Below are 48789 nucleotides of genomic sequence, written 5' to 3' on the forward strand. Positions count from 1 at the left end.
AAAATTTGACAGTTTCATCGGATCGGTCAAAGGATTAAACAGCCAATTATTATTATGAAAAATCATATGATGGAAAGTGACAAAAAAAGTATCAAAATTTGCCACCGCAAATGGGACAACTACTACGGGAATGAGCATAAAGATTAAAGCCCAAGTCTTAGATAAATAATCAAAGTTAGACTTAAACCGCAAGACTATTAATCCCAAAATAAATACAATCACAGCTAATTCAAATAGGTGCTTACATTCAGTAAAATGTTCAATTGCATTAGCAGAACTTGCAAAATTATCCATTTTTAATTCCTGCTTAAATGGCCAAAGCAAGAACCACAATAACTGACTATAATTATGCATTACTTGTCCTACTGTTAAATTCACTGTTTCATAAGTTTTCTGTACTTTTACAAATAAAGCAAGTAATGGCCAACTTAACAAAATCGTACCAGTTACTGCACTTGCTACTCCCATAAAGAAATGAAATATAGGATTGTAGGCATTATTTCCAATTAATTTTTTTCTTTTCATAATTCAAATTCATCTAAATTATTCACAATATAACTTGGTTGACGCTTATCAATAATATCTTCACGCTTATTGACCCCTGTTAAAGTTAATAAGCTATCTACTCCACTATTAAAACCAGCATGAATATCCGTCAAATAATTATCACCAACAATTAAACAATCTTGTTTGTGATATGAAGTCTTTTCTAATAACTTTTCCACAATGATATTAGAAGGTTTACCAATAAATAATGGCTTTTGCCCGCTGGCTACTTCAATCATTTTACAAATTGAACCATTACCTGGTAACAATTCATCCCCACTAGGCAAATTCAAATCACTATTGGTTCCAATAAATTTTGCTCCATTTCTAATATGGCGAACCGCAGTCCGAATTTTATGATATGTTAAGTCAGTATCCATGCCAACTACAACATAATCCGGATTTTGATCATCAAAACTAATTTCGGGATGAGATAACAATTCATTCCATAGGCCAATTTGTCCAATTATATAAACTTTGGCAGACTTTCTTTCAGACAAAATATATGAACTAGTAGCCATACAAGGTGTATAGATATGTTGAATATCTGTATTAATTCCATGCCCTGCCAATTTTTCAACAACCATTTGTGGGGTACGAGTAGTATTGTTAGTTAAAAAGATATAATCTAATCGTTTCTCTTGCAGCCTTTTAACAAAATTAACCCCTGATTCAATCGTGTCTTTTCCTCGATAAATAGTGCCATCTAAATCAATTAGAAAGAGTTGGTATTGTTTCATTAGTAATTATCTATCCTTACGTTTTTTGATTACAAAGACATGGTGTTTGCCTTTTTTAGTTTGTGCATAATCTTTCTTAGAATTAAACTTAGTCTTTTTGACCTTTCTTTCTCGGAAATAATGCGAATTGTTTTTCTTTTTGTGGTAATTATTTTTACTTCTAAAACGCACATTATAAGTCTTCTTCTGCTTAAAGCTTTGACTTACTTCATTATGCGTATTATCTTCATCTAACTGTAGAATAAAATAACCACTTCCAGGATTACAATATTCCGTTAAATAATCTACAATTGTTGAAACTTTTTTATCAATTGACGTTCTCACCCAATCTTGAAAGAATCCTTTTAATCGTAAATGTTCACTTGAAATATCACCAACTAAAAAATCATACTGATCAAGATAAGGATCGTATTTTTGCCTTAAAAGCTCTAAATCAACTGCATCTTTCTCATTAGCAATAATTGTATATTGCCGTCCATTAATTATTAATTTATCACCTAACCGAGCTACTGATGCTAATGGATGATGCAAGATAGGAGTATTTTCATGTTTATTTTCTTCCACTAACCTCACCTTTCTTAATTGGATATTTTTTAGCCAAGTATTCACCAATAACTTGACTCAATACTTTAGGAAATAAAAATTCATTTTCACCGACTACAGCCAATGTTGGAAAGAATGGAATTAAAATGTAATGATCTAGTGTTGCAATTTGATAATATCTGTCAGGATCAATTTCTTCCCCATTAACATAAACAATTCTAGTTTTCATATCAACCTGAATATTTCGGTAATAAACTTCACCAAATACTTTTCCTCGAAAACTCATGCCTATCAAATGAAATTTCCTAAGGAAATGGCGATTTTTTTCAATTTCCATGACTAGTCGCCATAAGTCACTACCTTTAAGAGTTGTACGTACGACATGCATTGGATGAGGCAAGCAAGTTTGTAAATCAAAGCGAGTCATAATTCCCTGTTTAAACGGTGTCAAAAACAATCCAGTTGAAAGCATTGCCAAATCAGTCCCAGCAAAGTCTGCTATAGCATCAAGCGAAACAGCTACCGCTTCTTCTTTATCATCTGCAAACAAAGCTGGCAAATCAGCTATTTTTTCTCTTTCTAATAATTGCTTGCCCTTTTCAAACAAAGCTTTACTCTCGGCCAAATCTTGTGCTTGTTCAGCCATTTGAGCAGTTTCATGTACACAAGCCTTCATTGAAGTAATTTTATGGTGATCATCAACAATCAAGTTAACATCCCCAACATAACGTCCCCATTTTCCAGTTTGAACAATCAAGGTATTATTAACCCATTTTCCAGTTTCTAATAAAGTATGAGTATGCCCTCCAACAATTAAATCAAACTCAGGGAATTTGTCAGCAATCCAACTATCTAAATTGACCCCAATGTGGGTTAAACCGACTAATATATCATATTTTCCCTTCAAAGTAGTCAACAAGTCTGGTATCACTTCTCCTAACATTTTTACATGCCAATGATTAGGACCATAAGTCATTGGATAAGGGGCCGTTAAACCAATGACTGCAATTCTTGTTTTCTTTTTGGTAGTAAAGATTTTATAACTAGTACACCATTTAGGCATACTTTCATCTTCTTCGCGCAGATTAGCCAAAACAGTTGGAAATTGTGCATAATCAAATAAATGTTCAACTACTTCATGTGGATTAGAAATTCCCTCATTATTTCCAATAGTTACAGCATCGTAATTAAACTGATTCATCAACTCAATATTGGCATGGCCATTAGTTGCATCACTTAATGGATTGGAACGATCCATAAAATCTCCTGCATCAAATGTATAAACTTGATCAACAGTATTATCTTGTTGTGCAGCATTTAAGAAGCGCTTAATTTTAGGGAACTTTTCAAAGTGTGAATGTAAATCATTTGTATGCAAAATTCTGATTTTTTCCATGGTTGCCTCTTATCCAATATGATTTGATTTTAAAATTAAATTATAAGCGTCCAGTACTTTTCCTTTTGGTTTATCCCACTCTTCCCACTTAGTTAAGGTGGTCAAAGTTGGAAATTTGTAAGTTTTATTAATATATGCTTCATAAGTTTTCAAAGCATTAGTTCTGGCAATATTAAGTTGTAATAACCGAACCTCTTTAATCATTCCCCGGTCACAAGCTAACTCAGCGATTCCATTTTGTTCAACATTAGTAATCTCGTAGTAAGTTGAACCGTCATTACGGGTTATTTCTTCAATCATATCAAATGTTTGGTAATTTTGATTCATTACGCACTCCTTAAAAATCGCTAATTTAATAGAAAAAAAACTCTTTCCATGCTATCGTAAAAACAACAGAGGTGGACAGATGAAATTAAAAAAATGCCTAAGTTGGGGCCTTTTCTTATGTTTAATATTTATAATTAATTGTGGCTTTTTAGTTGTTGGGCATCGTGGAGATCCAACTAAATACCCAGAAGAAACCATTCAAAGCGATAATTCTGCTTTTGACTCCGGAGCCGATTATGTGGAATTAGACTTGCATATATCTAAAGATAATATAGCAGTAGTTTCTCACGATGACGACTTAGAAAGAATGGTTGGTACAAATGCCATTGTATCACAAAATACCTTTGAAACTTTAAGTAAGCTTCAATACTCTAATGGTGAACACGTAATCAGCTTAGAGCAATTATTCGAATACTATAAAAATAAACCAAATGCCAAATTTATTCTTGAAACTAAAGTTGATCACGGAGTTGATAAAAGTAACAACCTAGAAAAAGTCATTGCGACTAGTATCAAAAAATATCATATGGAAAATCGAGTAATGATTCACTCTTTTTCTGCTAAAAGTTTATACTATTTCAGCCAATTACTTCCAAATGTAGAACGTATTTTTATTGTGGGATCTTTAAAGAGAATTAATTATGATACTCTTCAATATGTAAATGCTGTTAACGTTTCAAGTGATTTAATTAAAAAATATCCCAATCTAGTAAAATGGCTGCATGGCAGTGGAAAAAAGATTTTTGTTTGGGCAGAAATGGATGAATCACCTAAACTTTGGAATTGGTTAATCAATAACAATATTGATGGTGTGGTAACTAACTTCCCAGCAACCGGCTTTAAATATAAAGTTGCTAAAGAGGGTTCAAAACAAATAGAAATTAATAAAGATGCCACTTATTTAGGATTTACCAATGCAAAAACTATTATGAATCCATATCAACCTGTTGCCAACAAAACCAAGCTTTCTTTTTTAGAAAGCATTCATGTCGTAAATAGTGTACAAGTAGGGAACCAATTATACTATCAACTAGGTGGTAATTCGTTTGTTAAAGCTGACTATATAAGTTTTGATTTGAATTATGACAATTTAAATCCTTATTTCAATGCTCAAGTAAAAAGCCCATCTCATACTAAAGTAAAAGTATATCTAACACCTGATCATTTATCATATTTGCATAAACATCTAAGCTTTAACAAAAGCTATAAAATTTATGGATTCTCAGGAACTAGTAAAAATCTTTGGATTAAGACTAACTTAGGTTGGGTTCAAGCGCGAGAAATTTTATTCACTAATCTTCCGATTAATAGTTTTGCTTTTAGTCGCTACCAACTACTTGATGCAAACACAAGATATAATAATATTGAATTACTTTCATTTACTGTTTTACATGATTCATATACTCATCAATTTAATCCAAATTTAAAATCTTTTCTTAATCATAAGGCGCTTTCATAAAAGGAGCGCTTTTTTTATGATAAAATTAATTTAATATGATTAAGGAGGCTTTTTCGATGGAATTAGATTATAAAAAATTAGCCCTTGCTAAAAAAGATGATATTTTAAAAGACTTAGGTGAATTAATTGCAATTGATTCTTCAGAAGATTTAGCTAATGCTAGTGAAGAATATCCTGTTGGACCTGGACCAGTTAAAGCAATGAAGAAGTTTTTATCTTTTGCTGAAAGAGATGGCTTTGATGTTCAAAACTTTGCTAACTACGCTGGACGAGTAAACTTTGGTGAAGGTAAAAAACGCTTAGGTGTAATTGGACACATGGACGTAGTTCCTGCTGGAGATGGCTGGGTAACTGACCCATTTAAGATGATTATCAAAGATGGAAAAATTATTGGCCGTGGTAGTGCTGACGACAAAGGTCCTGCTTTAGCAGCTTACTATGGAATGTTAATTCTAAAAGAAGCTGGCTTTAAACCAAAGAAAAAGATTGATTTTGTTTTAGGTACTAACGAAGAAACTAACTGGGTTGGTATTGATTACTACTTAAAACATGAACCAACCCCTGATCAAGTTTTTTCACCAGATGCTGAATTTCCAATTATTAATGGTGAACAAGGTATCTATACCTTAGTTATGAACTTTAAAGAAGTTCCCGGTACTGGTAGCGTTGAGCTTCTTACCTTTAAAGCAGGAATTGCAGCCAACGTTACTCCACAAAAAGCTTTTGCAAGTATTAAGGCTGCTAACCTTTCAGAAATTAAGTCTGAATATGAAAAGTTTTTATCAGATAACAAATTGGAAGGTAAATTCGAAATTGCTGGCGATACTGCTAACTTAGAATTAGTTGGACAAGGCGCTCACGCTTCTGCCCCACAAGTTGGTAGAAATGCTGCCACTTTCTTAGCTGTATTCTTAGATACTCTTGATTTAGCTGGTACTGCTAAGAATTACATTCACTTCTTAAGCAGTGTTGAGCATGAAGATTTCAAGGGTGAAAAGTTAGGTGTTGCCCACCATGACGACCTAATGGGTGACTTATCAAGTGCACCAAGTATGTTTGACTTCAAGAAAGGCGAAAAAGCTGAACTTCTTGATAACATTCGTTACCCACAAGGAACTGATCCCGACAAGATGATTAAACAAGTAACTGAAAAATATGGTGATATCTTAGAAGCTTCATTCGATGGCTTTGAAGAACCTCACTATGTACCTGGCGATGACCCACTTGTTAAGACTTTGCTTAGCGTTTTTGAAAAGCAAACTGGTCTTAAAGGACATGAAGTTGTTATTGGTGGTGGTACTTACGGTCGTCTATTTGAACATGGGGTTGCTTTCGGTGCTCAACCTGAAGATGCTCCAATGGTTATGCATCAAGCCAATGAATATATGAAAGTTGATGACTTGATTGCCTCAATTGCAATTTATGCCGAAGCAATTTATGAATTAACTAAAGATGCTGAATAATAAAAAAGTCTGGAAGGTTAATCTTCCAGACTTTTTTATACTATTTATTTAGTAGTGCTGCCCTTTTCTACTAATTCGTAAGGCAATACCATATGTTTTTCTTCTAATTCTTCATTAGCCATTAACTTGGTTAACATTCTCATTGCCACAGCACCAATATCATAAAGTGGTTGCTTGATATTAGTCAAACTAGGACGAACAACTTCAGAAATTACAGTCGCATTTGAAGTAATTAATTCTAAATCATCAGGAATTTTTTTGCCATCATCTAATGCAGCATTCATAATTCCAACTGCAGATAAGTTTCTGGTTACCACAGCACCTTCAATTCCATCTTCTTCTAACTTGCCATATAAATCATAACCATCTTGGTAAGAGTAAATATCTTGATAAATATGCTTGGTCAAGTTATGTTCTTCCACAAATTCTTGGTAAGCTCTGATTCTGTTTTCTTTATTAATACTTGCTTCAGCATCTGCTAAAATTAAGGCAATTTCACCACAACCATTTTCAAGTAATAAATTAAAAGATTCCTTATCAGATTTTTGGTAATCAATATTAACAGAAGCAAATTGCTCTCTTGAATCAATTGTTCCTGCTAAAACAACTGGAGTATTAGTTCTTTCAAAAGCAGCAGCTGCTTCATCTGATAAACGATCCCCCATATAAATTACCCCATCGACTTGCTTATTAAGCAAACCTTGAATAACTTGCTCTTCTCTCAATAGCTTATTTTCAGTACTTGAAAGGATAATATTATACTTATATAAAGTTGCAATATCATCAATACCCTTTGACAATTCTGCAAAGTATAAATTAGTCAAGTCCGGTACAATAAGACCAACAGTAGTAGTTCTTTTAGATGCCAAACCTTGAGCTACTGCATTGGGTTGATAATGGAGGCGATTGATTACTTCCATTACCCGATCACGGGTTTCTTTGCGAACGTTATTATTACCGTTCACTACTCGCGAAACTGTAGCCATCGAAACTTTAGCTTCGCGAGCAACATCATAAATAGTCACTTCTTGTTTATGCATAATTTCGCTCCTCATCTTTCACTAACTCATCATATAACAATACCATGAAATCCCATAGTGGTGCAAACGCTTGCCCAATTCATGGCAAATTCTTTACATTGTTATATAATAGTTTTAAAAGATTTTTAATTATAAAGGAGAAAAAGTCATGAATTTAGATAAATTACAAAATTGGCTAGCTGAACATAATGTAGATGCTGCTTATATTTCAAACCCAATTACTATCGCTTATTTTACTGGTTACGAAATGGAACCAGAAGAAAGAATCTTTGCTTTATTAGCTTTTAAAGATGCTGAACCTTTCATTTTTTGTCCAGCTTTAAATGTAGAAGAAGCAAAACATTCTGAATGGAACGGGGATGTATATGGTTATTTAGACCATGAAAATCCATGGCAAATTATCAAAAGCCTTGTTAAAAAGAGAACCAATTCTTTTAAGCACTGGGCAATTGAAGAAAATAATTTACCTGTTGAGCGTTATAATTTTTTGCGACAAGCCTTTAATAACAGTGATTTTGATACTAATTTATCTGAATTTATTGATCATTTAAGACTTTACAAAACTCCTGAAGAAATTGAAAAATTGAAAGCTGCAGGTGCTGAAGCTGATTTTGCATTTCAAATTGGATTCGACAATATTGCCACTGGCGTAACTGAAAGATACATTGCTGGTCAAATTGATTATCAATTAAAGTTACAAAAAGGTGTTATGCACCAAAGTTTCGAAACTATTGTTCAAGCTGGTGAAAATGCATCAAATCCACATTTAGGACCAACTATGAATCAAATAAAACCAAATGAGTTAGTTTTATTTGACTTAGGGACAATGCATAAAGGTTACGCTTCTGATTCTTCAAGAACTGTTGCTTATGGTGAACCAAGTGATAAGCAAAAAGAGATTTATGAAGTCGACCGCGAAGCTCAACAAGCAGCCATTGAAGCAGCTAAACCTGGAATTACAGCCGCAGAATTGGATGCAGTTGCTAGAGATATTATTACTAAAGCAGGATATGGTGAGTATTTCATCCACAGATTGGGACACGGAATTGGTAAAAATGTTCATGAATTCCCTTCAATTATGCAAGGAAATGATTTAGTAATCGAAGAAGGTATGTGCTTCTCAATTGAGCCTGGGATTTACATTCCTGGTGTTGGTGGCGTTCGAATCGAAGATTGTGGCGTTGTAACTAAAAATGGCTTTGAACCATTTACAAAAACTGACAAAGCTCTTAAATATATCCCTTTACGTGATAAAAAATAGCAATAAAAAAAACTTTACCAGATAGGTAAAGCTTTTTTATTACTTTTCAGCGTTTTCTAAATCACTTAAAGTTTCATTATCGTCATTTTCATTGCTGCCAAGATTATGCTTGGTTGAATCAATTACGATATCATCAAAATCTTTAAGTTCAGAATCATCTTCAACATTTTTAGGAAAAGCAGCGAGTTGATTTTTCACAATTTCAGTTGAATTATCATACTTCTTTTTTAAATCATTTAAAGTATCATTATCATTAATCTTTTGCTTTAAGTCTTCAAGTGTTTCATCTGGAAGAAGATATGCAGCTGCTGCTAATCCTGCTGCTGCACCAACAACTGTCCCAAACACAAATGCTCCTAATTTCTTCATCGAGAAAATCCCCAATCTTTTCTAATCTAAACCGCGACGTCTTCTACGTCTAGCCAAAATACTAGTCAAAATAGTAGTCATTAAGCCTGTTTTCTTGATATTTACCTCAGAAAAACGTGTCGCTAACTTACGAGATGATGAATTAAGGTCAGATACACTTTCACCCAAATCTGCTGCTGCTTGTACAACAGGTTCAACAGTTTTCATCTTGGAGTTTACGTCTTCTAATAAATCATTAGTTTTATCAAGCAAGTCATTGGTCTGCTTCATAATATCGTCAATATCATTACTCATCTTCCCCAACGCATCATTGGTGATGTCCATTGTTTGTTCAACTTTCTTCAAAGTCTTAGTAGTTCTTAAAAGAACAGGAATAGTAAATAATACAAACAATAAAAAAGCAACCGCTGCAATTAAGCCAGCTAATGCACCATAAGAAATTAACATTATTTTTCCTCCAATTAATTCATCTAAAAAAAGTCTAGCATGATTTAGTCTATCTGACAATTTTACATCATTATCTGGTATGCTAATAACATAATAGCACGAAATGAGGACATACATGTACACGCTAACTTCAAAAATATTTTCAAATTGGTCAATTGATTGGTCTAGCTACTTAAATAATTTTATAAATGTAATTTGGCAATTAGCTATTACTACTGCCATCTTTCTTTTAATTAACAACTTCGGTAAACGTGTAATTACTAAATATTTTTTGAAAGGTAAAGTCAAGTTAAATAAGCGCAGCCAAACAATTGCTAATTTATCAACCAACATTTTTCAATATACTACTTTATTTTTCTATTTATTTGGCGTTTTAAGCATTCTAGGAGTCCCTGTCGGTACTTTAATTGCCAGTGCTGGTATTTTCTCCCTTGCCTTAGGTATGGGGGCTCAGGGCTTTGTTAGTGACCTTGTAAATGGCTTCTTTATTTTAAGTGAAGATCAATATAATGTGGGCGATTTAGTAAAAATCGGAACCGAAAAAGGTACGGTTGTCCGTTTAGGAATTAGAACAACATGTATTAAGCAAGTAGATGGCTCACTTACCTATATTCCCAATCGTAATATTTTATTAGTTACTAATTTGTCTCACGGAGGAACCGGCGGAGATATTGAATTAAACTTATTAGCAAAAAATGATTTAAACAAAGTAAATGAGCTAATTAATCAAGTTAATAAACAACTGAAGCGCAATGAAAAATTTTTATCTACACCACCAAAAAATTATGGTGTAACTAAACAAGAAGGCCCAAATGTTACAATCCAAGTTCACTTACAAGTAATCGGGGGGGATTCAACAGAAATAAAAAACAATTATTTAAGTAGTTATATTCAAGCTTTTCAAGATGCTGGTATAGAATTTGCTCACTTAACATAAAAGGTCCTGGAAAAATCCAGGACCTTTTTTATGCACGCCATTGTCCACCTTGACCATAAGTATGTGGACCTAATTCATTGATAATTACATGGATGTGTTCTTTAGGAGCGCCTGTATTTTTGTGAACAGCATCAGTAACATCTTTCATTAAATTTTCTAATTGTTCAGGACTTCTGCCCTTAATTAATTCAATATGTACAAATGGCATAATCTACCTCTTAAAATTGTTCAAGCCAAGCTGGCAACTTCTCTACTAATTGTTTAAGTGCTTTACCACGATGAGATACTTCGTTCTTTTCATCCGTAGTCATTTCAGCAAAAGTTTTGCCTTTTTCTGGAACATAGAATAATGGATCATAGCCAAAACCATCATGCCCACGAGGAATTGCTAAAACCACACCTTCACATTCACCAGTTACAACTAAATCCTTATCAAAATGTCCAGGCATTGATAAAACAAAAGTTGAGCAAAACTTTGCAGATCTTTCTTCTTCAGGAATACCACCTAAAGATGCAAGCAACTTAGCATTATTTCTTGCATCATTATGTGCTTCTCCACCATATCTTGCTGAATGAACACCAGGAGCACCATTTAATTTATCAACAACTAAACCTGAATCATCACTTAAAGTAGGCAATTTAGAAAATTCTGCTAAAGTGTGAGCCTTTAAAGTGGCATTTTCTTCAAATGTGCTGCCATTTTCACTAACATGTGGAGCTGCTTCTAAGTCCGCATTAGTTTTAATTTCAATATCTAATCCTGCCTTTTGAAAAGCAGCTTTTAATTCTTTAACCTTGTTTTGGTTATTAGTTGCAAATAATAAAACTTTATTCATTACCTTTCTCCCGTTTCTACATGATTAGCTACTAACTGCGGATCATCTAACCATTTACGAGCAATTTCCGTAAACTTTTTACAGTCACCGGTCGTATAGTATTCATGCTTTCCTTTTTCTCCAGCTAGCATTCCATCCCGCTTTAAAATATTTTCAGTGTATTGAGCAACCTGATCAGCAGGATCTACTAGCTTAATTGTACTACCAACAATTTCAGAAATTTCTTTCTCAATAATTGGATAATGAGTACAACCTAAAACCATTGTATCAAAATCTTTTCCTTTTAGGGAGTCCAAACTATCCCTTACCACATCAACATTGTAAGCGAAATCACGTTGTGCCTCAACAAGTGGTGCTAATTTAGGTGTTGCAAGTTCTGTAACTTTAATATCAGGGTTGCGGAACTTAATTTCTTTGCTATAAGCATGCGATTCAATCGTAACATGTGTACCAATTACTGCCACTTTATTGTTTTTAGTAATCTTAGCAGCAGCCAAACTACCTGATTGAATAACTCCAATAATTTGGGGGGCAATTTCTTTTTGAATCACTTCCATTGCAGCAGCAGTTGCTGTATTACATGCAAAAATAATTACTTTTACATTTTTGGATAGTAAAAAATCAACACTTTTTCTTGTTAATTCTATTACTTCCTCAGTTGTTTTATCACCATATGGCATATGTGCTTGATCACCAATAAAAACCGTTGCTTCATTTGGTAGTTTCTTCATAACCTTTTTGAGGACGGTTAAGCCACCTAATCCGGAATCTAATAATCCAATTGGTCGATTATCCATTAATTTTTCTCCTCAGACTTGTAAAAAATATTTTTCGCTTCCACTAGTTTAATGTAAAATAGAAAAGAATACAAAGGGATGGAAAGCTATGCAAGAAAATAACGAACACTCATATTTTATTAATCAACTCTATCGTGATTTTTTATTACCAACTATTTTAGGGGAAGATACCAAAGAAATTCTTTATTGGGCTGGTAAAAAAATCGCTAATAAATATGCATTAAGCGATACTGACTCTCTAATCGATTTCTTCCAAATGGCACAATTTGGTGATTTAAAATTAATCAGTGAAAAAAGAGTCGGGGCCACTTTTGAATTAAGTGGTCAAATTGTGGAAGATCGTTTAAATAGTGATACTAAAGATTTCGAACTTGAAGCTGGCATTATTAGTGCTTGCTTAGCTAGTGAAAATCAACGTGATTGTGAAAGTAACGTTGTCATTAACGACAAAGAAAAAAAAGTTCAAATCATTGCTCAATATTAATTACATAAAAAAGCTACTTCGTTTTGAAGTAGCTTTTTATGTAATTATTAGTCAGTATATTGATCTAAAATTTCATCTAATTTTTCTTTAGGTGTATAACCAGTAATCCGATCTACAACTTCACCATCTTTTTTAATAATTAACGTAGGAATTGCCATAATTCCCAAATTCTTAGCTGTTGATTGATTTTCATCAACGTCCATTTTGGTAAATTTTACATCTTGGCGTTCTTCTGCCAATTGGTCAATAATTGGTGATTGCATTCGACAAGGTCCACACCAGGTTGCCCAAAAGTCAGTTAAAACTACGCCTTCCTTAGTTTCCTCAGCAAAGTTTTGATCAGTTAAAGCTTCAACCATTTTAACTACCTCTAATCTAAAAATAATTTTGTTTTTGAATTTGTACTTTAAGTTTATGGTTTATACTTACTTTTTGCAAGTAACTTGCTCATTATTTTAACTCAACTATAGTTGCACCATTTCCACCTTCATTAGCTGGTGCATAATTGAAACTTTTGACATGGCGGCTAGACTTCAAATATTGCCAAACTCCTTGTCTAATTGCTCCCGTACCAATTCCGTGAACAATTACGACACTACCTAAGCCTGCTAATAAAGACGTATCCATATACCGATCTAAATTAACCATTGCTTCTTCATAGCGCTGTCCTCGTAAATCTAGCTGACTGCTTGCGTTTGCTCGATTAAGCTTTCGAGTTGTCCGGACAATTGTTTGCTTTTTCTTAGGAGCTTTACTGGCTTCTTTTTCAATATCACGATCTGTCACTTTAAGCTTAACAATCCCCATTTGAACTTCATAGTCATGTTCAGATAGTTTTTTAGTAATCGTCCCTACTTGACCATATGATAAGACCTTAACCTGATCACCAACCGCAACATTATGACGCTTTTTTTCTCTTTTTAAAACTTTATTATTGGCTAAATTATCAGCTTCTTTGGCTAACTTATTGAAATTACCCTTAGCATCGATCAACTTGTTTTCTTTAATTGCTGCACCACTTGCTTTTTGCTTTTCTAATTCCGCAATAATCGCCTCGGCCTTTTTGCGTTTTTTAGCGACCACTTCATTAGCACGTTCATTTGCAAATTCTAATTGTTTTTGTAAGCGTTGGTTATAAATGTCTAAGCCATCTTGTAACTTCTTGAGAAGCTCCTCAGATTTCTCCAAATTTTTAGCTAAAAACTTACGCTTAGCTGTCACTTCTTTTGTTTGTTCATTTAAACGAGCAATCATTTTATTTAGTTCAGAATCAGAATCTTTAGTCAAGCTTTCAGCTTTTTTGACGACTTTCTCATTCATTCCTAAACGTCTGGTAATGGCAAATGCATTTGAATAACCTGGAATACCAACTTGTAAAAGATAAGTTGGTGTCAAATTCTTCACATCAAATTCCATTGAAGCATTAGTAGTTCGATCACGGTTATAACCATAAAGTTTAAGTTCAGGATAGTGAGTTGTTACCATGATTTTAGCACCATGTTCTCGCAACTCATCCAAAATCGCAATTGCCAAACTAGCTCCTTCTTCTGGATCCGTACCTGCCCCAATTTCATCAATTAAGACCAAAGTGTTTTTATTTACATGCTTCATGATATAAATAATGTCATTCATGTGTGATGAAAAAGTACTCAAAGATTGCTCAATAGATTGTTCATCACCAATATCAGCATAAATCTCACCAAACACGCCCACTTGACTATTTTCATTTGTGGGAATAAACAAACCAGATTGGGCCATCAATTGAATTAAGCCCAGAGTTTTTAATGTTATTGTTTTACCACCAGTATTAGGACCAGTGATTAACATCGTGTCAAAATCAATCCCTAAACTAATATCATTTGGCACTACTTTTTCTGGATCAATCAAAGGATGTCGCGCTTGTCTTAAAAGTACTTCATGATTATCTGAAATCATTGGCTCAGAAGCTTTCATTTTTTTAGCTAATTTAGCTTTAGCTTGTAAGAAATCAAGTTCTGTCAGTGCAATGCCAATATTTCGCAATTGTTCTCTATCTTCGCCAGCTAAAGCTGATAAATGTTTTAAAATTTTGCGAATTTCTTTCCGCTCTTGAGCTAACAAACTTTGTTGTCGGTTATTTAAATTCAAAACTGCTTCTGGTTCTACGAATAAAGTTTGCCCACTGGCACTTTGATCATGGACAACCCCACCGAGTTTTCCTTTAAATTCTTGCTTAACCGGCAATACATACCGATCATCACGAATGGTAACCAAGCCCTCTGATAAGTATTTACTTGCTGATTTAGTTAAAGAAGCCATTTTATTTTTGATTTCTTCTTCGTTAGCAGCAATATCATGTCTTAACTTGGCTAATTCGTTAGATGCTGAATCTAGCACACTACCATCAAAATCAATTGAATGTTTTAGTTCAGATAACAATTCAGTAGGGACATCCAAATCTTCTAAAATCTTATCAATTGCCCTTAAATCAAGTTCAGCATCTACATTTTTTTCAATAAAGTCATTAATTTCTTTGGCTAATGTCAAAATAAGTAAAATATTTGCTAATTCTTCTGCATTCAAACTAGCCTTTACCTTTAAGCGCTTTAAGCTACCGTCTAAGGGCTTAAAATTAACAATAGGTAATTGTCCCCTAATCCGTAGTAAATTTGCTACAGCACGTGTTTGAGCAAGCATTATCCTAACTTGAACAGAATTGTCACTCGGTTGTAAATCACGCGCTTGTTTTTTAGCTGTATCTGTAATTGCTTCTTGAGCTAGTTTTTCAGTAATTCGTGGATATTCTAATATTTTTAAAATCTTATGATTCATATTTCCTTTAACCTATAAAAAAGGACCGGCCTAAACCAGTCCCTTTAATTATTCACCGCTTAAACGATCATCATCTAAGAATGTGTTCAAGACTCCTTGAACCATGGCCCATTCTTCATCTGATTCAATTTCATGCAAATCGCTACTTGTTACATCACCATCTGCATTTGCATCATAACTAAAAGCTTGAACTTCAATATCTTCATCTTCAGCAATTGCAGCTGGGTATAATAACACATAACTTTTATCATAATCATCTGAATGAAAGGTGAATAAAACTTCAAATAATTCTTCATTACCTTGATCATCAATTAAGGTAATTTGGCGATCTTTATCATCACCTGGATTAATTGTTGCTGCCATCAGTGTTCCTTCTCTTTAAATCTAAATAATTCTGTAAAATTAAAACCGCAGCCATTTGATCAATGACTTCTTTTCTTTTTTTACGGTCATGGATTTCAGCTTCTTCAATCAAAACACGATCTGCTTCAATTGTCGTCAAACGCTCATCAGAATAAGCAACTGGCAAAGAAAATTTTTCTTCTAATCTCTTACCGTAATTCTTACTTCGATTCACACTTGCACCATCAGAACCATCCATATTTTTAGGTAGACCTAGTACAAAACCAGTTACATCATATTCTCGCACTATTTTCTTTATTGCTTTCATACCAAAATTGTGCCGAGTTTCATCAATTGAGATTGTTTCTAGTTTTTGTGCAGTAAGCCCTAGTTCATCACTAATTGCTACACCAACGGTCTTTGAACCAACATCAAGGCCTAATAAGCGCATTACTTGTCCTTACCTAAGTAACTCTTGACTAATTCCTCGATAATTTCATCACGTTCATGTTTCAAAATCAAGTTACGTGCATCATTATGCCGAGGAATATATGCTGGGTCGCCAGAAAGTAAATATCCTACGATCTGGTTAGTTGGATTATAACCTTTTTCTTCAAGAGCATTATAAACATCTTGTAAAGTATCATAAACATTTTTGCCTTTATTTTGATTGAAATCAAAATGCATAGTTTTATCTAGCGAACTCATTTTTCATTCCTCCTATGGCAATTCTACTTGAAAAACGCGGTTAAAACAATTAATTTTACTTGTTAATCTCGTTAATTACAGCTGTAATAGCTTCTTTAAGTCCAGCAGGATTCTTACCACCAGCCTGTGCCATGTTGGGACGGCCACCACCGCCACCACCAAAGACAGGTGCTGCAACTTTAATTAAGTTACCAGCTTTAAGTCCTTTATCTAAGGCTGCGTCAGCTAAACTAATAACCATATTAGCTTTGCCATCATTGGCACAAGCAAGTACCAAAACATCACTCTTGTTAGAAGCTTTCCAGTTATCAGCAAGTTCACGTAAATCATTCATTCCATTTACATCAGCCATAGCTGCAATAACTTTCAAGCCATTGACTTCTTGAACATTTTCAAAAATATCGCTTGCTTTAGCTGCATTAATTTCAGATTCAAGTTCTGCGGCTTTCTTTTGACTAGCATGTAATTCTTCTTCTAGTGAAGTAATCTTAGTCTTAATATCTTCAACCTTAGTAGCCTTAACTTCTTGCTTAATTTCTTCAAGTAAAGCATCACGGTTAGTTAAGTATTCATAAGCTTTTTCACTTGTTACAGCTTCAATTCTGCGCATACCTGCACCAATAGCTTGTTCAGAAATAATCTTGAAAATGCCAATTTGAGCTGTGTTAGAACAGTGTGTCCCCCCACAGAATTCAATTGAAAAGTCATTGATTTGAACAACTCGAACCTTGTCGCCATATTTACCATTGAATAAGGCTAAAGCCCCCATCTTCTTACCAGTTTCAGGATCAGTAATAGTTGTCTTAACATCAATATTTTCCCAAATTTTTTGATTAACTAAGCGCTCAACCGTTTCAATTTCGCGTGGAGTCATTGGGTCAATTGCTGTAAAGTCGAAACGCAAGAAGTCAGGATCAACTAAAGAACCAGCTTGGTGAGTATGTTCTCCTAATACTTCACGAAGTGCAGCATGAATTAAGTGAGTTGCAGTATGTGAGTGACGCAAACCTTCACGGCGGTGAGCGTCAATCTTTAAGACATACTCTTTACCTTTTTCCATTGGTAAAACAAGATCAACAAAGTGTAAGTTTTGATCATTTGGTGCATGTTGAACATCAGTAACTTTAGCAACCAAATCACCATTTTGGTCGTAAATATCACCATGGTCCGCCACTTGTCCACCACGTTCTGCATAAAATGGAGTCTTATCAAAGATTAAAGTAGCAGTTTCACCATCAGCTTTATCAACAAGCTTATCATCAACAACGATATCAATTAATTTAGCATGTTTTTCTTCATAAACGCCATATTCAAATTCTGACTTATCTTTGATATTCATCAAAGTTTCGTCCTGACGTCCCATTGATTGAAGGTCACCACGAGCTTTTCTAGCACGTTCTTTTTGAGCGTCCATTTCTTTATCAAAGCCGGCCTTATCAACCTTTAAGCCTTTATCTTGAGCTGCTTCAAAAGTTAATTCATATGGGAAGCCATAAGTGTCAAATAATTTGAAGGCATCTTTACCAGAAATGGTCTTATCATCACTTGCACTAGCCTTTTCGATTAAGTCGTCAAGCAAAGAAAGGCCTGATTCAAGAGTTGCACCAAAACGATCTTCTTCATTCTTAATTACTTTTTGAATGAATGAAGCTTGCTTTAAGACTTCTGGATAGTGGCTTTCCATAATCTTACCCACAACTGGAACTAACTTGTAAAGGAAAGCCCCATTAATGCCCAAACGCTTACCATTCAAGTCAGCACGTCTAATCAAACGACGTAATACATAGCCACGGCCTGAATTTGATGGGAGAGCTCCATCACCGATTGCAAAGGAAACTGCCCGAACGTGGTCCGCAATAATCTTAAAGGCAATATCATCTTCTTTATTTGCACCATATTTCTTACCAGCACTCATCTTTTCAGTTTCATGAATCATTGGTAAGAATAAGTCAGTTTCAAAGTTAGTTGGAGCATCTTGTAAGATTGAAAGTACCCGTTCAAGTCCCATCCCTGTATCGATGTTCTTATGTGGTTGATCAACATATTCACCATTTGGTAAGTGATTGTATTGTGAGAACACAATGTTCCAAATTTCAAGGTAACGGGCATTTTCACCACCTGGGAAGTTTTCAGGGTCATCTTCAGCCACGTCATTGTTTTCTTGACCACGGTCATAAAAGATTTCAGTATCAGGACCACATGGGCCTTCACCAATATCCCAGAAGTTATCTTCTAATTTAATGATATGGTCCTTTGGCATCCCTGCTTTTTCCCAAACCTTTTGTGAGTCAACATCTTTAGGGTAGACAGTACAGAAAAGTTTGTCTTTATCTAAACCAAGCCACTTAGGACTAGTCAAAAATTCCCAAGCCCAAGGAATAGCTTCATCTCTAAAGTAATCACCAACACTGAAGTTACCAAGCATTTCAAAGAAAGTTTGGTGACGAGCTGTTTTACCAACATTTTCAATATCGTTAGTTCTGATTGACTTTTGTGAACTAGTAATTCGACGATTCTTAGGGACCACAGAACCATCGAAATACTTCTTCATAGTTGCAACCCCTGAGTTAATCCAAAGCAAAGTTGGATCATCTTGAGGGATTAGTGATTGTGATGGCAAAACCATGTGACCATGTTCTTTAAAGAAATCTAGGTACATTTGCCGAAACTCTGAACTTGTAAGCTTCTTCATCGTTATCTCCTTGTATAAAAAAACACTATTGCACATATTCAAGGACGCCAACGCGCGGTACCACCTTGATTGCAACAGTGTTTGTTACCACTTTAATATCGAAATTTAAGAACTTAAAGGAGCATTTTTTACTTCTTATTAGGATTTCCCACCAAAACTTCCCTCTCTGTAAATAAGATTGGTAAAAAACATATCTTAAGCTGAAAATAATTTTACTACTTAGTCATTATTTGTCAACGCGTTTGCGTTTGCGACGACGTTTTTGAACTCTTGCTTCATGCCTTTTTTCAAGCTTCCGCTTTTGTTTAGCATCTTCAGCAATAGCCTTTTTAATTTTCTTTTTATAGCCAGGCTTTTTCTTAACTTTTGCTTTCTTAACATAGCCAATCAAACGATTGTCTAATTTATGATTAGTTGCACTTCTTTGATTACGGCGATGATAGTGCGTTCTTTCTACTAATTCACCATTTTTCAATTCAACAAAATCGAATTGAACACCAACATGTTCTAATTGCCCTACCAAGTTCATTTCTTCTTCACGGATTAAGGTAATCGCATGCCCCTTTAATCCATTACGGCCTGTTCGACCAATTCTATGAATTACAAACTCTAAATCTTTAGGCAATTCGTAGTTAATTACCAGACTAACACCATCAATATCAATTCCTCTAGCTGCTAAATCAGTAGCAACAACATATTGAAAATCACCTTGGCGAACTAAACGTAAAGTTCTCTTTCTTTCTCTTTCAGTAATACCACCATGAATTTTAGCAACTCTCAATCCTTGATCCTGTAAATATTTAGCAACTTCATCTACTTTTTGCTTAGTATTTGCAAAAACTAAGGCTAAATATGGTTGCCCCATTGTTAGCAACTTAAATAAAATATTCTTTCGATCTTTTGAACCAATATCAAGTAAATCATTTTTTATTGTTGGAGCAATAACAGCTGGATTTTCAATAATGATTCGTTCAGGCTTTTGCATATACTTCCGCAAAAAGTTATCTAACTTAACAGGAATTGTCGCAGAAAAGGCCGCAATTTGAACTGTCTTAGGCATTCGTGCTGCAACTTGGTCAATATCACCTAAAAATCCTAAATCAAGTGACATATCTGCTTCATCAATAATAAAACACTTAGTGTTTTCTAAATTGATAATTCTTTTCTTGGCGAAATCAAGTAATCTACCAGGAGTTGCAACTATAACTTGTGGTGCCTTACTTTCCGCTTTAGAAATTTGCCGATCACGATCACTACCACCTGCCAAAAGAGAAATTGAAATATCTAAACTACTTGCATCTCTCAATTGACGAGCAACTGTATAAAGTTGCTGCGCTAATTCACGGCTTGGTGCGGTAACAACTACTTGAGTAGTTTGACTACTTGTAATTACTTCGTTAAGGGCTGGAATTAAGTAAGCATGAGTTTTTCCAGAACCAGTTGCCGCTTGAACTAGCATATTCTTACCTGTCAAAAAGACTGGAATAACTTCCGATTGCACCTTAGTTGGTTTTTGGAAGTTAATTTTTGCAAGACCTGCTTGAAGATTTTCGTTAATTCGTGAATCTAAAAAAATATTATTCATGTTCTTCCTTATATTTATTTGTAACATCAATTAATTCTGCAAAAATTTGTTTAATTTCTGCTTCATCTTTAGCCTTAGCACCACTTGCTAGGGCATGACCTCCACCATTATGTTTAGCAGCTAACCCATTAATTACTGGGCCCTTTGAACGATAATGTACTCGGTATGTACCATCTTCTAATTCAACAATCACACTCCAAGTCAAAATATCTTTAATTCTACCAGGAGTTGAAACAGTAACAGAAGCTTCTTCAGTTGTAACTCCCATCTTCTTCAAATCAGCTTGAGTCAACACTGCATAAGCTGCACCTGATTTATCAACCGTCATGTAATCTAATACACTACTTTGAAGCTTAGCTTGCTTGAAAGTTACGTCACTAATGTTTCTAGCAATTTGTGTCAAATCAATACCAGTTTTTGCAAGCATTGCTGCAATTTCAAATGTATGAGCAGTTGTTTCTGGATACATGAAACGTCCAGTATCTCCTACAATTCCCGCATAAATTGGCAAAGCAACTTCAGCTGTAATTGGCATTTTTTGACTAATTAAGAAATCGGCAATAATTTCACTAGCTGCAGGAGCTTGATCATTTACATAATATAAATCACCATAAGGATCTACATTAGGGTGATGGTCCATCTTAATTAAGAAATCTCCCATGTCATACCGTTGATCTGAAACACGTGGTCGATCAGCAGTATCAGTTGTAATAACTAAGGCACCCTTATAGTCTTCATCCTTAATGTCGTCACCTTTATTAATCCAAGTTAAGTCGCCCCAATCAACACCAGCATATAAAACTCTCTTTTCTGGAAAGGCTAATTTAATTGAGCGGCCAAGACCTGCTTGAGAACCAATTGCATCAGGATCAGGACTAATATGACGATGCAAGATAATAGTGTCGTATTCTTTAATTTTGGCATAGATTTCATCAAAAGTAGTATTAGACATAATAATGTGCTCCTTTATGTTTAAATAAACTCAATATAAATTCTATCAGATAAAGAATATATTTTACCAATCAGTTGAAAATAAACCAAGATTTATTTCCGTATAGCGGTTATTTTCAAGCTGGCTAACACTAATTCCAAGCAGACGAATGCCAGCGGTCCGATAATCAATTTGATTAAGTAACTCATAACTAGCTTGATAAATTATCTGCTCATCATTGGTAAATTGAGATAAAGTTTTACGCTTAGTTTTAGTAACAAAATCAGGCGTTCGCACCTTAATTGTTACTACCTTACCTTGCAACTTTTTTTCTTTTAATTGCTTACTAATACTCTCAGCAAAATTCCTTAAATTCCGCAAAATTTCATTTTGATCAAATAATACTGGCAAAAAAGTATTTTCTTTTCCAATTGATTTTCGTTTACGTTGCGCCTTAACAGGCGAGAAATCAATTCCATGTGCATGAAGCGCTAGTTGATAACCGAATTTTCCAAATAATGTAGTTAACTCTTTTACTGTTAGTTTCTGTAAATCCTTACCAGTTTTTAATCCCAATGCTTGAAAAGTACCTTGGGTCTTTTTTCCAACGCCAGGAAATTTTTTTATTGGCTGGTCTGCAAGAAAAGTCAGGGCTTCTTGAGGCAGAATCACACTTCTTCCAAAAGGCTTAGCATATTCAGACCCCATTTTGGCTAAGAACTTATTGTAACTCACACCAAAGCTAGCTCCTAGCTGTAACTCCTTGTAAATTCTCTCTTGCATATAACTGCCCAGTTCAATAGCACTATAATTTCCTAGTTTATTACTGGTTACATCCATATATGCTTCATCTAAAGCGACACTTTCCACTTGATCAGTTACAGCATGCATAATTTCATGAACTTGAGCTGAAACTTGGCGATACTTATCAAAATTAGGTGTAACAAAAACCAGCTTATCCTTGGGAATTCTTTTAACAGCTTCAATTGCTGGCATTGCTGAATTTATCCCATATTGCCGAGCTAAATAATTAGCAGTAGCAACTACACCATGTCCATTATATTCACGAGGATCATGAGCAATTACTAAAGCCTTATTTTTTAAAGCTGGATTATCTCTCATTTCAACTGATGCATAAAATGCATCCATATCTAAATGAATAATTTTACGATGAAAATCATTTTTGGGAAGTAAATCCATTATTCATAAATCCAACGTTCAGTTGGACTTTCAAAAATTTCACCAGCTTGTTTTGGTCCTAACTTTCCTTGTGGATATTGAATTAATTTTTCAACAGATTCATTTTCACTTTGCCAAGCAGCTTCAACTGCATCAATAAATTCCCAAAACTTAGCAAGTTCACTCCAATGTGTGAAATTAGTTTGATCTCCAACAAAAACATCATGTAATAAGCGTTCATAACCATCAGGAACTAATGAGTTTTCATAATCTGAAAATTCATAAGCTAAGTTTTCACGACGAATACCTGGCTCAGAAATTCTCTTACCATTGATTGTGAAATAAATCTCACTCTTAGGGTCAATAATAATTGTAATATTATTGGAATGAGCTTGTCCGTATAAGTTATTCATATGCTTTAAGACGATATCAATTCGGTTCTTCTTTTCCCGCATTTTTTTACCTGTTCTAAAGTAAATTGGGACATTAGCTAAAGGGCCTTTGGTAAATTTAACTTTCCCTGCCGCAAAAGTTTCAGTCTTGGAATCAGGATCAACATTAGGTTCTTGTAAGTAGCCGAAAGTGTCGTCTGTTCCTGCATATTGTGCTCTAACAAAAGTTTTTTTGACTTCATCAACTGAAGGAATAACCATACTATCAAGTAATTCTTGCTTCTTAGCATGAATTGCTTCTGAGCTAAGTGCAGTCGGTTCCCCCATTGCCAGTAAAGTAATTATTTGGAAGATATGATTTTGAACCATATCACGCAAAGCACCTGAAGTTTCATAATATCCACCACGAGCTTCAACACCTAAGTTTTCAGCTAGTGTAACTTGGACATTCTTAATAAATTCACCTGACCAAATATTTTTAATTAATGGATTAGACAAGCGCATTGGTAAAATATTTTGAATCATCTCTTTACCAAGGTAATGATCAATTCTATATACTGAATCTTCACTAAATGAAGCCTTAATTTCTTCATTTAGTTCGCTAGCTGAAGCAAGATCTCTGCCGAAAGGTTTTTCAACAACAATTCGATTAAATCCACTACCCATCAGCTTTTGATCGTTAATATGAGTCGCAATCGTTCCAAAAAAGCGTGGAGCCATTGCCATGTAAAAAATTCGATTTCCTTGAGCGCTGTATCGACTGTCTAAGTCATTAGCCAAGTCTTTAATCGCTTGGTAGTGTTCAGTATTAGTTACATCATGTGATTGATAGTAAAAGTGGCTTGCAAATTGCTTTAAGTGATTTTCATCCACATTTTTGTCATTTTCATGGACAGCATCAATAACCTGCTCACGTAAATATTCATGGCTCCAAGGTCGACGTGCAGTACCAATTACTGCAAAATTATCTTTAATCAACCCCTGCTCAAATAAATTAAATAAAGCTGGGTACAATTTCCGATGGGCTAAATCACCACTGCCACCCAAAATAGTCATAATTACCGGTATATTTTTCATAGTCATCCCTTCTAAATCAGTTACTCACATTCATAAATCATTTTACAACATTCTAGTTTTAGACATAGAAAAAACGCCTCACGGCGCCTAATCTTACTTGTCTTCGTTAGCTTTTTCTTCTTCTGAAGCAGCTTTTTCTTCAGTTTCTGCTGGCTTAACTTCTTGTTCAGGAGCAGCTTCAACTACTTGGCGAACTGCCATTTTACTAAAAGTTAAGAAAATTCCATCAGCATCAACAACAACTGTCTTGTTCTTGTCATTAACTGAATCAATCTTAGCATGTAAGCCACTTACTAAAATTACTTTATCGCCCTTTTTAAGCTTAGAAAGCATATCCATTGCTTGTTGTTGACGCTTCTTTTGTGGCTTAATCATGAAAAAGTATGTAAAACCAACTAAAACAACCATCATAAGGATTGTTGAATAACTACCAAAACCGGCTGCTGCAGCCATAAATGAAATATTCATTTCTTCACCTCATAAAAATATCTACTTTATATTATACAAAACTATACAAACTTTACTAGAAATTAAGTTTAACTTTCTTCAGGAAGTGGTATCCCCAGTTGCAAATAAGCTTTCTGAGTGGCTACGCGACCACGCGGTGTCATCGTAATAAACTTATGCTGAAGCAAATATGGCTCATAGACGGCTTCAATTGTATCTGTATCTTCTCCAATATTTGCTGCCAAAGTTCTAATTCCAACTGGTCCACCATGATAAGCTTCAATAATTGTTCTTAAAATCTTGCGGTCAGTTAAATCTAGCCCTTCATTATCCACTTGCAATTGATCTAAGGCATACTTGGTTGTAGCTAAAGAAATTTTGTTTTCTTCTTTAACTTGAGCATAATCTCGTACTCGCTTCAAAAGCCTGTTAGCCACTCTTGGCGTTCCCCGACTTCTTCTAGCCAATTCATGAGCGGCTTCTTTACCAATTTTAGTGGCAAAAACTTCACTAGAGCGTTGAATAATTTTTTCTAAATCACCAATTGTGTAGTATTGCATATGCTCAACAATTCCAAAACGATCTCTTAATGGTGCTGATAAGTCCCCTGCTCTAGTTGTTGCCCCAATTAATGTAAAAGGAGGAAGTGGTACGTGTACCGCATGACTAGTCGAACCTTCTCCCACTACAATATCAACATAATAATCTTCCATTGCTGAATAAAGAATTTCTTCAATTGGCTTAGCCAAGCGGTGAATTTCATCAATAAACAAAACATCCCCCGGATCAAGATCCGATAGTAAGGCCACTAAATCGCCAGCCCTTTCAATCGCTGGACCGGAAGTGTTTTTTAAATTAACTCCCAATTCATTCGCAATTACAAAAGCCATAGTAGTCTTCCCTAAACCAGGTGGTCCATAAAGCAAGACATGGTCTAAAGCTTCATCCCTTTTTTTAGCAGCTTGGATGTAAATTTCCATTTCTGACTTAACTCTTTTTTGCCCAATATATTGACTAAAAGATTGGGGACGCAAACTTAATTCATCTTGCAAATCTTCTTGTTCTTCTTCACCAGCTACCACTCTGCTATCTTCGTCCATCATTTCACTTCCTTAAATTGGTTTATTTTATTTATTTCTTCTTGAGCAACAGCTTGAGACCTTCTTTAATATACTCATCTGCTGTATCAAAGCTTGATTTTTCAAGTTTTGGCTTAACTTTTTCGACTTCTTTTTTAGTATATCCTAAAGCTGACAAAGCTAATAAAGCATCACTAAGAGCTTGAGAAGTATCAGCTGTAAACAAATCTTGTTCAACATAACTACCTAATTTACCCTTTAAATCAAGCACAATTTGGGAAGCGGTCTTTTTCCCAACACCTGGAAACTTGGTTAAGTAGTTAACTTCTCCATTTTCAATTGCTTTAGCAAGCGAATCGCTACTTTCAGCTGCCATAATAGCCATGGCACTTTTGGGTCCGATTCCACTTACACTAAGTAGCTTCAAAAATAATTGTTTTTCATCGCTACTTTCAAAACCATATAAACTAATATCATTATCACGCACAACTTGCTCAACATAAACCCGAATCCGTTGGCCTTCACTATAGCTATATGGCTTTGCACTAAAAATCTTAAAGCCTTGTCCACCCACATCTAATGCAATGAAACTTGGCGTAATGATTGTAACAGTTCCTTCTAAATATTCATACATTCTTATTCACCTTTTTTAAACATATGGTCAAGTTCCGTATCAGTAATTTTGACAATAATTAATTGTCCAAATGGATCATGATATGGATCAGCTAAACTTGCTAGTTGTTCAAGCAGGTTTTGAGCGCCTTCTTTTGTAAGCTTTTCTTTACGTACTTGTCTTCTTACTTCTGCTTTAGCAAGGCTAGACTTAATGCTAGTTAGATTATCTTTTTTGCTGGTCAAAAATAAATCTAACAGTTCTCGAATATTTCGCTCAGATTCATCTTTTAACCAGAGTGGATAACTAGGCAAAAGAAGTGAATTCTGACCAAAATCTTCTAAAATTAATCCCAGCTCTTTTAGTTCTGATAAGTGATTTTTAATTTCTAAGTAGTCTTCACTGCCAAAATCTAAAACAAGAGGAGTTAGTAAGGTTTGTTGATAATCTTTCTCCTGCATCTGCTTTAAAGTATCGCGATATTTTAAAGCACGCTGAGCACTCACTTGATCAATTAAGTATAAATCATCCTCATTGCTTGCTAAAATATAGGCTCCTACCTGACCACAATAAGTTAAATATGGCAAAGAATAGGCTATTTTTTCATCGCCCTTGGTTAGTAAACTATCTTCTGAGCTATCAGTATCTTTTGAGGTAAATGGCGTTAAGCTTACTTGAATTGCAACATTTTTATCCCAACTAGCAGTTAAAACATAACGATCATCTTCTCGAACTTGATTTAAATCAACATAATTAGCCTCTTGATCAGCAATTTGCTTTTCTTCTTTAGCAGGCTTTTCTTCATAAGTACGAGTTGTATCAACCACATTTTTGTTAAGATTAAAAGCTAATTGGTCTTGTCTGTCTACTTCTTTATTTAAATTCGCTAAAGCACTTACTTGACTAGTATTTTCTAATAAAGCAGTAGAAATTCCCTCAGTAATTAGCCGACTAAGTTCTTTTTCTTTTGATAGTCTAACTTGTTCTTTAGTAGGGTGTACATTTACATCGACTAAAAATGGGTCAAGTTCTATCAAGATGACAGCTATTGGATAGCGTCCTTGAGCAATTTTACTACCATAGCCGGCTAAGATTGCCTTGGTTAATTGATAGTTTTTAATGTAACGCCCATTAAGCAAGATCGATACAAAATTGCGATTTGATCTCGTAGTCTCAGGCGTAGATAATAATCCACTTACCTTAAAATCTGGATCTTCTTTACTAAATTCAATCATATCTTTAGCAATAAATCGCCCATAAATATTGGCTAAATCTTGGCGTAAGTTATTATTGCCTGGCGTTTTTAAAAGCAGTTTACCTTCATTTTTTAAAGTAAAGGCAACCTCACTATGTCCAAGTGCTAGTCGATTCACAATGTCCACAATTTTCATTGTTTCGGTCCGTGGACTCTTTAAATATTTCAACCGAGCTGGCGTATTGTAGAACAAATCACTAACTTTGATTTCAGTTCCCTTTGTACTAGCATGAGTTTCTTCGCTTAGCTTTTCCCCACCAGCAAATTCAGCCTTCACACCTTTAATACCATCAGTACTTGTTATTACTTCAGTATGTGACACAGCAACAATTGAAGCTAACGCTTCTCCACGAAAGCCCAGAGTTGCAATCTTAAAAAGATCACGTTCTTTGCTTATTTTGCTGGTAGCATGACGGCGAAAGGCTAAGTCTAAGTCTTCACTTGCAATACCACTACCATTATCGCGAACGATTACTTCTTTTAGACCAGCATCAATAAATTCAATCTCAATTTGACTAGCTTTAGCATCAATTGCATTCTCAACTAGTTCTTTAACTACACTAGCTGGTCGTTCAATAACTTCACCAGCCGCAATCTGATTGGTTAAAGTTTCCGATAATTCATGAATTTTTGCCATTAGTCTTCATCCTTTAAATCTTGTTGCCAAGATGCTACTAATTGCATAACTTCTAGTGGCGTCTTATCAGCCAAGTACAAGTTATTAATATCTTCAATTACTTGCTTTTCAGTATCGGAAATGGCTTCATCGCTAGTAGTTTCTTCACTGTCATTTTTCTCGTTAAAAAGATCTAATTGCAAACTAGCTGGTTCAAGTCCATTAGCGCCTTGCGCTTCAAGCCGTTTTAGCATCTTGCTTGCCTCGCGTAAGACTTTATTAGGTAAGCCAGCAAGTTGAGCAACGTGAATGCCGTATGATTGATCGGCTGGTCCTGGCAAAATCTTATGTAAGAAAATTAGATTGCCATTTTCTTGAGTTGCACCAACATGAATATTTTTAAGATGATCTAGTGTTTTTTCCATATCAGTTAATTCATGATAGTGCGTTGCAAATAAGGTCTTAGCACCAACCTTATCATGTAAGTACTTCACGATAGCCCCTGCAAGCGCCATCCCGTCATAAGTCGCAGTACCACGTCCAATCTCATCAAAGAGGACAAGTGAGCGCTTAGTAGCATTTTGCAAGGCTTCATTAGCTTCGCTCATTTCAACCATAAAAGTGGATTGTCCACTAATTAAATCATCGGCTGCCCCAATTCTAGTAAAGATCTGGTCAAAAATAGGTAAAGCTGCTTCAGTAGCTGGCACAAATGAACCTACTTGAGCCATTACGGCTATTAAAGCCATCTGTCTCATGTAAGTACTCTTACCTGACATGTTAGGCCCTGTAATTAAGAAAACACTAGTATCATCAGCCATTTGAATGTCGTTGGGGATATAACTGCCATCAGCAAGCACCTTCTCAACTACGGGGTGACGGCCTGCGACTACTTTAATTTCTTGACTATCTTGGTGGAAACTTGGACGACAATAATTATTTTCTTCTGCAACTGTCGCAAAACTAGTCAAAGCATCTAAGCTGGCAATTGCGTTACCAAGTTCTTGTAATTTAGGGATGAAGGTCTTGATATATTCACGCAAGTCAGAAAAGATTTGGTATTCAAGGTCCGTTGACTTATTTTCAGCCTCTAAAATTAGATTTTCATGTTCTTTAAGTTCTGGCGTAATGTAGCGTTCTGAACCAGTTAAAGTCTGCTTACGAATGTAACGGCCTTCTGGCACCTTGGCAACATTTCCCTTTGAAACTTGGATAAAGTAGCCAAAGACCTTGTTGTAGCCAATCTTTAAATTCTCAATCCCAGTTGCTTTACGTTCTTGAGCCTGCAACTGAGCAAGCCAAGTCTTCCCATTGTTCATTGCATCGCGATAACGGTCAAGCTGTTCATTGATACCTTCACGAATCAATCCACCATCAGTAGTTAGAATTGGAGGATTTTCTACAATTGTATCTTTAATCTTCTTAGCTAACTCTGATAAATCAATAATCTGCTCTGCAAAATTAGCTAAATCTTCATCGCCACTTTCAAATAAGGCACTTTGAATCTGAGGAATCGCATCTAAAGAACGTGACAGTTGCAAAAGTTCGCGCGCATTAGCACTGCCAAAGGCAATTCGACCAGTTAAACGCTCTAAATCGTAAACACCCTTTAGTGCATCCTTTACACCTTCTCGAGTAAAGTAGTTGTCTAACATTGCTTGAACAATCTTTTGGCGCTTTTCAATTTCACTAATTGAAAGAAGTGGCCGCGCTAACCACTGCTTGAGAAGTCGTCCTCCCATCGCAGTATTAGTTTTGTCAAGTAACCAAAATAGCGACCCCATCTTCTTGCCAGTCTTGGCACTAGCCACTAATTCGAGGTTATTTTGAACAACGTGGGACATTTGTAAGTATTGAGAAACCTCATAACTCTTGGCAATTTGTAAGTGAGCTAGACTTCTCTTTTGAGTAACTAATAAATAAATTACTAGTTGCTTAGTTGCATCTTTTTCAGCTTGATTGCTTAACTTTTGAATTGCATATGAAACTTCGGCATGCTTTTCTTGGTCTTGAATAGGTGTTGAAACTGTAATGTTACTCTTTTTTAAGACATCCTTTTGACTATCAGAAAGACTGCCTTCAAAAACTACTTCTTTAGTTCGCAGAGAAAGCAATTCATTTAGCACATCGGCAAAACTCTTCAAATGAGTGGTAAAGATTTCCCCAGTGGATAAGTCAGAATATGCTAAGCCAAAGCCACTCTTGGTGGAAAAAACAGAAGTTAAATAGTTACTTTCCTTAGCTCCATTAGGTCCCTCATTCATCATAGTTCCGGGTGTAACTAACTGAATGATTCCACGCTTAACCATCCCTTTGGCTTGCTTAGGGTCTTCAAGTTGTTCACAAAGAGCAACCTTGTAACCTTTTTCCACTAAAGTATTCACATAAGAATCCACAGCTTGGTGGGGAACCCCAGCCATTGGAATTGGATTTTCGCTTTTATTTGAGCGGTGAGTTAAGGTTAATTCTAAGATTTGCGCACCCTTAACTGCATCATCTTCAAAAAGTTCATAAAAGTCCCCGACACGATAGAACAAAAAGGCATCAGGATACTGACTCTTGATGTCGTAATATTGCTTCATCATAGGTGTTGTTTCTGCCATTTAATTGCGTCCCCTCAAAAAGAAATTACTATATTCTATTATAGCAAAAAGAAAGCGTGCAATAATCATTGCACACTTTAATTACTTAATAATTATAATCATCATCCGAATTGGCGTTTTGTTTGACTACTAATCTCTCCAACATAATTTAAGTTACATACTAAAAAGAACGAAAAAATATTGATACTTCAAAGAATATATCCCTTGATTATCAACATTTTGGCATTACAGAAGAAATTTACTCTAAATATACTTTATTAAATAGGTCCAATTGCCATTTGTTTTGCTTGAGAAACCACCAATTTCGTTGCATCAGCTGAAATATCAGGTGGATACCCGTATTTTCTTAAAAGGTGTCTAACAGCCATTATCATTTTAGCTTGAACAGCAGCTCTTCGTTCCCAATCAACACCTGCATTAGCCTTGACTGTCTTTACTAGTTCTTTGGCAATTAAATGTAATTTTTCTTCACCTAAAACTTGTACAGCTTTTTCATGGTTTGCTAAAGCATCATAGAAAGCAATTTCTTCTGGAGTTAAACCAAGATCTTTACCTTTTTCCTGTTCAGCATTAATTTTTTGAGCCATTTCAATCAACTCTCGAATAACAATTTCAGTGTTTATCCCACGTTTATTATATTCAGCAATTGACGCTTCAAGCATTTCTTGAAATTTCTTACCTTGTACAATGTTCATTTGCAAACAAATTTTAATCTGTCCTCGTAGAATTTTCTCCAAAATTCTAACTGCTAAAGATTTTTCATTTAGATTTTGAACTTTTTTCAAAAACTCTGGAGAAATTGTATCCAATCTCGGCTTTTCCAATCCCAAAGATTTATATACATCTACTTCAGGTTCAGCAATTATTGATTGGTCAATCATTTGACGTAAGCGATAATCAATATTCTTTCTTTCATGATCATCATTGTTAGAAAGTAATTTCATGATAAATACTTTAACTAACCTAAAGAATGCTATTTCTGGCCCAATCTCTTGAGCAGCTGGCTGAATTGCCACTAATGCATATAACTTTTGAGCTTCTGTTACTACATCACAAAACTTTTGAATTGTTTCTTTATCTTCAGCAATTAACTCATTTGCAACCTTATTAACTGTCCTAGTTCTTACAATATCATCTTTCGAATCGAAGCCAGAATAGTCTATTCCGTATAAGAAATCATTTTTAATGATATTGTACTTATCTTTAAGCAGTGCCAAAACCTTTTCGACATTAATGCCTACTTGATCTTTGTCATCTTTAGAATAAATACTTAATGCAAGTTTTAAAGAATCCGCAATACCAATGTAGTCAACAATCAAGCCACTTTCTTTATTTTTGAACACTCTGTTAACACGAGCTATCGCCTGTATCAAATTATGACCTTTCATAGGTTTATCAACATACAAAGTATTTAAACTAGGTACATCAAATCCAGTTAGCCACATATCAACAACTATTACTATTTGAAGTTCATCTGAGTTGTCTTTCATACGTTGTTGTAAAATACGACGGTCTTGCTTGCTAGTATTATGTTTAGAAAGTTCTGGGCCATCTGAAGGACTAGAGGTCATTACGATCTTTATTTTTCCTTTGTGGATATCTGAACTTTCCCAATTTGGACGCAATTTTATAATCTCATTGTATAATTTGACAGCATTGATTCGAGAGATTTCGACAATCATAGATTTACCGAACTCTTCTTTTTGCCGAGCTTCAAAATGAGATATAAAATGCTTAGCTATAGCTTCCAATCTTTGCTTAGCACCAGCAATAGCTTCAAGCTTAGTTAATTCTTTATTTCGAGCTTCTTTTTCTGAATCAGAAGCTTCGGTATTTAAATCATACTCATTCATCAACTCATTAAACTTCTCTTCTGAGCCTGATTTAAGTTTTAAAGGAATTATATGACTTTCATAAAAGATTCTAACTGTTGCGTGGTCTGCTACAGATTGAGTTATATCATATACATCAATATAATTACCAAAAACCGCTACAGTAGACTTATCTGCTGTATCTATTGGAGTACCAGTAAATCCAATAAATGAAGCATTAGGCAAAGCATCCCTCAAATATTTTGCATAACCATATCTAACACCGTTCTTAGTAAGTTCAGCCTGCAAACCATATTGAGTTCTATGAGCTTCATCTGCCATAACAATTACATCAGATCGATTAGTTAAAACTGGCATCTCATTTTCCCCACGTTCAAAATCTGGAGAAAACTTTTGAATTGTACTAAAAACAATTCCACCTGAATTACGACTCATATAATCTCTAACTTCATCACGATTTTCTGCATGATCTGGTGTTTGTTGAAGATATTCATGAGCCTGAGCAAAAGTACCAAATAATTGATCATCTAAATCATTTCTATCATTAATCACAAGAATAGTTGGATTACCTAGTTTTCTGGCAACAATCCCTGAGAAGAAAACCATTGATAGAGATTTTCCTGATCCTGTAGTATGCCAAACAACACCTATTCTTTTATCACTATTAGATTTCAAAGCACGTTCGGCAGCAACAACTGCTTTATTAACCATATAGTATTGATGATATGCAGTTAATATTTTTACTGTACTATCACCATTGGTCTCAAAAATAATAAAGTTTTGAATAATATTAAGTAAGGTTTTAGGCTTCAACATATACTCAATTAAAATATCGAGTTCCAGACTACCTTCTGGTACTAATTCTTTTTTAGGTTGTCGCCATCTCATAAAACGATCAAAACCTGCAGTCAAAGAACCTACACGAGCATTAACTCCATCAGAAGCAATTAGAATTTCATTGTATTTCATGTAGTCTGGGATTTCAGCCTTATAAGTTTGTAACTGTTCATATGCTTCTTTTACAGTAATATTCTCATTATCAGGCTTTTTAAGCTCAAATGTAATTAAAGGTAGTCCATTAACAAATACAGTGATATCAGTCCTACGGCTTTTTTCACCTTGTACAATTTCAAATTGATTAGTAGCTAAAAAGTCATTATTTTCCCAGTTATCAAAATCAATTGCATGCAAAGTAACAGTCTTATTTTCTCCATTCTCAGATGTCTTTATCTTCACACCTTCAATCAGCAACTTGTGCATGTAATGATTGTTAATCATCATATCTGGATTATCAGCTAATTTTGAAAATTCATGCAGAGCACGACGATAAATATCATCTGAATAACCTGGATTTAATTCTTTTAAGACTTTAGCCAATCTAGGTTCAAGAATGAACTTAGTATGATCATTATTTCTTTCAGCATCGATAATTTTACTAGTATGATTGTATACTTCACTTTTGATGACTTGATAGCCCTGTTTTGCAAGGGTTTCAAGAGCATCTTTCTCTATACTTTCTTCTTTAATTGAATTCATGACTTCACCTCTTTCAAATATGGTTTGTTAGGATAAATGATAATTTATTTAAGCAAATAAAGGAAATCAGCAACTACTTCTTTACTTATTTAAAATTTAATAATGGGAAAATGCCATCTGATTGGAATTATGTTTCTCTTAAAGATTACGCAGAAGTCACACCTGGTTATTCATATAAGGGTAAAGAACTATCACCAAGTCATTTAGCAATGGCTACGATAAAGAACTTTGATAGAAATGGTGGATTTAACGCAAGAGGATTCAAAGAAATTAATCCTCAAAAAGAAATAAAAGTTCAAAAATATGCTAATCTTTATGATGTTTTGGTTGCACATACTGACTTGACTCAAAATGCTGAAATAATTGGTAATGCTGAACCAATACTTACATGTGGTAACTACGATAAAATTATTTTTTCTATGGACTTGGTTAAGGTAACAGCTAAAGAAAATAAAATTTCTAAGTTTTTACTTGCATTAATAATGCAAGGCGATATTATGAAACGTCATTGCTTGACATATGTTAATGGTACAACTGTCCTACATCTCAATAAAAAAGCATTAAAAGATTTCGAGTTTCCATTTCCTGAAAATCCTCAAGTTATCTCAAATATCGCCAACTTTGCAGAAGAAAACTACAAAAAAATAAATAGCAATTTACGAGAAAACGATTTATTAATAAAGATTAAATCTGAACTTTTAAATAAATACTTCTAAGCAGCTAAATTATCATTTATTTGATTGTTTAATTCTATTTTCCTTTGTATAGGTATTAATTGATTCAAAATTTTCTCTTGTTTTGATAATGAAGGTATTTCGACTTCAAATTCTTTCATTACTTTACCAGAAACTTCTTTAAAGGTTGAACCAGATGCTACTTTTTCTAGATTTAATTTATTTTCCAACATTAAGTAGTATAAATATTCTGGATATACTTTACTTTTATCTGGAATAATACTTTTAAATCCCTGATTTGTAGCAATTTCATTCTTTGCTATTGCTACATATCCAATAGGTGCTCTTGAGCTTATTAAAACAGAATCCTTAGGTAAAAGTTTAGCTGAAGAGTTATTATATCCCTCACTAGTTAAATCACGGGATCCATGATCAATATACATTTTAGAATAAGAACTTAAGTCTTTAGGTGTCAACCAAGCTATTCCCTTACCACTACTGGTATAGTATTCTTCGTGTTTAGTACTTGGTGTGCCACCACCTATAACTTTTCCTATCTCTCCAACTTTATATTTCATACCCTAACTCCTTCAAAACATCCTTTATCTCATCTTGAAGTCGATCACTCTCTTCAAATTGCTTCTTCAATTCAGCAGTCAATCTCGCCATCTTAACTTCATATGGTTCTCCATCATCTTCTTGTTCAACTAACCCAACATAACGTCCTGGTGTTAATACGTAATCATTTTTAGCAATTTCATCTAATTTAGCAATCTTACAGAATCCAGCCATATCTTCATATTTTTGCTCATTGGTTCCACGATATGCATGATAAGTGTCAGCAATCTTCTTAATATCTTCATCGCTAAATTCTCTGTGAGTTCGGTCTACCATTTCACCTAATTCACGAGCATCAATGAATAAAGTTTCTCCACGACGATCCCGCTCATCTTCAGAATTCTTATTCATATCAATAAACCATAATGAAACAGGAATTCCAGTTGAGTAGAACATCTTATCTGGTAAAGCAACAATCGCATCAATCTTGTCTGCTTCTAAAAGATTTTTACGAATAGCTAATTCTTCTTTGAGTGTGGTTGATAATGCTCCATTAGCTAAAACGAAACCTGCTTTTCCATCTGGATTAAGCTTACTAATGATATGTTCAATCCAGGCATAGTTGGCATTTCCTTCAGGTGGAATACCATATTTCCAACGTGGGTCATCTTTTAATTTTTCTCCACCCCATTTTTTAACGTTAAATGGTGGATTAGCCAAAATATAGTCAAAATGAGTTCCTTTATGCAAGTCGTTAGTAAAAGTATCTGCTTGATGCGCCCCAAAATTGTTGTCAATACCTCTAATGGCAAGATTCAATTTGGCTAATTTCCAAGTAGTTGGATTTGATTCTTGTCCATAAACTGACAAGTCAGCAATCTGACCTTGGTGTTCTTGAACGAATTGTTCTGATTGTACAAACATCCCTCCAGAACCACAGCAAGGATCATATACGGTTCCCTTAAATGGCTCTACCATTTCAACCAAAGTTTTAACTACTGATCTCGGAGTATAGAATTCTCCACCATTTTTCTTTTCATTACTAGCGAATTTTTGTAGGAAATATTCATAAACTCTTCCAAGAATATCTCTTTCCTTTGCCTCTTTACCACCCACATTAATGTCTGAAATTAAATCTACTACTCCACCCAATCTAGATCTATCTAGATCTGGTGATTCATAATTTTTACTCAGAATTCCACGCAATGATTCATTATCTTTTTCAATAGATTCCATTGCATGATCTATTACTTCACCGATTTCTGGAGTTTTAGCCGCTTTTTGAATATTGTCCCATCTTGCTTCCGGACTAACCCAAAAAATATTATCAGCTAAATATGCATCTGAATCTTCAGCATCTTCTGGATAATCAGACTTTAAAAGTTCTTGTCTTTTTTCTTCAAAAGAGTCTGACACATACTTTAAAAAGATTAAACCTAAAACAACATTACGATATTCTGATGCATCCATGCTTCCACGTAATTCATCACACGCTGCCCACAATTTATCTTCAAATTTTAAGTCATTTGATTTGCTTGCCATAATTTGTCTCTTTCTATTATCTTTACTTTTGAATTTTACACTAACTCAAGTTTCTTAATTATCATTTCTTATTTTCTTTTCATTAATTTCAAAGACTAACTCTGCTGGATCTATTCCGTATATTTGAAATAGCTTATTCAATACATTCAATTTATTCCATGTATTTGTTCTTCCATAAACATATAAATCATCTGCTACTTTAGTAAATTCATTTTTTTCAGTACCACTTAAATAAAATTTCCATCCCTTTGTAGCATGCATTGCTATTATCTTATATAGTGGAGTTGGATCTATTTCATATAATGCTTCAATCACATTTACATACATTTCAATCCAAGATTTAACTTGATAAGGTGTTCCTTTAAATGTATAACTAACTATCTTAGTACCCGCAAAATCATAATCTTCATCAAGTGTACGACTTACTTTTTCGCGTTGCTTAGGCTGAAAATTACTTTCAGGATATGGCCATAATTTCAAAGCGAGTTCCTTTAAGTAATCGTTTCTAGCAAGTAATTCTTTTTCAGTCCATTGATTACAATTTTTCAAAAAGTCATTAAGTCTAAAACCACTTTGGTCAAAACCATTATCAATATACTTTTTTTCAATAAAGCTTCGATTAGAATACTTACTGTTGTAAGCAGTCAAAGTTAAATTGGCCAATTTATTTATCCATTGAGTGTAGATCCTCTTATAATCACTACCTAATGCATTTTTCCATGAATCAGATAATGTTTGCGGCATAATATGTTCAATTGTATAATTCCCATCTTGCATATTATCTACAACATTAACATGCTCGCGTGAGTCTTGATTTTCAAGTCTATCAAATAAATATTTTCGAGCATTTTTATTCATATCATAGATATCCTTATCATCAAATGATTTTAAAAATTCAGAATCTTTAGGATATCTAGAACTATCTGCTTTATTAATAAGAATATAACTTAAAACCGGTAAAAATTCTGTATTTCCTTGGTTAGTCAACTTAATAGTTTCACTAAATAAAGTAGCAAAAATTTTATTTAAGGCATTTGTAGGGAATGAACACATTGTACGTCTAAAAATAAAGGTTTCCACTACTTTCAATGATCCTATAAGTGTTTTAGAATCAATCTTATTTAATTTCCAATAATTAATCAAAGGTAACAAGAACGGCTTAATAACTCTCATATCTAAAATATTTAATCTATGCAATACTTCATCTACTTCTCGCTCTCCGGTTGAAGCATTGCTAATATCACGATTAATTTCTGAATATCTTTCCAAATCACTAAGTAATTCTTCTATATCAGAGTCATTTTTCTCACTATACTTTTTAAATTCAAGATAAACTTTTTGAATTTTAGGAACTCTCTTCAAATTAAAAGTCAGATAATTTCTTAGGAAATCAGAAACCTCATAATTTGTATTAACTTCAATCTTATTCCAATAATTTTCATATAAGCTTTCTTGAACTTTTACTGGCTGGTTCATCAAAACATAATTTCTCACTTTATCAGCTTCAGTTAAGTCTAGTCCCGTTGAATTTAAACTTTCAAAAATTAATTGAGCGTCATCTTCTCCTTGCTTAAGAGAAATATCAATAATCATTAACTTCTGAATAGCCTTAAATAACTCATCCGCAGTTAGTTCTTGATCTAAAATTCTTTCATAAAAATATCTAAAGTTATTAGTTAAATTAGAACTCAATAAATAATCTTTTTCATCTTTAAATAGTCGCTTTAACGCCATTTCATCATTCTTTACAGGCTTTAAGCGTAATTTTTTATCTTCTGGTTGAAATTCATCTTCAAGGTAGCTTGCTCTTATTCTTCGTGCTAATTGCGGATCAGTACTTGTAATTTTTTCTTCTTCAAGAAGCTTTACTAATGCAAGCATTAAAAGATACACTGTAGTAATTCGTTGCTGCCCATCAATAATTGAGACTTCTCCTATACCTTCTTGCGTACCCATTTCAACTACACTACCAAAGAAATGATTTTGACGATTATTTTTTATTAATGACACTAAATCATCAAATAATTGACGACAGTTATCACGAGTCCAATCGTAATTTCTTTGATAAACTGGAATAATCATTCTTACATTTGAGCCGTCATAAAGAGAAATTAATCTTTTTTCTGATCCTTTCATAAGCTACCTCCACTATTTTCTTTCTATATAATTATATCCAATCCCTTACCGCTTCACCACCTACTCCAATTTTCCGCTATAATAAAATAAAAAAACGGTCTCACATAGGTATTCCTATGACTGAGGCCGTTTTCTTCTAACTAAATATTCTTTTTTCCTACATATACTTACTAAAGTCCACCACTTGGTCATACTTGGCCAAGCTTTCACTATCATAATGGTGGTTAACTTCAATGAAGGTCAAGTCTGAATTAAGCAGGTAATTTTCAACATCGGCTGCAGTCTTTTTATCAAGTGAAGCGTTAATTTCATCTAATAATAAGACTGGCCGCTTAGCTAGAATTGCCCGCGCCAGGCCAATTCTTGACAGTTGCCCACCTGAGAGCTGATCCGCATTATCACCTAACTGATAGTCAAAGCCCTTTTCCCGAACCAAGTCACCTAGATCGAGCTGCTCGCACACTGCTCTTACTTCACTTTCTGCAAGCTCAGCTCCTAAGGTTAGATTGAACCAGAGACTCTCAGGAAAGATAATCGCTTTTTGACTAGCGTAACTAAATAAGTTGCTAAACGCACCAGCTTTCACAAATGCATCATCAAGCTTAAGCTCACTTGCCTTCCCGAAGTCACCATATAGCAAGAATTGCAATAGCGTCGACTTACCTGAACCTGATGGTCCGATGACGGCAAGTTTTTCACCTTTTTTCAAAGTAAAGCTAATGCCATTTGCTAACTTGTTACCTTGCCGACTCAAGTTAACATCTTTAACTTCCAAACTATTGAAGTCAGAAATTGCAGCTTTTTCAGCCTTTTGACCTTGAGCTGACAACTGTTTAATTTTTTCAACGATATCCTTGGTAGTTGTTAAGTTATTCCGTTCACTCAAAATTTGCAAGATAGGGTTAACGAAGGAGTTCGATAATTGAATAATCGCAAATAAAGCACCAAGAGTTGTTTGGCCTTGAATAACTAGCATTACCCCAATTGAGAACGGAACAAGGAAGGTCCCGCCCATCGCGATAATGTTCAAGAAGGCATTGGTATTATTTTTTGCTAAGTTCATTTTGGCAAGCTTATCTTCAAGATTGTCAACAGTGACCCGATTTTGCGCAACAGCTGCATTTCTTTTATTGAATAAATTGAAAACTTCAGTCCCAGCTAACAAGTGCTTAGTCTGGTTAACGTACTTGTCATTAGCCTTAGTCCAAGCAACAGAACTAGTTTGAATTTGCTTTTGGAAGAAGTTAGACACAATTGCTGGCAGACTCGCACCAACCAAGAAAATTAGTGTCAACATCCAGTTGAGGTAGAGCGAATAGCCTAGAGCCAACACGACTGTATATGAATAGAACAAGATTTGAATCTCAGCTTCATAGCGATTAGTTTCAAGGAGTTTAAAATCATTGGTCAAAAAGCCCAAGTTTGCACTATCTTCATGTTTACTAGTAAGCATCCCCTTAAGCACGCTAGTTCTAAGCTTAACATTGGTAGTTTTAATTGCGTCAGCTTTCAAATAATTAAAAATTAAATTAGAAATCAGCACAATTGTAAAAACAACTACCATCTGAATAAAAAGCATTGGCAATGAAGAAAATTCTCTCTTAGTCGCCATATTGGTTAAGCTACCAACCATGTAGGCCATAATAATATTTTCGGTACTGTAGATTAAGCCGAAAAAGTTAAGCCAAAAGAACTTGAACTTTGAATAGTTTTGGTAGATCATAGTTCTCCTCCATTTTTATTAACAATCTTATTTTTTTATAATAATACCACATATTTTAATTAAAATAAAAAAGTGTCGAAATTGACACTTTTTATCTTGCTAAATAGCGTGTTAAGTCTTCCATGCCATTATCATTCAAAAATTGGCGAATTTGATTAGCTTTTTCTTTATTGCCAGACAGTAACATTTGAAAATAGTTAGCATAAATTTTAGTCAAACAATTTTTAGGTGATGAATCCAGCTCGCTTAGCCAGGAAAATGTCAGAGAAAGTGCCGCTCCTTTAGTGATTTTTCTATTATATGAATAGGCTAAATAGTTAATCAGAATTGACGATACTATTTCTCGATTTCTAGAAGTTAACTTATCTGGCTTATTTCTAGTTACTATTGCTTTGATAATTGCACTTAATTCATCATTCTTAAAAAACGAAAGCGAAACTGACAACAGAGTCAAACTCAACTCATCCCAATTATCTGAGTTAAACATCAGCTGTTTAACTTCTCTGATTGTTTCTTCATCAATCTTTTCTGGACCATATTTTAGTCCTTGATAAAGTAATTTTGCTTCGACTCGAAGTCCTCTAGCCAGCCGATTATTTTGACTATTTGGGAATTTATCTATCGCATCAATAACTTTCAAAAGTCCATCAGTATCTTTTTGATAATAAGCATTTCCCACTAACCTGTGTAAATGGTCAAAGTTACTTTTCCCAAAAGTATTTTTCTCAAAATTAAATTCTTCAAAGAAGTCCTGAATTCTAATGCCATGCAAATTGAGGATATCAATTAAATCTTGAGCATTAATTTCATGGATTCCACGCTCTATTTTAGAATAATAAGACTTAGTCAAAATATTTCCCGCCATTTCACTTTGGCTGAGATTTAACTTCTTCCGTGTAACTTTCAATGCTGCCCCAATTTCCATAGCTATCCCTCCAAGTATTTAAGTTAAGTATATCAGCACGCTACCTTTTTCTCCTGATAATTGCATACAAAAAGCTGGTATATCAGCCTGAGCTAACTTACCAGCACTTTTATTTTGAGAATATTTTTCAGCTATCTTTATTTCTTGGCTGTTCTCATAAGATTTCTCCCTGACAAGTTTATTTCATATTCTGGTGGATTATTGCTTGGATGTCTGAGTCACTTAAGCTGAAGTCTGGACCAACAGTTTTCTTAATTTGCTTAAACACATCTGTTTCGTTAGTCTCTGGTCTCATTTCTTTAATGGTCAACGTAAGAGCCTTCACCGTATTCTTGTCGCCTTTTTCGCGACCTCTCTCAATACCTCTTTTTTCCGCTACTGCTGTTTCTTCCTTCATCCGTAATTCTGCTGTTCTCATAAGATTTCTCCTTTTCGGATCATCATTATATTCTTGGATTTTGTTCTGAATCTCTTTAAAGATTCCTTTTGATTCTATTTTATCATCGTTCATTAGTTTTTGGAGATTTAACAAATCGACATCTTCGCTGCCACTACCTTTTGAATTAATGATAATATTTTCAGCATTGTTTTTAAGCTGAATACTTTTATTTTCATCATCATACAAGTGAAAACTATAGCGCAGCTTTCCCTTACCGAATGGATCAAAAGCACACAAGAATATCAGATACGTTCTAGACAATGAAGTGTACGGTTCGCCTCGATCCAAAGTATCCCGATCCATCGAGGATTGATAATACCGCATTCGTGGTCCAATGTCATGATTGTTATTAACCTGCATTTCCACGTCATACAAGTTACCTGCTTTGTCTTTAACCGCAATATCGAGTCTGACAGATTTACTAATTTTATCCGACTTAGTCCCTAGCTCTTTTTGCGCATCGATACTTTCTACAGACACAACATTCACATCAGGTAGTGCCGCTTGAATAATCGCCTTACAAAAGCGTTTATTTTGCATAATACTACCAAAGATTTCATCATTTGTGAAACCATAAAACTTTTGGTCTTCAAACATGGTAATTTCCTCCTATATTTTTCGTACAATATAAAATACGAAAAAATGGGAGGTTTTAATTTACAAAATAAAAAAGCCCTAGAACATAGTTGTTCTAGAGCTTGAAAGCTAATTTACGCTTTTTACATCATGCCGCCCATACCTGCAGCTGGGTTAGCAGGTGCAGCTGGCTTTTCTTCTGGGATTTCAGCAACTACTGCTTCAGTAGTCAAAAGTAATGCAGCGATTGATGCCGCATTTTGTAATGCTGAACGAGTTACCTTGGTTGGGTCGATAATGCCGGCCTTAACCATGTTTTCCCACTTGTCAGTTGCAGCGTTGTAACCAACTTCTGGGTCAGCACTCATTAAGTGGTCTAAGATAACTGAGCCATCTTTACCAGCGTTTTCAGCAATTTGACGAACTGGTGCGCTAAGAGCACGTAACACAATGTTAATACCAGTTTGTTCATCTTCATTGTCGCTAGTAAGCTTAGTGATTGCCTTCTTAACATCTACTAAAGCAGTACCACCACCAGCAACATAACCTTCTTCAACTGCGGCACGAGTTGAGTTCAAGGCATCTTCAATTCTGTACTTACGTTCCTTCAATTCAGTTTCAGTAGCAGCACCAACCTTGATTACTGCAACACCACCAGCAAGCTTAGCAAGACGTTCTTGCAACTTTTCCTTGTCAAAGTCACTAGTTGAGTTTTCAATTTCTTTTCTAATTGAGTCAACTCTTTCAGCAATGGCTTCCTTAGTGCCACCACCTTCAACAATAGTAGTTGAGTCCTTAGTTACAGTAACCTTGCCAGCTTGACCTAATTGATCAATTTTAGTGTCCTTAAGTTCTAAGCCTAAATCTTCAGTAATAACAGTACCACCAGTTAAAGCTGCAATATCTTGTAATTGAGCCTTACGACGGTCACCAAAGCCAGGAGCCTTAACTGCAACAACGTTGAAAGTACCACGAATCTTGTTCAAAACAAGAGTTGGTAATGCTTCACCTTCAACATCATCAGCAATAATAAGTAATGACTTACCTTGTTGAACAATTTCTTGTAATAATGGCAAGATATCTTGAATGTTAGAAATCTTCTTATCAGTAATCAAGATGTATGGATTATCAAGATCAGCTTCCATCTTGTCGTTGTCAGTTACCATGTATTGTGAAAGGTAACCACGGTCAAATTGCATACCTTCAACTACTGAAAGTTCAGTGTTAACACCCTTTGATTCTTCAATTGAGATAACACCATCATGGCCAACCTTTTCCATAGCATCAGCAATCAAGTTACCTACTTCTTCTGAAGCACTTGATACGCTAGCTACTTGTGCAATTTCGTCACGGCCAGAAACCTTGTGGCTAATCTTATGCAATTCATCAACTGCAGCCTTAGTAGCCTTTTCAATACCACGACGAATACCAACAGGGTTAGCACCGGCAGTTACGTTCTTCATACCTTCATTAACGATAGCTTGAGTTAAAACAGTAGCAGTAGTAGTACCGTCACCAGCAATATCATTAGTCTTTTGTGCAACTTCGCTAACAAGCTTAGCACCCATGTTTTCGAAGTGGTCTTTCAATTCAATTGCCTTAGCAATAGTTACACCGTCGTTAGTAATTTCTGGTGCACCATAACTCTTTTCAAGCACTACGTTACGTCCCTTAGGTCCTAAGGTTGTCTTAACAGTATCAGCTAACTTATCAACACCCTTTAATAGTGAGCGTCTAGCTTTTTCATCAAATTTAATGTCTTTTGCCATAATAAAATTACTTCCTTTATTTCAGAATTATTTTACAATTGCTAAAATGTCTTTTTCATGAAGGACCAAGTATTCTTCTCCGTCATACTTAACATTAGTGCCAGAGTACTTGTCGTAAACTACACGGTCGCCTTCCTTAACAGTCATTGGTAAAACTTTACCTTCACTGGTAACTAAGCCACTACCTACTGCAACAACTTCACCTTCAGTTGGCTTTTCTTTAGCATTTGAAGCAAGGACGATACCGCCAACAGTTTCTTCTTCTTCTTTTTTTACTTTTACGATCACGCGATCACCAATAGGTTGTAACACGTTTGTCCCTCCTATATTAACTATCAATTTAATTTTTAGCACTCTTTATTTCTAAGTGCTAACTTACAATGCTTATAATAATATGTTTTTCTCCTCGATGCAAGCAAAAAATAGCACCTTTTTGCTTCGAGTGCTAAAAAGGTGCTATTCGTATAAATTAAGTAAGCAATACTAATGCTTTACTCTAATCTTCAATTTTTTTATCAGATTCTAAAAAGTAAACCAAAGTTTGTAATTCTGTTGCTAAATCAACATTTTGAATTCGAACACCTGCAGGAGCTGATAGTCGAACAGGTGTAAAATTCATAATTCCTCTAACTCCTGCTTCAACAATTTCATTAGCTGTTTTTTGGGCATTTATTTGAGGAACTGTTAAGATTGCAATTGTAATTTGTTGCTCTCTAATTTGTTCAATCATGTCTTTCATATCATAAACCGGAACACCACTAACAATCTTTCCAGTTAAATCAGAATTGATATCAAATGCACAAGAGATTCTAATATTATTACTACGTTTAAAGTTATAATTAAGTAAGGCATGCCCCAAATTCCCTACTCCTATTAGGGCAACATTAGTCAAAGTATCTTGATTCAAGATTTTTTTAAAAAATCCCAGTAAACTTTTGACATCATAACCATAGCCACGCTTACCTAATGCGCCAAAATATGAAAAATCACGTCTAATAGAAGCACTATCAACTTGAACTGCTTCTGAGAGTTCAGTTGAGGATACTTTTTCTTTTCCTTCCTCATTTAATAAAATTAAGTAACGATAATAAAGTGGCAATCTACGTGCAGTTGCCTTTGGAATTTTTATTTTATCCATCAAAGAACCCTTCTTCATTCAAGTTTGTGAATGTGAAATTTTTTCAATCATGAATATGATACATACACTTATGGTTCATATGCAAGTAATATTTTCACAAATTTAATCCTAATAGCAACAAGTAAGTGAAATCTTCACATTTCCTATGGTAAAATATTGCACAGGTGAATTATATGATTATTGCACAAGGACATGCCCTTGAAAAACAATTTGGGGCAACAACTTTATTTAAAGATATTAATTTTTCAATTGAAAATAATGCCCGAATTGGTCTAGTAGGACCAAATGGGGTCGGGAAAACCACTCTTCTCAAAATTATGACTGGAGAAGAAGAATCAACTAAAGGTGAATTTACAGTTAACAAAGATATTGATGTTGGATATATCGCCCAGGAAAATGCCTTAGATGAAGATAAAAGCATCTGGGACGAAATGATTACTGTTTTTGCACCACTTATCAAGCAAGGCGAAACTTTAACCAAAATGCAAGAACAAATTGCTGATAATCCAGAAGATAGTGACTTGCTTAAGCGTTATGATCAAATGCAATTTGACTTTGAACAAAATGGTGGTTATACCTATCAAGCTGATATAAAAAGTGTCTTAAATGGTTTCAATTTTAAAGAAAACACTTGGACCAAGAAAATCAGCTCACTATCTGGTGGTGAAAAAACAAGACTAAGTTTTGTTAAATTACTTCTTAAAAAGCCCGACTTACTTTTGCTTGATGAACCAACCAACTATCTTGACTTAGATACTTTAGATTGGCTCGAAGGATTTTTGAAAAATTATGATGGAGCTATTTTGACTGTATCTCACGATCAATACTTCTTAGACCATCTTGCAACGCAAATTTTTGAAATGCGTTATGGTAAGTTGACTATTTTTAAAGGAGACTACACTCACTACTTAGCTGAACGCAAATTACGAGATGCTCAACAAGAAGCTGCTTATGAGAAGCAACAAGAAGAAATCAAGAAAACCGAAGAATTTATTCAGAAAAATATTGTTCGTGCTACGACTACCAAGCGGGCTCAAAGTCGCCGTAAGCAACTAGAAAAAATGGATCGAATTGATCCACCAAAGCACAGTAACAAAGTGCGGATTAATTTTAAGGCTGATCGTCCTTCTGGAAAAGAAGTTCTAATTGCTCAAGATTTAACTATTGGCTATCCTGATAAAACTATGGTTAGTGATATTTCTTTCCAAGTCAATAAAGGAGATCGAGTAGCTATTATTGGGCCTAATGGAATTGGTAAATCCACTTTACTCAAGACTATTATGAAAAAACTAGCGGTTAAATCAGGGTCCATTAAGTATGGTGCTAGTTTAGATATTGGTTACTACGATCAAGAATTACAAGGACTAGATTACAAAAAGACTGTTATTGATACTATCTGGGATCGCCATAAATCAATGCCTGAAAAAGATGTTCGTTCGATTTTAGCTAGTTTTCTTTTTACCGCTAAAGATATTGACAAGGTGGTTGGCCAATTATCAGGTGGGCAGCGAGCTAGATTAACATTAACCGTTTTAGCCTTAGAACATGATAATTTCTTAATCATGGACGAACCTACTAACCACTTAGATATTGAAGCAAAAGAAGTTCTTGAACAGGCTCTAAGTAAATTTGATGGTACACTTTTATTCGTATCTCATGACCGGTACTTTATTAACCAACTAGCAAATAAGATTATTTCAGTTAGAACTGGTCACGCAAAATTATATGAAGGTAATTACGAATATTATTTAGGAGAAAAAAATAAGCCTGTAAATCAACTACCTGAACAAGTCACTAAAACTGAAACAAAAGTTAGTGAAAACAAGTTATCTTATCAAGAACAAAAAAAGCTTGATTCACAAAAGCGAAAATTACAAAGAACAGTTGATGATTTAGAAGCTAAAATTGATGAATTAGAGCAAAAAGAAGCAGATATTCAAACTGAAATGGCAAATCCTGAAATTGCTTCTAATTTTGATAAGTTAGGGCCATTGCAAGAAGATTTATCAAAAGTTCAAGCTGAACTTGATCAAGCTACTAATGATTGGGAACAAGCTGTTAACGATTTAGATAATTTTGGATAAAGAAAAGGCCATACTCCATTACTAAGAGTATGGCTTTTTATATACCTTAAAACTCCTCATATAAAAGCTATTACTTCCATGTTAGAATGGATTAGTATATTTTCATTACTTTAGAGGTTTTTATTTTATGAAAAAAAGAACTTGGATTTTTGCCGGCTTTCTTGCTGGTCTTATATTTTTTATCGCTAGTTGGATTGGCGGTACTAATTTCCTAATGGGTGGAACTATTCACTCTGGTGATTTGATTGACCAATATATCTCCTTTTTTGCTTATTTCCAACATACTTTACTTCACGATTTTTCTAGTATTTCGTTTAGCTTTTCTAATGGCTTAGGTGGTAATACTGCTGGTAATTGGGGTTACTATCTTCTTAGTCCTTTTAACTTCATTGCTTTACTTTTCCCTACTAAGTTTTTACCACAAGCTTTATACATCATAATCTTATTAAAGGTTATGGTCGCTAGTGCTAGTTTTTGTTGGATGTCAAAAAAGCTCCATCATTTAGCTGACCCTTGGGCAATTAGTTTAGCTGTCGCTTATGCCCTTTCTTCATACGTAATTACTTATATTGGTAACTTAATGTGGCTTGATGCCATTGCGTTTTTACCTTTATTAGTTGTTTTTGTGACTCAATTAAGCAAAGGCCATTTTAGTTTCCCTTATATTTTGCTTCTTGCAATTACGATTGTCGCTAACTACTACACAGCTTTCATGGTTTGTTTATTCTTAGTTGGCTTCTTTATTTACCAATCATATTTAAATTATTCAAATTGGAAAAACTTACTAAGAAACAGCCTTTACTTTAGTATTGCTTCTTTAACAGCTGGTGCTTTAGCTGCTTTTAGTATTGCTCCTACTGCTTTTAACTTATTAGAAAACAA

General features: G+C 34.6%; 43 protein-coding genes and 1 pseudogene (1 of these 44 only partly in view). 8 read left to right on the plus strand and 36 right to left on the minus strand.

Annotated features, from left to right (window positions below; translation table 11 throughout):
- The 5 genes from ACNDLV_RS00495 to ACNDLV_RS00515 all read right to left on the minus strand — a co-directional run.
- Nucleotides 1-525 (minus strand): TIGR01906 family membrane protein (locus tag ACNDLV_RS00495; RefSeq protein ID WP_498882848.1); only part of this gene is annotated, 525 nt, incomplete at its 3' end.
- Nucleotides 522-1286, minus strand: coding sequence for a TIGR01457 family HAD-type hydrolase (locus ACNDLV_RS00500; RefSeq protein WP_006586384.1), 765 nt, complete (start codon nt 1284-1286; stop codon nt 522-524). The genes ACNDLV_RS00500 and ACNDLV_RS00495, both read right to left, overlap by 4 nt.
- Before the next feature lie 6 nt (nt 1287-1292).
- Nucleotides 1293-1850: a YutD family protein gene (locus tag ACNDLV_RS00505; protein ID WP_006586383.1), complete on the minus strand. Its 558-nt coding sequence runs from the start codon at nt 1848-1850 to the stop codon at nt 1293-1295.
- Nucleotides 1837-3225, minus strand: a complete 1389-nt coding sequence (locus tag ACNDLV_RS00510) for a bifunctional metallophosphatase/5'-nucleotidase (RefSeq protein ID WP_048588258.1) — start codon at nt 3223-3225, stop codon at nt 1837-1839. Before ACNDLV_RS00510 ends, ACNDLV_RS00505 begins: the two co-directional genes overlap by 14 nt.
- A 9-nt stretch (nt 3226-3234) precedes the next feature.
- Nucleotides 3235-3552, minus strand: a complete 318-nt coding sequence (locus tag ACNDLV_RS00515; RefSeq protein ID WP_006586381.1) for a hypothetical protein — start codon at nt 3550-3552, stop codon at nt 3235-3237.
- A 79-nt stretch (nt 3553-3631) separates the two neighbouring features.
- On the opposite strand from ACNDLV_RS00515, the gene ACNDLV_RS00520 reads away from it, so the two are divergent.
- Both ACNDLV_RS00520 and pepV read left to right on the plus strand, forming a co-directional pair.
- Nucleotides 3632-5011: a glycerophosphodiester phosphodiesterase gene (locus tag ACNDLV_RS00520; protein ID WP_006586380.1), complete on the plus strand. Its 1380-nt coding sequence runs from the start codon at nt 3632-3634 to the stop codon at nt 5009-5011.
- A gap of 56 nt (nt 5012-5067) precedes the next feature.
- Nucleotides 5068-6474, plus strand: a complete 1407-nt coding sequence (gene pepV / locus ACNDLV_RS00525) for a dipeptidase PepV (protein WP_006587709.1) — start codon at nt 5068-5070, stop codon at nt 6472-6474.
- A gap of 44 nt (nt 6475-6518) precedes the next feature.
- Here pepV and ACNDLV_RS00530 read toward each other — a convergent pair whose 3' ends face one another.
- Nucleotides 6519-7514: a substrate-binding domain-containing protein gene (locus ACNDLV_RS00530; protein ID WP_006587710.1), complete on the minus strand. Its 996-nt coding sequence runs from the start codon at nt 7512-7514 to the stop codon at nt 6519-6521.
- Nucleotides 7515-7662: 148 nt separating this feature from the next.
- On the opposite strand from ACNDLV_RS00530, the gene ACNDLV_RS00535 reads away from it, so the two are divergent.
- Nucleotides 7663-8775, plus strand: coding sequence for a M24 family metallopeptidase (locus ACNDLV_RS00535; protein WP_006586377.1), 1113 nt, complete (start codon nt 7663-7665; stop codon nt 8773-8775).
- A gap of 39 nt (nt 8776-8814) precedes the next feature.
- Here ACNDLV_RS00535 and ACNDLV_RS00540 read toward each other — a convergent pair whose 3' ends face one another.
- Nucleotides 8815-9144, minus strand: coding sequence for a hypothetical protein (locus ACNDLV_RS00540; RefSeq protein ID WP_006586376.1), 330 nt, complete (start codon nt 9142-9144; stop codon nt 8815-8817).
- A 21-nt stretch (nt 9145-9165) separates the two neighbouring features.
- On the minus strand, nt 9166-9591 hold the full coding sequence (locus ACNDLV_RS00545; RefSeq protein WP_006587712.1) for a DUF948 domain-containing protein: 426 nt from the start codon (nt 9589-9591) through the stop codon (nt 9166-9168).
- Nucleotides 9592-9706: 115 nt separating this feature from the next.
- On the opposite strand from ACNDLV_RS00545, the gene ACNDLV_RS00550 reads away from it, so the two are divergent.
- Complete coding sequence (locus ACNDLV_RS00550; protein ID WP_006586374.1) at nt 9707-10528, plus strand: mechanosensitive ion channel family protein; 822 nt, start codon at nt 9707-9709, stop codon at nt 10526-10528.
- 28 nt (nt 10529-10556) lie between these two features.
- Here ACNDLV_RS00550 and thmT read toward each other — a convergent pair whose 3' ends face one another.
- From thmT to murI, 3 genes are read right to left on the minus strand one after another with little or no spacing between them, the layout of a single operon-like run.
- Complete coding sequence (thmT, locus tag ACNDLV_RS00555; RefSeq protein ID WP_006585703.1) at nt 10557-10736, minus strand: 2-hydroxymuconate tautomerase; 180 nt, start codon at nt 10734-10736, stop codon at nt 10557-10559.
- A gap of 10 nt (nt 10737-10746) precedes the next feature.
- Entirely contained in the window at nt 10747-11364 is a 618-nt protein-coding gene (locus ACNDLV_RS00560) for an XTP/dITP diphosphatase (protein WP_006586373.1), read from the minus strand.
- Complete coding sequence (murI, locus tag ACNDLV_RS00565) at nt 11364-12161, minus strand: glutamate racemase (protein ID WP_006587714.1); 798 nt, start codon at nt 12159-12161, stop codon at nt 11364-11366. Before murI ends, ACNDLV_RS00560 begins: the two co-directional genes overlap by 1 nt.
- 88 nt (nt 12162-12249) lie before the next feature.
- Between murI and ACNDLV_RS00570 the strand changes: the two genes are divergently transcribed.
- A complete protein-coding gene (locus ACNDLV_RS00570; RefSeq protein WP_006586371.1) occupies nt 12250-12645 on the plus strand; it encodes a YslB family protein in 396 nt (131 codons plus the stop codon).
- Nucleotides 12646-12692: 47 nt separating this feature from the next.
- On the opposite strand, the gene trxA is transcribed toward ACNDLV_RS00570, so the two are convergent.
- The 16 genes from trxA to ACNDLV_RS00650 form a co-directional block, all read right to left on the minus strand.
- The gene (trxA, locus tag ACNDLV_RS00575) at nt 12693-13004 is read right to left on the minus strand and encodes a thioredoxin (RefSeq protein ID WP_006585701.1); all 312 of its coding nucleotides are present in this window, start codon (nt 13002-13004) and stop codon (nt 12693-12695) included.
- A 91-nt stretch (nt 13005-13095) separates the two neighbouring features.
- Nucleotides 13096-15456 carry an endonuclease MutS2 gene (locus ACNDLV_RS00580; protein ID WP_006586370.1) on the minus strand — a complete coding sequence of 787 codons (2361 nt, stop codon included), beginning with the start codon at nt 15454-15456 and terminating at the stop codon, nt 13096-13098.
- Nucleotides 15457-15504: 48 nt separating this feature from the next.
- The gene (locus tag ACNDLV_RS00585; protein ID WP_006586369.1) at nt 15505-15819 is read right to left on the minus strand and encodes a DUF1292 domain-containing protein; all 315 of its coding nucleotides are present in this window, start codon (nt 15817-15819) and stop codon (nt 15505-15507) included.
- Nucleotides 15803-16249, minus strand: coding sequence for a Holliday junction resolvase RuvX (gene ruvX, locus ACNDLV_RS00590; RefSeq protein WP_006586368.1), 447 nt, complete (start codon nt 16247-16249; stop codon nt 15803-15805). The genes ACNDLV_RS00585 and ruvX overlap by 17 nt, the downstream gene beginning before the upstream one ends.
- The gene (locus tag ACNDLV_RS00595; RefSeq protein ID WP_006586367.1) at nt 16249-16506 is read right to left on the minus strand and encodes an IreB family regulatory phosphoprotein; all 258 of its coding nucleotides are present in this window, start codon (nt 16504-16506) and stop codon (nt 16249-16251) included. The genes ruvX and ACNDLV_RS00595 overlap by 1 nt, the downstream gene beginning before the upstream one ends.
- Before the next feature lie 55 nt (nt 16507-16561).
- Nucleotides 16562-19198, minus strand: coding sequence for an alanine--tRNA ligase (alaS, locus tag ACNDLV_RS00600; RefSeq protein ID WP_006586366.1), 2637 nt, complete (start codon nt 19196-19198; stop codon nt 16562-16564).
- A gap of 226 nt (nt 19199-19424) precedes the next feature.
- Nucleotides 19425-20783 (minus strand): DEAD/DEAH box helicase, encoded by a 1359-nt coding sequence (locus ACNDLV_RS00605; RefSeq protein WP_006587715.1) that lies wholly within the window; start codon nt 20781-20783, stop codon nt 19425-19427.
- On the minus strand, nt 20776-21735 hold the full coding sequence (locus ACNDLV_RS00610; protein WP_006586364.1) for a DHH family phosphoesterase: 960 nt from the start codon (nt 21733-21735) through the stop codon (nt 20776-20778). Before ACNDLV_RS00610 ends, ACNDLV_RS00605 begins: the two co-directional genes overlap by 8 nt.
- 63 nt (nt 21736-21798) lie before the next feature.
- Nucleotides 21799-22914, minus strand: coding sequence for a DNA polymerase IV (gene dinB, locus ACNDLV_RS00615; protein ID WP_006586363.1), 1116 nt, complete (start codon nt 22912-22914; stop codon nt 21799-21801).
- A complete protein-coding gene (zwf, locus tag ACNDLV_RS00620) occupies nt 22914-24362 on the minus strand; it encodes a glucose-6-phosphate dehydrogenase (RefSeq protein ID WP_006587716.1) in 1449 nt (482 codons plus the stop codon). The genes dinB and zwf overlap by 1 nt, the downstream gene beginning before the upstream one ends.
- Nucleotides 24363-24455: 93 nt before the next feature.
- Nucleotides 24456-24830 carry a preprotein translocase subunit YajC gene (gene yajC / locus ACNDLV_RS00625; RefSeq protein ID WP_006586361.1) on the minus strand — a complete coding sequence of 125 codons (375 nt, stop codon included), beginning with the start codon at nt 24828-24830 and terminating at the stop codon, nt 24456-24458.
- Nucleotides 24831-24898: 68 nt separating this feature from the next.
- Complete coding sequence (ruvB, locus tag ACNDLV_RS00630) at nt 24899-25912, minus strand: Holliday junction branch migration DNA helicase RuvB (RefSeq protein ID WP_498882859.1); 1014 nt, start codon at nt 25910-25912, stop codon at nt 24899-24901.
- Between the two features lie 28 nt (nt 25913-25940).
- Nucleotides 25941-26522 carry a Holliday junction branch migration protein RuvA gene (gene ruvA / locus ACNDLV_RS00635; protein ID WP_006586359.1) on the minus strand — a complete coding sequence of 194 codons (582 nt, stop codon included), beginning with the start codon at nt 26520-26522 and terminating at the stop codon, nt 25941-25943.
- Between the two features lie 2 nt (nt 26523-26524).
- A complete protein-coding gene (mutL, locus tag ACNDLV_RS00640) occupies nt 26525-28393 on the minus strand; it encodes a DNA mismatch repair endonuclease MutL (protein WP_006586358.1) in 1869 nt (622 codons plus the stop codon).
- Nucleotides 28393-30975, minus strand: a complete 2583-nt coding sequence (gene mutS / locus ACNDLV_RS00645; RefSeq protein WP_022091320.1) for a DNA mismatch repair protein MutS — start codon at nt 30973-30975, stop codon at nt 28393-28395. The genes mutL and mutS overlap by 1 nt, the downstream gene beginning before the upstream one ends.
- 257 nt (nt 30976-31232) lie before the next feature.
- Nucleotides 31233-34343, minus strand: coding sequence for a type I restriction endonuclease subunit R (locus ACNDLV_RS00650; RefSeq protein ID WP_048594503.1), 3111 nt, complete (start codon nt 34341-34343; stop codon nt 31233-31235).
- A gap of 110 nt (nt 34344-34453) precedes the next feature.
- On the opposite strand from ACNDLV_RS00650, the gene ACNDLV_RS00655 reads away from it, so the two are divergent.
- Complete coding sequence (locus ACNDLV_RS00655; RefSeq protein ID WP_006586355.1) at nt 34454-35059, plus strand: restriction endonuclease subunit S; 606 nt, start codon at nt 34454-34456, stop codon at nt 35057-35059.
- On the opposite strand, the gene ACNDLV_RS00660 is transcribed toward ACNDLV_RS00655, so the two are convergent.
- The 9 genes from ACNDLV_RS00660 to ACNDLV_RS00700 all read right to left on the minus strand — a co-directional run bounded on the left by ACNDLV_RS00660 (nt 35056) and on the right by ACNDLV_RS00700 (nt 45823).
- Nucleotides 35056-35595: a restriction endonuclease subunit S gene (locus ACNDLV_RS00660; RefSeq protein ID WP_006586354.1), complete on the minus strand. Its 540-nt coding sequence runs from the start codon at nt 35593-35595 to the stop codon at nt 35056-35058. The genes ACNDLV_RS00655 and ACNDLV_RS00660 overlap by 4 nt on opposite strands.
- On the minus strand, nt 35585-37117 hold the full coding sequence (locus tag ACNDLV_RS00665; protein WP_006586353.1) for a class I SAM-dependent DNA methyltransferase: 1533 nt from the start codon (nt 37115-37117) through the stop codon (nt 35585-35587). The genes ACNDLV_RS00660 and ACNDLV_RS00665 overlap by 11 nt, the downstream gene beginning before the upstream one ends.
- A 54-nt stretch (nt 37118-37171) precedes the next feature.
- Nucleotides 37172-39253, minus strand: a complete 2082-nt coding sequence (locus ACNDLV_RS00670; RefSeq protein WP_006586352.1) for a DUF262 domain-containing protein — start codon at nt 39251-39253, stop codon at nt 37172-37174.
- 157 nt (nt 39254-39410) lie between these two features.
- Nucleotides 39411-40976 carry an ATP-binding cassette domain-containing protein gene (locus ACNDLV_RS00675; protein WP_048588250.1) on the minus strand — a complete coding sequence of 522 codons (1566 nt, stop codon included), beginning with the start codon at nt 40974-40976 and terminating at the stop codon, nt 39411-39413.
- Nucleotides 40977-41067: 91 nt separating this feature from the next.
- Nucleotides 41068-41901: a helix-turn-helix domain-containing protein gene (locus tag ACNDLV_RS00680; protein ID WP_006586350.1), complete on the minus strand. Its 834-nt coding sequence runs from the start codon at nt 41899-41901 to the stop codon at nt 41068-41070.
- Nucleotides 41902-42079: 178 nt separating this feature from the next.
- Nucleotides 42080-42937, minus strand: a complete 858-nt coding sequence (locus tag ACNDLV_RS00685; RefSeq protein ID WP_006586349.1) for an Rpn family recombination-promoting nuclease/putative transposase — start codon at nt 42935-42937, stop codon at nt 42080-42082.
- 122 nt (nt 42938-43059) lie between these two features.
- The gene (gene groL / locus ACNDLV_RS00690; RefSeq protein WP_006586348.1) at nt 43060-44685 is read right to left on the minus strand and encodes a chaperonin GroEL; all 1626 of its coding nucleotides are present in this window, start codon (nt 44683-44685) and stop codon (nt 43060-43062) included.
- Nucleotides 44686-44712: 27 nt separating this feature from the next.
- The gene (gene groES / locus ACNDLV_RS00695; RefSeq protein ID WP_022091322.1) at nt 44713-44997 is read right to left on the minus strand and encodes a co-chaperone GroES; all 285 of its coding nucleotides are present in this window, start codon (nt 44995-44997) and stop codon (nt 44713-44715) included.
- Between the two features lie 184 nt (nt 44998-45181).
- Entirely contained in the window at nt 45182-45823 is a 642-nt protein-coding gene (locus tag ACNDLV_RS00700; RefSeq protein ID WP_022091323.1) for a redox-sensing transcriptional repressor Rex, read from the minus strand.
- Between the two features lie 173 nt (nt 45824-45996).
- On the opposite strand from ACNDLV_RS00700, the gene ACNDLV_RS00705 reads away from it, so the two are divergent.
- Both ACNDLV_RS00705 and ACNDLV_RS00710 read left to right on the plus strand, forming a co-directional pair.
- Entirely contained in the window at nt 45997-47907 is a 1911-nt protein-coding gene (locus ACNDLV_RS00705; protein WP_006586345.1) for an ABC-F family ATP-binding cassette domain-containing protein, read from the plus strand.
- Between the two features lie 127 nt (nt 47908-48034).
- A pseudogene (locus ACNDLV_RS00710) lies at nt 48035-48789 on the plus strand (YfhO family protein) (its annotated part continues 662 nt past the right edge of the window); the annotation flags it as partial.

This window comes from Lactobacillus fornicalis, from assembly GCF_055362665.1.

Bases quoted from the DNA above. Each gene is read 5' to 3' on its own strand.
- ACNDLV_RS00500 (WP_006586384.1), bottom strand. From the start codon at position 1,286: ATGAAACAATACCAACTCTTTCTAATTGATTTAGATGGCACTATTTAT.
- ACNDLV_RS00510 (WP_048588258.1), bottom strand. From the start codon at position 3,225: ATGGAAAAAATCAGAATTTTGCATACAAATGATTTACATTCACACTTT.
- ACNDLV_RS00515 (WP_006586381.1), bottom strand. From the start codon at position 3,552: ATGAATCAAAATTACCAAACATTTGATATGATTGAAGAAATAACCCGT.
- ACNDLV_RS00520 (WP_006586380.1), top strand. From the start codon at position 3,632: ATGAAATTAAAAAAATGCCTAAGTTGGGGCCTTTTCTTATGTTTAATA.
- pepV (WP_006587709.1), top strand. From the start codon at position 5,068: ATGGAATTAGATTATAAAAAATTAGCCCTTGCTAAAAAAGATGATATT.
- ACNDLV_RS00530 (WP_006587710.1), bottom strand. From the start codon at position 7,514: ATGCATAAACAAGAAGTGACTATTTATGATGTTGCTCGCGAAGCTAAA.
- ACNDLV_RS00535 (WP_006586377.1), top strand. From the start codon at position 7,663: ATGAATTTAGATAAATTACAAAATTGGCTAGCTGAACATAATGTAGAT.
- ACNDLV_RS00540 (WP_006586376.1), bottom strand. From the start codon at position 9,144: ATGAAGAAATTAGGAGCATTTGTGTTTGGGACAGTTGTTGGTGCAGCA.
- ACNDLV_RS00545 (WP_006587712.1), bottom strand. From the start codon at position 9,591: ATGTTAATTTCTTATGGTGCATTAGCTGGCTTAATTGCAGCGGTTGCT.
- ACNDLV_RS00550 (WP_006586374.1), top strand. From the start codon at position 9,707: ATGTACACGCTAACTTCAAAAATATTTTCAAATTGGTCAATTGATTGG.
- thmT (WP_006585703.1), bottom strand. From the start codon at position 10,736: ATGCCATTTGTACATATTGAATTAATTAAGGGCAGAAGTCCTGAACAA.
- ACNDLV_RS00560 (WP_006586373.1), bottom strand. From the start codon at position 11,364: ATGAATAAAGTTTTATTATTTGCAACTAATAACCAAAACAAGGTTAAA.
- murI (WP_006587714.1), bottom strand. From the start codon at position 12,161: ATGGATAATCGACCAATTGGATTATTAGATTCCGGATTAGGTGGCTTA.
- ACNDLV_RS00570 (WP_006586371.1), top strand. From the start codon at position 12,250: ATGCAAGAAAATAACGAACACTCATATTTTATTAATCAACTCTATCGT.
- trxA (WP_006585701.1), bottom strand. From the start codon at position 13,004: ATGGTTGAAGCTTTAACTGATCAAAACTTTGCTGAGGAAACTAAGGAA.
- ACNDLV_RS00580 (WP_006586370.1), bottom strand. From the start codon at position 15,456: ATGAATCATAAGATTTTAAAAATATTAGAATATCCACGAATTACTGAA.
- ACNDLV_RS00585 (WP_006586369.1), bottom strand. From the start codon at position 15,819: ATGGCAGCAACAATTAATCCAGGTGATGATAAAGATCGCCAAATTACC.
- ruvX (WP_006586368.1), bottom strand. From the start codon at position 16,249: ATGCGCTTATTAGGCCTTGATGTTGGTTCAAAGACCGTTGGTGTAGCA.
- ACNDLV_RS00595 (WP_006586367.1), bottom strand. From the start codon at position 16,506: ATGAGTTCGCTAGATAAAACTATGCATTTTGATTTCAATCAAAATAAA.
- alaS (WP_006586366.1), bottom strand. From the start codon at position 19,198: ATGAAGAAGCTTACAAGTTCAGAGTTTCGGCAAATGTACCTAGATTTC.
- ACNDLV_RS00605 (WP_006587715.1), bottom strand. From the start codon at position 20,783: ATGAATAATATTTTTTTAGATTCACGAATTAACGAAAATCTTCAAGCA.
- ACNDLV_RS00610 (WP_006586364.1), bottom strand. From the start codon at position 21,735: ATGTCTAATACTACTTTTGATGAAATCTATGCCAAAATTAAAGAATAC.
- dinB (WP_006586363.1), bottom strand. From the start codon at position 22,914: ATGGATTTACTTCCCAAAAATGATTTTCATCGTAAAATTATTCATTTA.
- zwf (WP_006587716.1), bottom strand. From the start codon at position 24,362: ATGAAAAATATACCGGTAATTATGACTATTTTGGGTGGCAGTGGTGAT.
- yajC (WP_006586361.1), bottom strand. From the start codon at position 24,830: ATGAATATTTCATTTATGGCTGCAGCAGCCGGTTTTGGTAGTTATTCA.
- ruvB (WP_498882859.1), bottom strand. From the start codon at position 25,912: ATGATGGACGAAGATAGCAGAGTGGTAGCTGGTGAAGAAGAACAAGAA.
- ruvA (WP_006586359.1), bottom strand. From the start codon at position 26,522: ATGTATGAATATTTAGAAGGAACTGTTACAATCATTACGCCAAGTTTC.
- mutL (WP_006586358.1), bottom strand. From the start codon at position 28,393: ATGGCAAAAATTCATGAATTATCGGAAACTTTAACCAATCAGATTGCG.
- mutS (WP_022091320.1), bottom strand. From the start codon at position 30,975: ATGGCAGAAACAACACCTATGATGAAGCAATATTACGACATCAAGAGT.
- ACNDLV_RS00650 (WP_048594503.1), bottom strand. From the start codon at position 34,343: ATGAATTCAATTAAAGAAGAAAGTATAGAGAAAGATGCTCTTGAAACC.
- ACNDLV_RS00655 (WP_006586355.1), top strand. From the start codon at position 34,454: ATGCCATCTGATTGGAATTATGTTTCTCTTAAAGATTACGCAGAAGTC.
- ACNDLV_RS00660 (WP_006586354.1), bottom strand. From the start codon at position 35,595: ATGAAATATAAAGTTGGAGAGATAGGAAAAGTTATAGGTGGTGGCACA.
- ACNDLV_RS00665 (WP_006586353.1), bottom strand. From the start codon at position 37,117: ATGGCAAGCAAATCAAATGACTTAAAATTTGAAGATAAATTGTGGGCA.
- ACNDLV_RS00670 (WP_006586352.1), bottom strand. From the start codon at position 39,253: ATGAAAGGATCAGAAAAAAGATTAATTTCTCTTTATGACGGCTCAAAT.
- ACNDLV_RS00675 (WP_048588250.1), bottom strand. From the start codon at position 40,976: ATGATCTACCAAAACTATTCAAAGTTCAAGTTCTTTTGGCTTAACTTT.
- ACNDLV_RS00680 (WP_006586350.1), bottom strand. From the start codon at position 41,901: ATGGAAATTGGGGCAGCATTGAAAGTTACACGGAAGAAGTTAAATCTC.
- ACNDLV_RS00685 (WP_006586349.1), bottom strand. From the start codon at position 42,937: ATGTTTGAAGACCAAAAGTTTTATGGTTTCACAAATGATGAAATCTTT.
- groL (WP_006586348.1), bottom strand. From the start codon at position 44,685: ATGGCAAAAGACATTAAATTTGATGAAAAAGCTAGACGCTCACTATTA.
- ACNDLV_RS00700 (WP_022091323.1), bottom strand. From the start codon at position 45,823: ATGGATAAAATAAAAATTCCAAAGGCAACTGCACGTAGATTGCCACTT.
- ACNDLV_RS00705 (WP_006586345.1), top strand. From the start codon at position 45,997: ATGATTATTGCACAAGGACATGCCCTTGAAAAACAATTTGGGGCAACA.